Below are 56,581 nucleotides of genomic sequence, written 5' to 3' on the forward strand. Positions count from 1 at the left end.
ATCTGCACGTCGATGCGCGTGCCGGCGCGTCGCGCTTCGTGCGAGAGCGCATCCAGAAGACGCGAGGCATCGGCGCGCGAGAGCGGCTCGGGCGCTCGCACGATGACGTCGAGGTCGCTGCTTGCCGTGACCGTCGGCTGGCCGCTTGCCAGTTCGAACCCCGTGCTTCCGGCGGGGCCCCAGCCGAGGCCGGCAGCGTCGACGATCGGCGCGACGGCGTGCAACAGCGCAAAAGCGGGCATGTCTCTGCGCGATGCGGCGGGCTCGCGCAGCCGCAACGCTTCGGGCGTCAGCACGCACTCGATGTCACGCGCCTCGACCCACGTGCCGAATCGCTCACTCCGGGCCGCCCCGCGTATGCCGACGGCGATGGCGCTACCCATGCGCGGCGCGCGTCGCACGACGACGAACGGCGCGCGCGCGAGCGATGCTTCGACCCACGCTGGAGCGTCGGCGAAGGGCGGGGCTGCCGGGGACAATGCGAACAAGTCGTGCGGGCGCGGTTCGAGCGGCGGGAAGGTCATCGCGCGGTCAACTTCCTATCCGATGGTTGGACGGCTCGGCAGGCCGAAGCGATACCGTGCTTGCGAGACGTGCGACTGTTGCCCTGGAGAGCCCTCCGCGGCGCATCGTTGATTGCGCTCCAGGATTCGGGCTGACGGGCCTTCGCACAATCGCGACATCGCGCGGTGCGAGCAACGTGCTTCCTTCGACGCGCAGGAAAGCGTCGACGCGCCGCCGGGCGCGCGCTGCGCGACGCCAGCCCGTTCGAAGCACACGCGAACTGGCAGCCGAAGCCGGACCGACCCGATCCCGTCGAGCGCGTGCTGGCGGGCCCGGGCGATTGCTCCATCCGCACACGCGAGGCGAAGCCAGCGGATCGGGAGCGGCGCAGCGCCCGAAGTCCCGCGCCGTCCGTGAGCCGCGTATCGCACGCGATGCGCCGAAGGCGTCCAGTGCGTCGCGAACCTGGCGCCCGGACGAGCGAGGCGTGCAGTACGCGCCGCGAATGCCGCACTGGAACGCACGGACGCACCGGACGCGCCTAGTGAAGCGGATGCGCGGCGCGCAGCGCGGCCCGAACGCGCGCAATGCGCCGCAAGCACCGACCGCGCCGAGAACGCCCAGAGAGCCGAACATGCCGAATGCATCCAACGGACGGAATGCACTAAACGCCCGAATTCGTCCGGCATCACGCCTCCCACTGCTCTCTCATCCGCCGCCGCACCTCGACCGACGCGGCCCGCGTGCGTTTCGCATCCGCCGACGTCAGCCGGTTCGACAGATCGCGCGGACCGCCGCGCGCGTCCGCGACCGCCGCAGCCAGCGACGCCTTCACGCGCTCCACATCGGCCTGCGAAGGCGCATCCGCGTTCACGCCTTCAATCAGTTCGTGCAGCAGCCCGAGCTTCGCGTAGGCGCTCATCTTGTACGACATCGGCAGCACCGTATCGCCGAGCGCATCGAGGCTTTCGACACTGCGCCGCGTCACGCGCGCCGCCGCTTCCTTGCCCATGGCATGCACGGTGGTGCCCGACGCATCCAGCGCGACGATGCGGTTCGCCTGATAGCCATGCGCGAGATACGCGCCCGACATCGCCGGCCCGACGATCAGCGCGATGACCGGATGCCCGGCGAGCCGTGCGCTCGCGTAGGCATCCACTGCGGCGGCGCACGCGAGATGGATGCCGAGCAACTCTTCCCGCCGTCCGTATGCCTGGCTCTTCACATCGACGATGGCGACGACAGGCCGCTTCGAATCAGCGTCGCGATCCGCGTTCATCACCTCGCGTACCGCACGGGCGAGCAGCCAGCCCTGTTCGAGCCCGACCACGTTATCGGTTGCACGAGGAAAGCGATTGTGCGCGTCGGGCACCACGGCGATGAAGCGCGTCGCGGCGCCATCCAGTTCGCCGTCGCGCGCGCGGACCGGGCCGCTTTCCGCTTCGGCAGGTGCCGTCGTTAGCGCATCCAGCCAGCATTCGCCGCGCGAAGTCATGGCGTTGATCGTGCTCATCGTTGCGATCCTCCAGTCTGGTTCCACAGCGCGCGGAGCGTGTCAGGATCGATCGCGTCGGGATTCACGCGGGAAAGCCGTTCGATGAACCCGTCGACGTCCTCGCTGCGATGCCGCGCCGGCACGCCCCGCGAGAACGCCGCGATCACGGCGTCGCGCACTTGCGCCGTATCGTCTTCGACGAGCGTGTCCGCGAGTCCGACCGCCACGCGTTGCTCGCCGCCGATCATCGACCAGATGAGCCGGCGATCGCCCGCGTCGAGTTCCTCGATGCCCGCTTCCTGCTCGATCACTTCCGGCCCGTTCATGCCGAGGCGCGCCTGCCGCGTCATCACGAGTTCCGTGCACAGCGCGGCCGCGAGCGACATGCCGCCGAAGCAGCCGACCATCCCGCCGATCACGCCGATCACCGGCACATGCCGCCGCAGCGCGACAATCGCCGCCTGAATCTCCGCGATGGCCGCGAGGCCGAGGTTCGCTTCCTGCAGACGCACGCCGCCGGTTTCGAACAGGATCACCGGACGAATCGTGCGGCCCGCTTCGAATTCGCCGAGCGCGAGTTCGAGCGCCGCCGCGATCTTCGCACCCGACACTTCGCCGATGCTGCCGCCCTGAAACGCCGGTTCGATCGCCGCGATGACCGCCGGCTCGCCGCCGAGCGCCCCGCGGGCAATCACTGCCCCGTCGTCGGACTGGCAGACGATGTTTTGCATCGCGAGCCACGGCGATTCGAGCCGGTCGAACGGGCCGAGCAACTCGCGGTACGTGCCCGCATCGAGCAACGCCTGCGCGCGCTCGCGCGCCGTCATTTCGATAAAGCTGTGGCGCGCGAGAAACGTGTCGTGGACGTTCATGGCGTGTCTCCGCTGTCCGGCGCATCGCTCGCTTCGGCGGCTTCCGAGAGGCGCAGCATCACGACACCCGGCGTCGCGCCAAAGTCGTTCAGCTCGAATTTCGCCGCGCCGTCGTAACGCTGGAAGAAGCGGTCGAGCACGCTTTTCCAGACCTGCTCGTAGCCGTCGACGCTCGTGCGGATCACGACTTCCGCGTTCGCGCTCTGCGACGGCGTGAGCAGCACTTCGAGATCGCCCGATCCGACCACGCCCACGTGCGCGCGGCGCGTGACGGGCCGTTTGGCGGGGTATTCGTATCGCATGTTTTCCATCTTCGTTCCTCTGGTTGCGTCTCAGGACGATTGCCCGAGGCTGTCGAGAAAGAGCGTGGCCGCGAGCAGGTCCGCCGCGCCACCCGGCGATGCATCCAGCGCCAGCAGGTCGCGGTCGAGCCGCGCGAGCGCCGCGCGTCCCGCTGCGTGCGCCATTCCGCCGTGTTCGATCACGCCCCGCGCGCCGTTTTTCGCGACGGCGAGCGCCTTCATGCCGCCGCGATGCAGCACGCACGTGTCGTCGAGCGAGGCCATGATCGCGATGAGCGCGTCGAGCCGCGCGTCGGTGTCAGCCAGACCGCGCCGGCGCGCATCGACGAGCGCGGGCAAGCCGATCCGCAGCGCGTGCGGAAAACCGTCGCGGGCTTCGCCGCGTGCGCCCGCGACGCGAAAGCGCGCCGTCACGCGTGCGCCGTGGCTCGCCTGCGCCGACGCGGGCGCGAAGCGGTCGTCGTATCGCGCAATCGCGGCGGCGGATGCGCAGATCGCTTCGCTGTCGGCGGGCGCGTGCATCGCCGCGCCCGCGCACAGCAAGCCGACGATCCAGATCGCGCCGCGATGCGCGTTGCTGCCGCCGGTCGCGCGCAGCATCGCGGCTTCGCCTTCGCGGCCGATGCGCGCGAGCCGTTCGCGCAACGCCTGCGACGGCGCCGCGCCCGACGCGGCCCGCGCGATGGCGAGAAACGTCGGTTGCAGCGCGCGCGCCGAGCGCAGCATCGTGGCGAGATCGAGATCGCGATGCGCGCCGCTGCCGCGTTCGTCGACGAGCGCGGGCTTCGGCGTGAGCCGCGCTTCGGCGATCAACGCATCGACGGCGAGCGCGGCGATGGCAGGGGCAGGCGCAGGCGCGGACGCGGCGTGCTCGCTGGCGTCGTCGCGGAAAAGGGGAAGCGCGGCGGTCATCGTGCTCACCAGCTTCTGAAGCGGGCAGGCGGCGCGTAGAGACCGCCCGACCACGCGACGAGATCGTCGATGCTGCGCGCGGCGAGCAGCGAGCGTTTCGCGTCGCCGCGCCGCACGCCGAGGTCTTCCGGGAACGCGACGATGCCGCGCCGCCTCAGTTCCGCCGTCTTTTGCGCATCGGCGCGCATGCCGATGGGCGTCACGCCGGCCACGGCGGCGAGCGCCGCACGCCGTTCGTCGACGCCTTCGGCTGCGTGCAGGTACGCAATGCCTTCTTCGGTCACGACATGCGTGACGTCGTCGCCGTAGATCATCACCGGCGCAATCGGCATGCGGCTTTTTTCGCCGACGGCTATGGCGTCGAGCGCATCCACGATGGTCGGCTCGCCGCCTTTCTTGTACGTTTCCGCGGTCTGCACGACGAGCTTGTGACCCCGCGCGATGGCCGGATTCGGGCCGTCGTTTTTGAGGAGCTTGAGCCACGCTTCGCTCGAATGACGGCGGCCGCGCGGGTCGTGGCCCATGTTCGGCGCGCCGCCGAAGCCCGCGAGCCGTCCAAGCGTGACCGTCGATGAATTCGCGTCCGCGTCCATCTGCAAGGTCGAGCCGATGAAGAGATCGACGCCGTACTGGCCCGCAAGCTGACAGAACACGCGATTCGAGCGCAGGCTGCCGTCGCGTCCGGTGAAAAACACGTCCGGGCGCGCCGCGATGTACTTCTCCATGCCGACTTCGCTGCCGAAGCAGTGCACGCTTTCGACCCAGCCGCTTTCGATGGCGGGAATGAGCGTCGGGTGCGGATTGAGCGCCCAGTGCGTGCAGATCTTGCCCTTGAGCCCGAGCGATTCGCCGTAGGTCGGCAGAAGCAGTTCGATCGCCGTCGTGTCGAAGCCGATACCGTGGTTCAGCGATGTGACGCCATAGCGCGCGTAGATGCCGCGAATGGTCATCATCGCCATGAGAATCTGCAATTCGCCGATGTGCCGCGGATCGCGCGTGAAAAGCGGCTCGACGGCGAACGGCCGGTCCGCCTTCACGATCACATCCACCCACGAGCCGGGAATATCGACGCGCGGCAGTTCATCGACGATTTCGTTGACCTGCGCGATCACGATGCCATGCCGGAACGCGGCCGCTTCCACGATGGTCGGCGTGTCCTCGGTGTTTGCGCCGGTGTACAGATTGCCGTGGCGGTCCGCCTTTTCCGCGCAGACAAGCGCGACGTTCGGCGTCAGATCGATGAACATGCGCGCGTACAGTTCGATGTACGTATAAATCGCGCCGATCTCGAGCAGCCCGTCTTCCAGCAGTTGCGCGACGCGCAGGCTCTGCGGGCCGGCATAGGCGAAATCGACCTTGCGCGCGATGCCCTGTTCGAAGAGCGTCAGATGCTCCGGCCGGCTGATGCTCGAAATCAGCAGATGCACGTCGTGTACGCGCTCGGGATCGAGCCGCGCGAACGCACGCGACAGAAAATCCGCCTGCTTCTGATTGTTGCCTTCGAGCGCAACACGGTCGCCCGTGACGATCAGCGCATGCAGCGCATCGACGATGCGTTCGGTGTCGAGCACCGGACCGTCGAGCCACGGCTCGATCAGCTTCAGGCGGCGCGCTTTCTCTTCTGCGCGCGTGTTCCAGCGTCGGGATGGCGAAAGGGCATCGGCGGAAGGAGACGGATTCATCGGTCGGCCTGTCGGGAAGTCGTTCGGGAGAGTGCGCTGGCGGAACTACGCGTGCGGCGCTTCTTCTTGAGCGGATGCGCTTGCCCGAGCGCCTGCGCATCGGCGAGAAAGCGGTGAATCAGCTCGCCTGTGGCGAGTAGATGACGCGCGACGAGCCTCTGCGCGGCTTCGATGTCGCGCGCGGCGAGGGCATCGAAGATTGCGCGATGCTCGGCATCGGACGCATCTTTGTGTATCGGCAAGCCGAGTTTCAGGCGCAAATACCGTTCGCCGCGCCGGTGCATCTGGCCGATCAGCTCCATCAAATGCGGACGGTTGGCAGGCGCATACAGGCTCGCATGAAACTGCTCGTTGCGCATGACGTAGAGCGCGGGGTCCGGCTCGTTCTCGGCGGCTTCCAGCAGGCGTTTGCAATGCGCAAGCGTTTCCGGCGTGTGCTGCCCGATTGCAATGCCGATGGCGAGACTTTCGAGCGACGCGCGAATTTCGTAGATCTCGCGCGCCTCGTCTGCGGATTGCGGGCTGACGGCTGCGCCGCGATTCGGCTCGATAGTGACCCAGCCTTCGCTCTCCAACTGGCGAAAGGCTTCGCGAACGGGAATGGCGCTCACCGAGAACTGCCGCGCGATCGCGTCCTGACGCAGCGGCTCGCCGGGCGTGAGCGCGCCTTCGACGATGGCGGCGCGCAACGCATCCGCGATGAAGCGCGACGTGCTCTGGCGCGGCTCGAACTGCGCGTCGCGAAACGACGACGGAGCCGGCGACGCCGCTTGTGAAGAGAGATCTGTCGACATGGCTGCTAGGTGAAAGTGCGGAGTTGTCGCGTCCTGACGTTCAAATATTATATATAAAACCGCACACGGAACCCCGGTGCTTTCCCTAGACGCCGACACTCGAACCGATAACACGCGCGTCGATTTTTCCGTCAGTTGCCGACCTGCAGAGAGAAGGAGACACGCCATGCCGAGTACGCTCGATCGTCCGATTAGCGCCACGCGCGCCACGAGGACGCCGCTCAACCGTTCGCAGATAACCGGCTTTTGGGGCGCGTGGGCGGGCTGGACGCTGGACGGAATGGACTCGTTCATTTACGCGCTCGTGCTCGCGCCCGCGCTGACCGAACTGCTGCCGCGCTCAGGCTATGCCGCGACGCCCGCGAACGTCGGTCTTGCGGGATCGATTCTCTTTGCGCTCTTTCTCGTCGGATGGGGACTGTCGTTCATCTGGGGGCCGCTCGCGGATCGCTTCGGGCGCACGAAGGTGCTCGCCGCGACCATCTTCACGTTCGCCATCTTCACCGGGCTTGCGGCGACCGCGCACACTGTCTGGGCGCTCGGTATCTACCGCTTCTTCGCGGGCGTGGGCATAGGCGGGGAATGGGCGCTCGCCGGGACGTACGTCGCGGAAGCGTGGCCGGAGGACCGCCGCAAGATGGGCGCGGGGTATCTGCAAACCGGCTACTACGCGGGCTTCTTTCTGGCTGCCGCGCTCAATTACACGATCGGCGCGGCGTTTGGATGGCGCGCGATGTTTCTCGTCGGCCTGTTTCCGGTCGTCGTGTCGATTCTGGTGCTGATGCGCGTGAAGGAGACCGACAAGTGGGAGCGAGCCGAAGCGACGGCGGCGCCCGCGGTGAAGCATCAAAGTCCGCTGCGCGCGATCTTCTCGGCGCAGTATCGCAAGCGCACCATCGTCGCGGCCGTGCTGCTCACCGTGGCGATCATCGGGCTGTGGGCGGGCGCGGTCTACGAGCCGTCGGCGGTCATCCAGCTTGCGACGAAGGCCGGCATGACGAAGCCTGAAGCCGCGCGCATGGCGTCGATCGCAACGGGGTTGTTGTCCATCGGCACGATCATCGGCTGTCTCGCGCTGCCGCCGATGGCCGAGCGCATCGGCCGCCGCAAGACGCTCGCGGTGTACTTCGTCGGCATGGCGGTGTCGATTGCGCTGTCGTTCGGCTGGGCGTTCTATCTGAAGAACGGGCTCGTGCCGTTCATCGCGCTCTTGTTCGTGCTCGGCTTTTTCGGCGGCAATTTCGCGCTCTTCAGCCTCTGGCTGCCGGAGCAGTTCGAGACCCGCGTGCGCGCGACGGCATTTGCGTTCTGCACGTCGATCGGGCGTTTTTTCGGCGCGATCGTGAACTTCGGCATCGGCGCGATGGTGCTCAACATGAAGACACTCGGAGTGCCCATTGCGCTTACCGGAATTGCGTTCCTGATCGGCCTCGCGGTCATTCCGTTCGCGCCTGAAACGAAAGGCCACGAGTTGCCGAACTGACGCGCGCCACATGCGGTACTATCGCGGCGGCCCTCACGGGCCGCCGTTTTTTTATAGTCGGCAGCGCACGCGATAAGCCTTACGCTGACGTAAGCGTAGAGACGTGCTGCGCGCCGCGACCGGACAGTAACGCGACGTTACGATCTCGAACAACTGTCCGGCAAATCGTTCGTTATAGTCGATTCAACACAACAAACAACCCATCGAGGTGGGGCTTCACATGAACAAGGTTTCGAAGGCTTCCGTGGCATACGCGCTGGTGCTCGGCGGCTTGACGTTGTCCGGCGCGGCAATGGCCGGCGTGTCGGTGGGCGTGAACATCGGGATTCCCGCGCCCGTGTATGTTGCGCCTGCGCCGGTCTATGCGCCGCCGCCTCCGCCCGTGGTGTACGCGCCGCCGCCGCCGGTTTATGCGCAGCCGGCCGTCGTGATCGGCTGGCACGGCGATCGTTACTGGGACGGCCGTCGCTACTGGGATCGCGACGACTGGTATCGCTATCACGGGCACGGCAACGGCTACGGCTACGGCTACGGTCACGGCGAGCACGGACACGAAGACCACGGGCGTCACGGCTGGCACTGAAGCGAAACCGCTCGGCATAGCCTGTACCGAGAAGCCACTCGCGTGTAGCGAGTGGCTTTTTGTTTTGACGACCCCGGCGACTGCATGTAACGAAACGTAAGCTTTCCTCTGACCTAACGGCTCACGCGGCAGAAACTTACAAAGCAGAAACATGCCGGTGAAAGGTTTCCGTTATATTTTGTCGCACGCTAACAACGAGAATACGAGGATCAGCGCCATGAAACCTACGAGGCATTTGCTCGCCGCCGCGCTCTGCGTCGCGGCATGGTCGGCAGGCAGCGCGGCGCATGCGGCGGATGTGCACATCGGCGTGAATGTCGGGATTCCGGCGCCCGTGTACGTCGCGCCGACGCCGGTCTTTGCGCCGCCACCGCCGCCGGTTATCTATCAGCCCGCGCCGATGTACGCACCGCCCTTGGTGATCGGCTGGCACGGCAACCGGTATTGGGACGGACGACGCTATTGGAGCCGCAACGACTGGTACCGCCATCATGGCTATGGTCACGGCCCGCAGCCGGGGCGTGGCCATGGATATGAGCACGGACATGGGCACGGGAACGGTCACGGTCACGGCCACCATTGACTTCGCGTAGCGGCCGCCAAAAGACGAAAGGGCCGTTCCACGAAGGAACAGCCCCTTTATTAACGCGAATCAGCGCGATGCCGCGAGAGCGCTCACTCGCCGATGCCCGCCATCCCGCCGACGACCGCGTGGAACCCGGCATCGACATGCACGATTTCCGCGCTCACGCCGCCCGCCAGATCCGACAGCAGGAACGCGGCGACGTTGCCGACTTGTTCGATCGTCACGTTGCGCTTGAGCGGCGCGTTGTCTTCCACGAAATCGAGAATCTTCCCGAAGCCCTTGATGCCGCTTGCCGCGAGCGTCTTGATGGGGCCGGCCGAAATGCCGTTCACGCGCACGCCCTTTTTCCCGAGCGATGCCGCGAGGTAACGCACGCTCGCTTCGAGCGATGCCTTCGCGAGACCCATCGTGTTGTAGTTCGGAATCGCCCGTTCCGCGCCGAGATAGCTGAGCGTGAGCAGCGACGCGCTGTCCGAGAGCATGGAATGCGCGGCCTTCGCGAGTGCCGGGAAGCTGTACGCCGAGATGTCGTGCGCGATGCGGAAGTTTTCGCGCGTCATGCCTTCGAGGAAATCACCGGCAATCGCTTCGCGCGGCGCGAAGCCGATCGAATGCACGAGACCGTCGAGCGTGCCCCAGCGTTCCTTGAGCGAGGAGAAGAGCGACTCGATGTCGGCGTCGCTGCTCACATCGCACGGGTAGACCATGTCGCTGCCGAATTCGGTCGCGAATTCGGTGATGCGGTCCTTGAAACGCTCGCCGACATACGTGAACGCCAGTTCCGCGCCCTCGCGCTTGCAGGCCTCCGCGATGCCGTAAGCGATCGAGCGGTTCGACAGCAAGCCGGTCAGCAGAATTCGTTTTCCAGCGAGAAAGCCCATGAATGCTCCTTGAATGTCAATGTCACGCGAGGCTCGCAAGGCGTCTCGTTTGCGGGCTTCGCGTCGGGTGCGGCGCGCATCGGTTCGACGGGACGCGCGGGCATCGGAGAAGACGTCCGCTGTGCGCCAAACCGCATGGCGTTTTGATTGGGTAGAATTCTCTCACATCGCTAGAGCCGTCCGGCCGCTTCGCTCGGGTCCTGCGTCTCGCATTGCGTGAGCGCCGGGCCACTACTCATCTCGCAAGGAGCCTATGACCGGGCTGTCGACGTCTCGCTTGCCGTTCGCTTCATCGCCCGCGCGGGGCACGCGCCTCGCGCTCATGATCGCCGCATGCATCGCCTTCTCGCCGGGCAGCCCGGCGTTCGCCGCGCACGCTTACGCGCAGTACGGGGAGCCTAAGTATCCGCCGGACTTCAAGCACTTCGGTTACGTCAATCCCGACGCGCCGCGCGACGGCACACTGGTGCTCGCGAATCCGAGCCGCCTCACGAGCTTCGACAAGTTCAATCCGTTCACGCTGCGTGGCAATCCCGCGCCGGGCCTCGGGCTCATGTTCGAAAGCCTGACGACAGGAAGCTCAGACGAAGTGGCGAGCGCCTATTGCCTGCTCGCGGACAATATCGACGTCGCGCCGGACGGATTGTCGACGACCTTCCACATCAATCCGAAAGCGCGCTTCAATAACGGCGATGCGGTTACGGCCGAGGACGTCAAGTTCTCCTTCGAGACGCTGAAGAGTCCGAAGGCCGCGCCGCAATTTTCGGTGTACTTCGGGCAGATTGCGCGCGCGGTCGTCGTCGACCGGCTGACGATCCGCTTCGAATACAAAGTGGCGACGCGTGAAATGCCGCTGCTCGCGGGCGGCATTCCAGTGTTTTCGCGCAAATGGGGATTGAGGCCCGACGGCACGCGCATTCCGTTCGATCAACTGGCGTTCGAAAAGCCGATTGCGAGCGGCGACTATGTGATCGACTCGTTCGACAACGGCCGCACGATCACCTACAAGCGCGATCCGCACTACTGGGGCGCGGGGTTGCCGGTGCGCGTCGGCACGCACAACTTCGCGCGCATCGACTACAAGCTGTATTCGGACGCCACCGCGCGCCTCGAAGCGTTCAAGGCCGGCGAGTACGACGTGCTCGTGGAAAACGTCGCGCGAAGCTGGGTGCGGCGCGATATCGGCAAGCGCTTCGACAGCGGCGAGCTCATCAAGCGCGAGTTTCCGCATCACAACGGCACGGGCATGCAGGGCTTCTTCATGAACTTGCGCCGGCCGCTTTTCAAGGACGTGCGCGTGCGGCAGGCGCTCGATCTCGCGCTCGACTTCGAATGGCTCAATCGGCAACTGTTCTTCAACCAGTACAAGCGCACGGACAGCTTCTTCGTCAATACGGACTTGCAGGCCAAAGGCATGCCGAGCGAAGGCGAGCTCGCGATTCTCGATCCACTGCGCAACAAGCTCGATCCCGCGGTCTTCGGCGAGATGCCGAAGCAGCCCGACACCGATCCGCCCGGCTCGTTGCGCGCGAATCTCATCAAGGCGCGCGAGTTGCTGGCGCAAGCCGGCTGGACCTATCGCGACGGCGCGCTGCGCAACGCGAAGGGCCAGCCGTTCGTGTTCGAGATACTCGACGACACGGGCGGCGGGGCGTCGATGGAGCCGGTCGCGGCCGCGTTCGGGCGCAATCTGCAGAAGCTCGGCATTACGATGAACTTTCGCACCGTCGATTACGCACTGATCCAAAAGCGCCTCGACGCGTTCGACTTCGACATGACGAGCGTGCGTCTGCCCGACGTGCAGGTGCCGGGCACCGAGCAGCTATCGCGCTTCGGCAGCAAGTATGCGGACGAGCAGGGCTCGGACAACCTGGCGGGCGTGAAGTCGCCGGCCATCGACGCGATCTTGCGAAAGGTCGTGTCCGCGCAGACGCGCGATCAGCTCGTCGATGCCACGCACGCGCTCGACCGCGTGCTGATGAACGGCTACTACGTGATTCCGCACTGGTATTCGGCGACGCATCGGGTCGCGTATCGCAACACGCTCGGCTATCCGTCGACGCTGCCGCTTTATTACGTCGCGGACGAGTGGGTGCTGTCGACCTGGTGGCACAAGCCCACGGCGGCATCTAAATAGGGACGACGCCATGTGGAGCTACATCCTCAAACGCATTCTGTTAATGATCCCGACGCTGATCGGCGTGCTCACGCTGACCTTCGTCGTGATCCAGTTCGTGCCGGGCGGCCCGGTCGAGCAGGCGGTGCACGACCTGCGGCGCGGCAACGCCGAGGGCGGCGCGGCGTTCGGCATGCGTGCGCACACGGGCGTCGATGCGCAGCAGATTGCGCAACTGAAAGCGCTCTACGGCTTCGACAAGCCGCCGCTCCAGCGTTATCTCCTGATGCTCGGCAAGTTCGCGCGCTTCGATCTCGGCGAGAGCTACTTCCGGCATCAGAGCGTGTGGTCGCTCATCGTGTCCAAGCTGCCGGTGTCCATCAGCATCGGCTTGTGGACGTTCTTCATCACCTATTTGATATCGGTGCCGCTCGGTATCGCGAAGGCCGTGAGAAACGGCTCGAAGTTCGATGTTGCGACGAGTCTCATCGTGTTGATCGGCTTCGCGATTCCCGGCTTCGTGCTGGGCGTGCTGCTGCTCGTGCTGTTCGGCGGCGGAACGTTCTGGCAACTGTTCCCGCTGCGCAATCTGACTTCGGACAACTGGGCGACGCTCTCGCTCGGCGGCAAGATTCTCGATTATCTGTGGCACATCACGTTGCCGGTGGTCGCGTCGGTGGTCGGCAGTTTCGCCGTCGTCACGATGCTCACGAAGAACGCCTTTCTCGACGAAATCCGCAAGCAGTACGTGCTCACCGCGCGCGCCAAGGGCCTGAGCGAGCGGCGCGTGCTGTGGAAGCACGTGTTCCGCAATGCGCTTTTGCCGCTCATCGTCGGCTTTCCGGCGGCGTTCATCGGCGCGTTCTTCACGGGCAGCCTGCTGATCGAGACGCTCTTTTCGCTCGACGGCCTCGGGCTGCTTTCCTACGAATCGGTCGTGCGGCGCGATTATCCCGTCGTGCTCGGCACGCTCTATCTCTTCACGCTGATCGGCCTCGCGACGAAGCTCGTCTCGGACCTGTGCTACGTATGGGTTGATCCGCGCATTCAATTCGAGCAACTGGAGCGCTGACTTGAACCGAGCCGCATCGTCGCGCCGCGCCGCGACCGCAACAGACGGCCAGCCGCTGCGCCCCGAAGTCTCGATGACGCCCGCGCGGCGCGTGTGGCAGCGTTTCAGGCGCAACCGGCTGGGCTACTGGAGCCTCGTCGTGTTCGTCGCTGCGTTCGTCATCAGCCTCGCGGGGCCGCTGTGGTCCAACGACAAGCCGCTCGTCGTGCGCTATCAGGGGCAGTTCTACTTTCCGCTCGTCAAGACCTACGCGGAGACGACCTTCGGCGGAGACTTCCCGACGCCCGCGGATTATCTCGATCCTTTCGTGCGCGACCGCTTCAACGCGCCGGGCAACTTCGCGATCTATCCGCCGAATCACTATTACTACGACACGCTCAACTACTTCTCCAAGGGCTCGAACCCGGCGCCGCCGTCGCGCGAAAACTGGCTCGGCACGGACGACCGCGGCCGCGACGTGTTCGCGCGGCTCATCTACGGCTTTCGCGTGTCGGTGCTGTTCGCGCTCGTGCTGACGGCCATCGGCACCGTGCTCGGCGTGGTCGCGGGCGCGGTGCAGGGCTATTTCGGCGGACGCATCGATATCACCGGGCAGCGGCTGATCGAAATCTGGAGCGCGCTGCCGGAGCTTTATCTGCTCATCATCTTCGCGTCCATCTTCGAGCCGAGTCTGATCCTGCTCATCGTGCTGCTGTCGCTTTTCGGCTGGATCGGCTTGTCGGATTACGTGCGCGCCGAATTTCTGCGCAATCGCACGCAGGACTACGTGCGCGCCGCCCGCGCGATGGGCTTGTCCAACTGGCAGATCATCTGGCGGCATGTGCTGCCCAATAGCCTGACGCCCGTCATCACATTCCTGCCGTTTCGCATGAGCGGGGCGATTCTCGCGCTCACGAGCCTCGATTTTCTCGGTCTGGGCGTGCCGTCGCCGACGCCGTCGCTCGGTGAACTGCTCGCGCAAGGCAAGGCCAATCTCGACGCGTGGTGGATTTCGGTTTCCACCTTCGGCGTGCTGGTCGCGACGCTGCTCCTGCTCACGTTCATGGGCGATGCGCTGCGCAACGCGCTCGACACGCGCATTTCGGATGCGGTGAAAGCCGGAGGCGGTCAATGAGCGCGCCGCTCTTGTCGATCGACAATCTGCGCGTGCGCTTCGGCGACACGCTCGCCGTTGACGGCGTGAGTCTCGACGTCCGCGCGGGCGAGCGCGTGGCGCTCGTCGGCGAGTCCGGCTCGGGCAAGAGCGTGACGGCGCTGGCGGTGCTGCGTCTCGTGCGCGATGCCGAAATGACCGGCGCGATTCGCTTCGGCGGCGAGGATCTGCTCGCGAAAAGCGAACGCGAGATGCGCGGCCTGCGCGGCTCGGACATCGCAATGATCTTTCAGGAGCCGATGACCGCGCTCAATCCGCTGTACACGGTCGGCGACCAGATCGGCGAGACCATTCAGCTTCACGACGGCGCAAGTCCGCGCGAGGCCCGCGAGCGCGCCATCGCGCTTCTGGCGCGCACGGGCATCACGGAGCCGGAGAGGCGTGTCGACAGTTATCCGCATCAGCTTTCGGGCGGTCAGCGCCAACGCGTGATGATCGCGATGGCGCTCGCGTGCCGCCCGCGTCTCTTGCTCGCCGACGAGCCGACGACCGCGCTCGACGTGACCATTCGCGCGCAGATCGTCGAACTGCTGCTGGAACTGCAGCGCGACGAGGCGGAGAAGCGCGGCATGGCCGTGCTGCTCATCACGCACGATCTGAACCTCGTGCGGCGTTTTGCCCAGCGCGTCGCGGTGATGGAGAAGGGTGTGCTGGTCGAAAGCGGCACGGTGGACGAAATTTTCGGGTCGCCGCAGCATCCGTACACGCAGCGCCTGCTGAACAGCCGCCCCGAACGGCGCGTGCTGCCGGTGCTGCCGATCGCGCCCGTGCTGCTGGACGCCAAAGACGTGCGCGTGGACTATCCGACGCGGCTGCCGGGCTTTCAGGGATGGTTCCGGCGCGGCCGCTTCAAGGCGGTGGACGACGTGACGCTCTCCGTGCGGCAGGGCGAAACGCTCGGGATCGTCGGGGAATCCGGCTCTGGGAAATCGACGCTCGCGATGGCGCTGCTCGGCTTGCAGCGCATCTCGCATGGAAGCGTGCAGTTTCAGGGCAGGGCGCTCGGCGATTTTCGCGGACGCGAAAAGACCGTGCTGCGCTCGAATCTGCAAGTGGTGTTTCAGGACCCGTTCAGCTCGCTGTCGCCGCGGCAGACGGTTGAGCGCATCGTGGGCGAAGGGCTCGCGCTGCATCGGCCGGAACTCGATTCCACCGCGCGCCGCGCGAAGGTCATTGCCGTGTTGCGCGAAGTCGGGTTGGATCGCACGGCGCTCACGCGTTATCCGCACGAGTTTTCGGGCGGGCAGCGGCAACGCATCGCGATTGCCCGCGCGCTGGTGCTGGAACCCAGCATTCTCATTCTCGACGAACCGACGAGCGCGCTCGATGTCTCAATCCAGACTCAAGTTTTGGCGCTGCTTGCCGACATTCAGAAGAAGCACAACTTGGGATATGTGTTTATTAGCCACGACTTACAGGTGATCGGCGCGATGGCGCATCGCGTCGCAGTCATGCGAAATGGAAATGTCGTCGAGGCTGGTGAAGTAGAGAAGATTTTTGCGAATCCTTCCGACGAATACACACGAAAGCTACTGGCGGCAGCCCTGAATTCCTAAAATTCTTTCTTTTTCGTCAATTGCGTGTCCGTCTCAATTGTATTTTCCTATTTCTTTTGACAGTTAAATACTTTGTGGCTAGTATGCGTTCAAACTTTCACATATCTCACTGATTTTTCAGTCTTTAATTGTAAAACCTACCGACCGATGCAACCACTCACGTTGACTCAGACATGTGCGCGCGCTGCCGCGGGCATGTTGCTCGGCCTTCTGATGACCACCACTTCCGGCGCTTTCGCCGACGAAGTCAGCAGTAACAGCCAAAATGCCGGCAACGGCATCACCACCGCTTCCAAAGCCACCGACAGCGCGGCCATCGCAGCCACGGCGGACACCGCCAGCGCACCGCGCGGCGCGAAGGCGTTCTTCTCCGGCGTAGCGAGCAAGGCGGGCGACGTCGTCGTCGGCGCGCTCAATATGATCGGCGTGCGCTATCGCTGGGGCGGCGACACGCCGGACTCCGGTCTCGATTGCAGCGGCTTCGTGCGCTATGTCTTTCAGGACACGCTCGGCATGACGCTGCCGCGCCGCGCGGAAGAAATGAGCCGGGTCGGCGAGAAGGTTCGCGTGTCGGACCTGAAGCCGGGCGACCTCGTGTTCTTCAACACCATGCGCCGCTCGTTCTCGCACGTGGGTATCTATATCGGCGACAACAAGTTCGTACACTCGCCGTCCACCGGCAGCACCATTCGCGTCGACGACATGGAAAACGGCTATTGGGAAAAGCGGTTCACGGGCGCGCGCCGCATCGAGAATGCGCAGTTCAACGATGGCACCGAATTGCGCCAGCGCGTGAGTGCGACCATCGGCGGTTACTGATCACGCACCGTTTCCCGCGGTCATCACAAAAAGCCTGCCTTCTCGCGAATGCAGGCTTTTTGTTTTATCGCGTCGTCGGGAAGCAGCCTATCGGTTCCATCGTAAAGCCTCATTGCACGCGCCTTTGAAAGCCGTTATAGTTTTCGGATGAACTTTTCTCCGTTCCTTCTCTCGTCTTCTTCGGCTGGTGCGTTCCTACGCGCACTATCGCTGCTAGCGCGCCTACCGCGCTAATCTGTCTCGCCTCCCGTCTGCTCGTTCAAGGTTTTCGACGCCAGCGGTGGCGCGAACACCCGGATTCCCTTTGTCGTTCTATCTCGATATTCCCAACAATCGATAAATCTCCCCACAGGAGCACAACATGGCAGCAGACAAGTTGATCATCTTCGATACGACCTTGCGCGATGGCGAGCAGTCCCCCGGCGCTTCAATGACGAAGGAGGAGAAGATCCGCATCGCCAAGCAGCTGGAGCGCATGAAGGTCGACGTGATCGAGGCCGGTTTCGCCGCCAGTTCGAACGGCGACTTCGACGCGATCCAGACGATCGCATCGCTGGTGAAAGACAGCACGGTCTGCTCGCTTGCCCGCGCCAACGACAAGGACATCCAGCGCGCCGCCGATGCGTTGAAGCCCGCCAATCGCTTCCGCATTCACACGTTCATTGCGACCTCCGCGTTGCACATGGAAAAGAAGCTGCGCATGTCGCCGGAACAGGTGTACGAGCAGGCGCGGCTCGCGGTGCGCTTCGCCCGCAAATTCACCGACGACGTTGAGTTCTCGCCGGAAGACGGCAGCCGGTCGGACATCGACTTCCTGTGCCGCGTGCTCGAAGCGGTGATCGACGAAGGCGCGCGCACGATCAATATCGCGGATACGGTCGGTTACGGCGTGCCGGAGCTCTACGGCAACCTCGTGAAGACGCTGCGCGAGCGCATCCCGAATTCCGACAAGGCGATCTTCTCCGTTCACTGCCACGACGACCTGGGCATGGCGGTAGCGAACTCGCTGGCCGGCGTACAGATCGGCGGCGCGCGTCAGGTCGAATGCACGATCAACGGCTTGGGCGAGCGGGCGGGCAATACGTCGCTCGAAGAAATCGTGATGGCGGTCAAGACGCGCAAGGATTACTTCGGACTCGACCTGGGCATCGACACTACGCAGATCGTGCCGACGTCTAAGCTCGTGTCGCAGATCACCGGCTTCGTCGTGCAGCCGAACAAGGCGGTGGTCGGTGCGAACGCGTTCGCGCACGCGTCGGGCATCCACCAGGACGGCGTGCTTAAGGCGCGCGACACCTACGAAATCATGCGCGCGGAAGACGTGGGCTGGAGCGCGAACAAGATCGTGCTCGGCAAGCTGTCCGGCCGCAACGCGTTCAAGCAGCGCCTCGAAGAACTGGGCGTGACGCTTCAATCGGAAGCGGACGTGAACGCCGCGTTCGCGCGCTTCAAGGATCTCGCGGATCGCAAAGCGGAAATCTTCGACGAAGACATCATGCAGATTGTCTCCGAAGAATCGCCGGAAGCGCAGGCGAAAGAGCATTTCCGCTTCGTCTCGATGAAGCAGCACTCGGAGACCGGCGAGCAACCGCAGGCGCGCGTGGTCTTTGCCGTGGACGGCGCCGAAATGACGGGCGAAGCACGCGGCAACGGCCCCGTCGATGCGACGCTGCACGCGATCGAATCGAAGGTGGAAAGCGGCGCGGAACTCGTGCTGTACTCGGTCAACGCGATCACGACCGGCACGCAGGCGCAGGGCGAAGTGACAGTGCGTCTCTCGAAGAGCGGGCGTATCGTGAACGGCGTCGGCACGGACCCGGATATCGTCGCGGCGTCGGCCAAGGCGTATATCGCCGCGCTCAACAAGCTGCATTCGAAGGTCGAGAAGCTCAATCCGCAGCTTTGATCGGCAGGCCGTCGCGCAAGACGCAAAAAAGCCCTCCTTGGAGGGCTTTTTTGCGTTTTCGACTCGTCAGAACAGATTGCGCTGATCGGGATCGTGCAGCGGATCGGGCGACTTCTGCATCAGGCGCAGAACGCCCTGATCGTCGAAATAGAAGCTGTACATCATGTACCAGAAGTTCGCCTCCATGTAGCGATACGTCCATACTTCCCGCTTCATCAGCGGGTAATACGAGGTTTCCACCGGCCGCCCGAAGTTCACGAGCACGTCTTTCTTGGTCCACGTGCCGATTTGCGCCTTGTAGAACTCGTTCTCGTCGAGCACCTGCCGCACGCTGACGATCTTGCCCGAGGCGTCGATGTCAGCGGCGGTCGTGAATTCGCCGAGCGGCTGCGTCGGCCACATCAGCCGCTTGCCGCCATTCGGCAAGTCGTAGATTTCGCGCGGCGGACCGAGGCGGGCGGTGATCGTCGAGGCATCCGCGCCTGCCTGATAGTTTTGCCACGGCTGCGCGCAGCCTGCGAGCAGCAACGCCGTCGCCGCGCAGGCCAGCGCGCTACGCAGACGGTCGAGTGAATGCAACATTGAAGCCTCCACGTACGTGTTCCTCGCGCCAGGCGAGAGTCTTTTTCGCTTTCCTCGATTTTGACACGCGGCGCACGAACCATGCTCTCCATGGCTTGCATCGCGCACACGCCGCGGCCTATGATCCGCGCTTTCATCTTTCGGAATGAGCGATGGCAAGCCCGTGTTATTCGAAGCCGCGCGCGCGGTGGCTGCGCGTCGCGTTGACGTGCGTGGCGTTGGCGTGTGCCGTGAAGGCAGGCGCCGCCGATCTCGCGCCTATCAAGCTCGCGATGATCGAAGGCATGTCCGGTCCGTTCGCCAACGCGGGCGCGGCAGTCGAGCGGAATCTGCGCTTCGGCGTCGAGCGGGTGAATGCGCGGGGCGGCGTCAAGCTCGCCGACGGCGCGCATCCGCTGGAATTCGTCGTGCTCGACGGCAAGGGCAGCAGCGAGGCGAGTCTCGTGCAGCTGCGCGCGGCCATCGACGAGAAGATCGGTTTCGTCATGCAGGGCAATAGCTCGGCGGTGGCGGCGGCCCTCGTCGCGGCCATCGACAAGCAGAACGAGCGAGAGCCGGAGCATCGCGTGCTGTTCCTGAACTATTCCGCCGACGATCCCGCGCTCACCAACGACGCGTGCAGCTTCTGGCACTTCCGCTTCGACGCGCACGCGGGCATGAGAATGGATGCGCTCGCCGATGCCCTTCAACGCGACCGCGCCGTGAAGAAGGTCTACCTGCTGAATCAGGACTACAGCTTCGGCCACGACGTGAGCCGCGAGGCGCGGCGCGCGTTGCAGGCGAAGCGGTCCGACATCGCGATCACGGGCGACGAGTTTCATCCGATCGGCCGCGTGAAGGACTTCGCGCCTTATATCGCGAAGATTCGCGCGAGCGGTGCGGATGCCGTCATCACCGGCAACTGGGGCAACGACCTGACGCTGCTCGTGAAGGCGGCGCGCGAGCAGGGCCTCGGCGCGAAGTTCTACACGTTCTACGGCAACAGTCTGGGCGCGCCCGCCGCGCTCGGCGATGCCGGCGTGAAGCGCGTGATCGCGGTCGCCGACTGGCATCCGAACGCGGGCGGCGCGGCTTCGGACGCCTATTACCGCGCGTTTCGCGCCCGCTATCCCGCCGCCTCCGACGACTACCTCGTGCTGCGCATGCCGCTCATGATCGACATGCTCGCCACCGCGATGACGCGGGCCGGCAGCGCGGACCCGCTCGCCGTGGCGCGCGCGCTCGAAGGCATGACGTTCGATGGCGCGGGCTTTCATCCATCGACGATGCGCGCGTCGGATCATCAGCTGATCCAGCCGCTCTACGTGATGGAGATGGACAAGGCGGGCACGCCGGGCGCGCGGTTCGACAACGAAGGTTCCGGCTACGGGTTCCGCACGCTGCTGTCGGTGCCCGCCGCGGACACCGCGCCTCCGACCACGTGCAAAATGGCGCGCCCGTCGCGTTGAGCGCGAAGGGGCGGTCCGCTCTGCGAAGAGCGGTGTGCTATACTCTGCGCTTCGTTTTTGGCTGGAAGCGGTGTTCGCAACGCGCGCAAATGTCGAAAACGAAGTGAATCGGGCCTGACTCGTCGAGTCCGGCCTTGTCGATGCAAACCACGGCACGGCCTTTCTTCCGTGACCGCCTGTCTGTTTCAAAGGAAAAGCAAATGTCCGTAGCAGAAATCAAGAAGTCCGACGTCGTCGCTGAATACGCGCGCGGCGCCAACGATACCGGCTCCCCCGAAGTGCAAGTCGCACTGCTCACCAGCCGCATCAACGAACTGACCATCCACTTCAAGGCCCACACGAAGGATCACCACAGCCGCCGCGGTCTGCTGCGCATGGTCAGCCGTCGTCGCAAGCTGCTCGACTATCTGAAGGGCAAGGATGCGGATCGTTACCGCTCGCTGATCGAAAAGCTGGGTCTGCGCAAGTAATTGGCCCCTGACGTGGCTTCGCGGCCAGTGTTCTAACGAAGTGCCTGTGTCAGTTCGCTGATGCAGGCATTTTGTTTTTGCGCGATCCGCTCGCGAAGTGGTGCCGGATCGGTTTATCGGTCGGCACGTCGTACTTAGTCGTTCTCGGCAGTCATTCGCTTTACCCGACACTCGGTCCAGCCTCGCGGCAGAGCTTTGTGTCATTCCAGCGCGGCCCCGCGGCTTGTTCGCGCGCCGCACTGGAATGGCATAACACACCTCCCACGCGCGGCCCGGGACCGCCCCGCCCAGCGCCGCAGAGACAGCGTGACGCGCTCGACCGAAGGCGCGGCGCAACATAGAAGGAGTCGCAATGTTTAATAAAATCGTCAAAGAGTTCAAGTGGGGACAACACAACGTCCGCCTGGAAACGGGTGAAATCGCGCGTCAGGCAAGCGGCGCGGTGATCGTCGACGTCGAAGACACCGTGGTGCTCGCGACCGTCGTCGGCGCCAAGACGGCGAAGCCGGGTCAGGACTTCTTCCCGCTGACCGTCGACTATCTGGAAAAGACCTACGCCGCCGGCAAGATTCCGGGCGGCTTCTTCCGCCGTGAAGGCCGTCCGTCGGAAGGCGAGACGCTCATCTCGCGCCTGATCGACCGTCCGCTGCGTCCGCTTTTCCCGGAAGGCTTCTACAACGAAGTGCAGGTCGTGATCCACGTCCTGTCGCTGAATCCGGAAATCCCGGCGGATATTCCCGCGCTGATCGGCGCGTCCGCCGCGCTCGCCGTGTCCGGCCTGCCGTTCAACGGCCCGGTCGGCGCTGCACGCGTCGCTTACATCAATAACGAGTACGTGCTGAACCCGACGCGCGCGCAGATGAAGGAATCGGCGCTCGATCTGGTCGTCGCGGGCACGGAGCGCGCGGTGCTGATGGTCGAATCCGAAGCGCAGCAGCTTTCGGAAGAAGTGATGCTCGGCGCGGTCGTGTTCGGCCACGAGCAGATGCAAGCCGCGATCGACGCGATCCACGAACTCGTGCGCGACGGCGGCAAGCCCGAGTGGGACTGGCAGCCGGCCGCGAAGAACGAAGCGCTGATCGCGCGCGTCACCGAAATCGCGAAGCCGGAACTGGAAGCCGCGTACCAGCTGCGCAACAAGCAGGCGCGCTCGACGAAGCTGAAGGAAGTCTACGCGGCGACCTCCGCGAAGCTCGCTGAGGAAGCGGCGGCGTCCGGCACGACCGCGGCGGATGCGGCCACCGTCGGCAACATTCTGTTCGACATCGAAGCGAAGATCGTCCGCTCGCAGATTCTGAACGGCGAGCCGCGTATCGACGGCCGCGACACGCGCACGGTGCGCCCGATCGAAATCCGCACGGGCGTCTTGCCGCGCACGCACGGCTCGGCGCTGTTCACGCGCGGCGAGACGCAGGCGCTCGTGATCGCGACGCTCGGCACGAAGGGCGACGAGCAGAACATCGACGCGCTCGAAGGCGAATACCGCGAGCGCTTCATGCTTCACTACAACATGCCGCCGTTCGCCACGGGCGAAACCGGCCGCGTCGGTTCGCCGAAGCGCCGTGAAATCGGCCACGGGCGTCTCGCGAAGCGCGCGCTGGTCGCGTGCCTGCCGAGCGCCGACGAATTCGGCTACTCGATCCGCGTCGTGTCGGAAATCACGGAATCGAACGGTTCGTCGTCGATGGCATCGGTCTGCGGCGGCTGCCTCGCGCTGATGGACGCCGGCGTGCCGATGAAGTCGCACGTCGCGGGTATCGCGATGGGCCTGATCCTCGAAGGCAACAAGTTCGCGGTTCTGACCGACATTCTCGGTGACGAAGACCACTTGGGCGACATGGACTTCAAGGTGGCCGGCACCGCGCAAGGCGTGACCGCGCTGCAGATGGACATCAAGATCCAGGGCATCACGAAGGAAATCATGCAGGTCGCGCTCGCGCAGGCGAAGGAAGGCCGCATGCACATCCTCGGCAAGATGACCTCGGCGGTTCCGGGCACGAACACGGAACTGTCCGAATTCGCGCCGCGCATGATCACGCTGAAGATCAATCCGGAAAAGATTCGCGACGTGATCGGCAAGGGCGGTTCGGTGATCCGCGCGCTGACCGAAGAGACGAACACGACCATCGACATCTCGGACGACGGCGTCGTGACCATCGCGAGCACGAGCTCCGAAGGCATGGCCGAGGCGAAGAAGCGCATCGAGAACATCACGGCCGAAGTTGAAGTGGGTCAGGTGTACGAAGGTCCGGTGCTGAAGCTGCTCGATTTCGGCGCAATCGTGAATATCCTGCCGGGCAAGGACGGTCTGCTGCACATCTCGGAGATCGTCAACGAGCGCGTGAAGGACATCAACGATTACCTGAAGGAAGGCCAGATCGTGAAGGTCAAGGTCATCCAGACGGACGAGAAGGGCCGCGTGCGTCTGTCGGCCAAGGCGCTTCTGAACGAAGCCGCGCAACAAACCGAACCGACGCAGCCGCAGCAGTAATGCGGTAATGTGTGGACGGCCGGCCGCATTCGCGAGCCGGCCGTTTTCTTGTATGACGGCATTTGGACCCTGCGAGCTATGCATTGTCCGATGCGTCGCCGGACTCGATGGCACTGTGGAGCGCGAATTGCTCGTCGCGTGCGCAGCGCCATCCGGTTCGAGCCGTTCGAATCGATCCATCCCGCCGTGCCCATCAGGGGAATGCTATGAAGGCCGTCGAAATCACCGAGTTTGGCGCACCTGAAGTCCTGAAACTGGGCGAGCGCCCGATGCCCGAACCCGGCAAGTGTGAGGTGCTCATCAAGGTGGCGGCTTCCGGCGTGAACCGGCCGGACGTGTTCCAGCGCAAGGGCGCCTATGCGCCGCCGCCGGGCGCGTCGGACCTGCCGGGGCTCGAGGTGGCGGGCGAAATCGTCGACGGCGATCTCGATTCCAAGCACAACCCGTTCGGCCTCAAAAAGGGTGATCGCGTGTGCGCGCTGCTGGCGGGCGGCGGCTATGCCGAGTACGCGGTCGCGCCGCTGGAGCAATGCCTGCCGGTGCCCGAAGGTTTGTCGGATATCGAGGCCGCCTCGCTGCCGGAAACGTTCTTCACCGTGTGGAGCAACGTCTTTGAGCGCGCGCATCTCGGCGCGGGCGAAAACGGCGAAGAAGAGACGCTGCTTGTGCAGGGCGGGTCGAGCGGAATCGGCGTCACGGCCATCCAGATTGCACACGCGCTCGGCTTTCGCGTCTTCGCGACCGCGGGCAGCGACGAAAAGTGCCGAGCTTGCGAGGCGCTCGGGGCAGAACGCGCGATCAACTACAAGACGGAGGATTTCGTCGAAGTGGTGCGATCGCTGACGAACGATCGTGGCGTCGACGTAATCCTCGACATGGTCGCCGGCGACTATCTGCCGCGCGAACTGAAGGCGCTTGCCGATGGCGGGCGCATCTGCGTGATTGCGCTGTTGGGCGGCGCGAAGGCTGAAATTAATCTCAACGACATTCTGCGTCGCCGGCTCGTTATCACGGGCTCGACGCTGCGTCCGCGTCCGGTCGCGTTCAAGGCGAAGATCGCTGCGAAGCTGAAGGAACGCGTCTGGCCCGAGATCGAGGCCGGGCGCATCAAGCCGGTCATTCACCAAGTGTTTCCGGCGAGCGAGGCGGCCGCGGCGCACACGCTGATGGAAAGCAGCACGCATGTCGGCAAGATCGTGCTCGATTGGACGGAAAGCGCGTAAGAAACGCGGGCCGGTCTTCGGCGGTTTGACCGGTTTCGCCGTATCACAGTAGAATCGCCTGTTTTGCAAGCAGTTCGCAGTTTGTAGCGGTTCATTCCCATAACGCGGCGGCTGATTGAAAAGCGCGGCCGCTATAACTAAAGCGGCCGTCGCAAGCCGCCGAGTGACGAGACAATGTCGAGACAACGAGCGAAACTGGTGGTCGGCAACTGGAAGATGCACGGCCGCATGCAGGAGAACGCGGTTCTGCTGACCGAGGTTGCGTCGGGGGCATCGGCTCTGCGCAACGGCGTGGACGTAGGCGTGTGTGTGCCGTATCCGTACCTCGCGCAGGCGCAGGCGCTGCTGGAAGGGTCGGTGGTGCGCTGGGGCGTGCAGGATGTGTCGGCGCATGTGCAGGGCGCGTTCACCGGGGAAGTCGCGGCGGAGATGGCCCTGGATTTCGGTGTGACGTACGCGATCGTCGGGCATTCGGAGCGCCGCGCGTACCATCACGAAACGCCGGAACTGGTGGGAGCAAAGGCGCGTCGCGCGCTGGACGCGGGGCTCACGCCTATCGTCTGTGTCGGCGAAACGCTCGGCGAACGCGAGCGCGAGGCGACGGAGCAGGTTATCGGCGCGCAGCTCGATGCGGTGCTTCTCATGCTGGACGAGGAGCAGGCGGCGCGGATTGTCGTCGCCTACGAACCGGTCTGGGCAATCGGCACCGGCAAGAGCGCGACGGCGGATCAGGCGCAGCGCGTTCACGCGTTTCTGCGCGGCAAGATGGCGGAGAAGGGCGCAGGCGACGTGCCGCTTTTGTATGGCGGCAGCGTCAAACCCGAGAACGCGCAAGAATTGTTCGGGCAACGAGACATCGACGGCGGGCTGATTGGCGGCGCGTCGCTGAAGTCGAAAGATTTTCTTGCGATCTGCCAGGCGGCGCGAACCGTGTTGCAGTAAAGGTGCGTGGCGAAGGCAGTCGAAAGAGCATGTCGAGACACGTGAGTGTCACGGAAACATCAAGAACCAGGTGAGTTGAAATGCTGTATTTGAAGACATTGATTATCGTCGTCCAGTTGCTGTCGGCGCTTGGTGTGATTGGGCTCGTGCTGCTCCAACACGGGAAGGGCGCCGACATGGGCGCCGCTTTCGGCAGCGGCGCGTCGGGGAGTCTCTTCGGCGCGACGGGTTCCGCGAACTTTCTCTCACGTACTACTGCAGTCCTTGCCGCCATCTTCTTCATCACGACGCTGGCGCTGACGTATCTCGGAAGCTACAAGCCGCAGACGTCGGCTGGTGTGTTGGGTGCTGGCCCGACGTCTGCATCAGCCCCGGCCGCAGCAGGAAAGAGCGCTTCTGCTCCGGTGACCGCCCCGGCATCGGCTGCGCCTGTGTCGTCCGCGCCGGGCACCGACGTGCCGAAATAAACCGCCGGAACAAATTTTCGCTAAATTCGTGTTTTGTGCGTTGAACAATTCGTAGGACCTAGTTATAATTCAAGTCTTGAAGCGATTCGCGGCAATTAAGAAGTTTGTTTTCCCGGATTGCAGTACAGTGCCGACGTGGTGAAATTGGTAGACACGCTATCTTGAGGGGGTAGTGGCGAAAGCTGTGCGAGTTCGAGTCTCGCCGTCGGCACCAAAAGTTATCCAATGCCAGCCGCATGCATCGCTTCGGCTGGCATTGTCACTTCTGGAGTACCCTTACGATATCGTTGGTATCGTGAGCCGTCCCAAGTGAATCCTGTCGTCGGGTGGTCCGTCCCGGCAAGCATCTCAATCATCACTGACCGAACTACCGATCAGAGGAAAGCCTTGAACCTCGCACCCTATTACCCCGTCTTCTTGTTTCTTCTGGTGGGCCTTGGTTTAGGTATAGCGCTGGTCAGCATCGGCAAGATTCTCGGTCCCAACAAGCCCGACACCGAAAAGAATGCCCCGTACGAATGCGGCTTCGAAGCATTCGAAGACGCGCGTATGAAGTTCGATGTGCGCTACTATCTCGTCGCAATTCTTTTCATCATCTTCGACCTTGAGACGGCCTTCCTGTTTCCGTGGGGCGTGGCCCTGCGCGACATCGGCTGGCCCGGCTTCATGGCCATGATGATCTTTCTGCTCGAATTCCTGCTCGGCTTCGCCTACATCTGGAGAAAGGGCGGCCTCGACTGGGAGTGACGGGTAGATCACCGGATTCATGGGTGGCTATGGCTGGCTGCTCATCTGGAGTGGAAATCAAATGAGTATCGAAGGGGTCTTGAAGGAAGGCTTTGTCACCACCACGGCTGACAAGCTGATCAACTGGACGCGCACCGGCTCCTTGTGGCCGATGACGTTCGGTCTCGCGTGCTGCGCGGTCGAGATGATGCATGCGGGCGCCGCCCGTTACGACCTGGACCGCTTCGGCGTGGTGTTCCGCCCGAGCCCGCGCCAGTCCGACGTGATGATCGTCGCCGGCACGCTGTGCAACAAGATGGCGCCCGCGCTTCGTAAGGTGTACGACCAGATGGCCGAGCCGCGCTGGGTCATTTCCATGGGTTCGTGCGCGAATGGTGGCGGCTACTATCACTATTCGTACTCCGTCGTGCGCGGCTGCGACCGTATCGTTCCGGTCGACGTCTATGTCCCGGGCTGCCCTCCGACGGCCGAGGCGCTGGTCTACGGCGTGATCCAGCTGCAGGCGAAGATCCGCCGCACGAACACCATCGCCCGTCAATAAAGGCCTGAGCCTCCCCAACTATGGCAAGCAAACTCGAGACCCTCAAAGCGAACCTCGAGGCGGCGTTTGGCGACCGTCTCCAGAACATCACCGAGTCGCTGGGTCAGGTGACGGTCGTCGTGAAGGCGGCCCACTATCTTGAAGTCGCGACCCGTCTGCGTGACGACCGCTCGCTCGGCTTCGAGCAGCTCATGGACCTCGCCGGCATCGACTATTCGACCTTCGGTGACGGCGTCTACGAAGGCCCGCGCTTCGCGGCCGTCGTGCATCTGCTCTCCATCTCGAACAACTGGCGCCTGCGCGTGCGCGTGTTCGCACCGGACGACGAAGTGCCGATCATTCCGTCGCTCGTCGATATCTGGTCGTCGGCCAACTGGTACGAGCGCGAAGCATTCGACCTGTACGGCATCGTGTTCGAAGGCCACCCCGATCTGCGCCGCATTCTCACGGACTACGGCTTCATCGGCCACCCGTTCCGCAAGGACTTCCCGGTGACGGGCTTCGTCGAAATGCGCTACGACCCGGAAGAGAAGCGCGTCGTGTATCAGCCTGTGACGATCGAGCCGCGCGAAATCACGCCGCGCGTGATCCGCGAAGATCGCTATGGTGGTCTGAAACATTAAGAGAGCGTCATGGCAGACATCAAGAATTACACGCTGAATTTCGGCCCGCAGCACCCTGCCGCGCACGGCGTGCTGCGCCTCGTGCTCGAACTCGACGGTGAAGTGATCCAGCGCGCCGATCCGCACATCGGCCTGCTGCATCGCGCGACCGAGAAGCTCGCCGAAACGAAGACCTTCATTCAGTCCGTGCCGTACATGGACCGTCTCGACTACGTGTCGATGATGGCGAACGAGCACGCCTACGTGATGGCGATCGAAAAGCTGCTCGGCATCGACGTGCCGATCCGCGCTAAGTACATCCGCGTCCTGTTCGACGAAATCACGCGCGTCTTGAACCACCTGATGTGGATCGGCTCGCACGCACTCGACGTCGGCGCAATGGCGGTGTTTCTCTACGCGTTTCGCGAGCGCGAAGACCTCATGGACGTCTACGAAGCCGTCTCAGGCGCGCGGATGCACGCGGCGTATTACCGTCCGGGCGGCGTCTATCGCGACCTGCCTGACGCAATGCCGCAGTACAAGGTCTCCAAGATTCGCAATGCGAAGGCGCTGGAGAAGATGAACGAGAACCGCCAAGGTTCGCTGCTCGACTTCATCGAAGACTTCTTCAATCGCTTCCCCGGCTATGTCGACGAGTACGAAACGCTGCTCACCGACAACCGCATCTGGAAGCAGCGTCTGGTGGGTATCGGCGTGGTGGGTCCGGAGCGCGCGTTGCAGCTCGGCATGAGCGGCGCAATGCTGCGCGGCTCGGGCATCGAATGGGACCTGCGCAAGAAGCAGCCGTATGAAGTCTACGATCAACTGGATTTCGATATTCCCGTTGGCGTGAACGGCGACTGCTACGACCGCTATCTCGTGCGCGTCGAGGAAATGCGCCAGTCCACGCGTATCGCCAAACAGTGCATTGCCTGGCTGCGCAAGAATCCCGGCCCTGTGATGGTCGATAATCATAAGGTTGCGCCGCCGTCGCGCGTCGGCATGAAGAGCAACATGGAAGAGCTGATTCACCACTTCAAGCTCTTCACGGAAGGCTTCCACGTGCCGGAAGGCGAGACCTACGCCGCCATCGAGCATCCGAAGGGCGAGTTCGGCATTTATCTCGTGTCGGACGGCGCGAACAAGCCGTACCGCCTGAAGATCCGTGCGCCGGGCTTTGCGCATCTGGCCGCACTGGACGAGATGGCGCGCGGCCACATGATCGCCGACGCCGTCACGATCATCGGAACGCAAGACATCGTGTTCGGCGAGATTGATCGCTGAGTCCGATACCGCTCGCGCGGCGCGCTCGCTGGGCGGGCTGCCGTCGCACTGAATTGAGCGGAAAGCGTTGAAGCAATTACAGGAAACCGCAGGACGCCAGGTCTGCCGCAATAAGATGCCCGCGGCAGGTTTTCGTTCGGTAGGAATTGAAAGAGTCGTGTCTGAAAATGATCTCAGCTGAAGGCCTGAAAGAAATCGATCGTGCGATCGCGAAGTATCCCGCCGAGCAAAAGCAGTCGGCGGTGATGGCTGCGCTTGCTGTCGCTCAGGAAGAGCACGGATGGCTCTCGCCCGAACTCATGAAGTTCGTCGCCGACTATCTGAGCATGCCGCCTGTCGCGGTGCAGGAAGTCGCCACGTTCTACACGATGTACGAGCTCGCGCCGGTCGGTAAGCACAAGATCACGCTCTGCACGAACTTGCCCTGCCAGCTCGGTCCGGACGGCGGCTCGGATAGTGCTGCTCAATATCTCAGGCAGAAGCTCGGCATCGATTTCGGCGAAACCACGCCCGACGGCAAGTTCACGCTGAAAGAAGGCGAGTGCTTCGGCGCGTGCGGCGATGCACCCGTCGTGCTGGTGAACAACCACCGCATGTGCAGCTTTATGAGCCGCGAGAAGATCGACCAGTTGCTCGAGGAACTTTCGAAATGACGTCACTCCACGATCGTCACATCAAGCCGCTGATCCTCGCTGGCCTCAATGGCGAGAACTGGCATCTCGAAGATTACGTTGCGCGCGGCGGCTATAAGCAGCTGCGCCGCATTCTGGAAGAGAAGATTCCGGCCGAGCAGGTCATCGCCGACGTGAAGGCGTCGGGGCTGCGCGGCCGCGGCGGTGCGGGCTTCCCGACCGGCCTGAAGTGGAGCTTCATGCCGCGTCAGTTTCCGGGGCAGAAGTACCTCGTCTGCAATTCGGACGAAGGCGAACCGGGCACGTTCAAGGACCGCGACATCCTTCGCTGGAACCCGCACGCGCTGATCGAAGGCATGGCCATCGGCGCGTATGCGATGGGCATCACCGTCGGGTACAACTACATCCACGGCGAGATCTGGGAAGTCTATAAGGTGTTCGAAGCGGCGCTTGAAGAAGCGCGCGCAGCCGGCTATCTCGGCGCGAACATCCTCGGCTCCGGCTTTTCGTTCGAGTTGTACGCTCACCACGGTTACGGCGCATACATCTGCGGCGAAGAAACGGCGCTGCTCGAATCGCTCGAAGGCAAGAAGGGTCAGCCGCGCTTCAAGCCGCCTTTCCCGGCGAGCTTCGGCGTGTACGGCAAGCCGACCACCATCAACAACACCGAGACGTTCGCTGCGGTGCCATTCCTGCTGGAAATCGGGCCGCAGAATTACCTCGAAATCGGCAAGCCGAACAACGGCGGCACGAAGATTTTCTCGGTATCGGGCGACGTGAATCGTCCGGGCAACTATGAAATTCCGCTCGGCACGCCGTTCTCGACGCTGATGGAATTGGCGGGCGGCGTGCGCGGCGAGTCGATCAAGGCGGTGATTCCGGGCGGATCGTCCGCGCCGGTGGTGCCGGGCGAGATGATGCTCGCGACCGACATGGACTACGATTCGATCGCGAAAGCCGGTTCGATGCTCGGTTCGGGCGCGGTCATCGTCATGAACGAAACGCGCTGCATGGTGCGTTCGTTGCTGCGCCTGTCCTACTTCTATTACGAAGAGTCGTGCGGTCAGTGCACGCCTTGCCGCGAAGGCACGGGCTGGCTGTATCGCGTGGTGCATCGCATCGAGCACGGCCTCGGCCGCAAGGAAGACCTGGATCTGCTGAACTCGGTCGCCGAAAACATCATGGGCCGCACGATCTGCGCGCTCGGCGATGCGGCGGCCATGCCGGTGCGCGGCATGCTGAAGCACTTCTGGAACGAATTCGAATATCACGTCGAGCACAAGCACTGTCTCGTCGGCGGGCACGCGCATCATGCGGCGTCCGAGGCGCTTACCGCGTAATCAGGCGCACAGTCAGTTGCGCGAAAGAGGTTGAGGACCATTCCCCATCATGGTTGAACTAGAAATTGACGGCAAGACGGTCGAGGTGCCCGAAGGCAGCATGGTGATCCAGGCTGCGCACAAGGTCGATACGTACATTCCTCACTTCTGCTATCACAAGAAGCTGTCGATCGCGGCGAACTGCCGGATGTGCCTCGTCGAAGTCGAGAAGATGCCGAAGGCCGTTCCCGCGTGCGCCACGCCCGTGTCGGCCGGCATGGTCGTGCGGACCGCCTCCGACAAGGCCGTGAAGGCGCAACAGTCGGTGATGGAATTCCTGCTGATCAATCACCCGCTGGATTGCCCGATCTGCGATCAGGGCGGCGAGTGCCAGTTGCAGGATCTGGCCGTGGGCTACGGCAAGTCTCAATCGCGCTACAACGAAGAAAAGCGCGTGGTGTTCCACAAGAACGTGGGTCCGCTCATCTCGATGGAAGAGATGACGCGCTGCATCCACTGCACGCGCTGCGTGCGCTTCGGCCAGGAAGTCGCCGGCGTCATGGAGCTCGGCATGCTGGGCCGCGGCGAGCATTCGGAAATCACGTCGTTCGTCGGCAAGACGGTGGATTCGGAACTGTCGGGCAACATGATCGACCTGTGCCCGGTCGGCGCGCTCACGAGCAAGCCGTTCCGCTATAGCGCGCGGACGTGGGAACTGTCACGCCGCAAGTCGGTGAGCCCGCACGATTCCGTCGGCGCGAATCTGGTTGTTCAGGTCAAGAACAACCGCGTGATGCGCGTTCTGCCGATGGAGAACGAAGCCATCAACGAATGCTGGATCTCGGACAAAGACCGTTTTTCGTACGAAGGCCTGAATAGCGACGACCGTCTGACCGTGCCGATGCTCAAGCAGGGCGGCAACTGGGTCGAAACGGACTGGCAGACTGCGCTCGAGTACGTGGCAAAGGGCATCAAGGGCATCAAGGCGGATCATGGCGCGAACGCAATCGCCGCGCTCGCGACGCCGCATAGCACTGTCGAAGAACTCTATCTGCTGAAGCAGTTCGCGGAAGGCGTCGGCTCGCCGAACGTCGATTTCCGTCTGCGTCAGAGCGACTTTTCCGCGCCGGTGGGCGCGGGCGCGCCGTGGCTCGGTGTGAAGATCGCGGACCTGTCGAACGTCGATACGGCATTCGTCATCGGCTCGTTCCTGCGTCGCGATCATCCGCTCTTCGCCGCGCGCCTGCGTCAGGCTGCGAAGAACGGCGCGATGCTCACGTTCCTGAACGCGAGCAATGACGACTCGCTGATCCCGACCGCGCATCGTCTGGTCGCTGCGCCCTCGGCGTGGCTGGATCAGCTCGCGGGCATCGCGGCGGCGGTTTCCGAAGCGCGCGGCGTCGCGCTGCCGGACGCGTTCGCAGGTCGCGAAGTGTCTGCTGCCGCGAAAGATGTAGCTGCTTCGTTGTCGGCGGGCGAAAAGCGTGTCGTGCTGCTCGGCAATGTCGCGGTCCAGCACCCGGACTTCGCGCAGATTCAGGCTGCGGCGCAGTGGATCGCCGACAACACCGGCGCGACGCTCGGCTTCCTGACCGAAGGCGCGAATTCGGTGGGCGGTTATCTCGTCGATGCGCTGCCGGGCGAAGGTGGTCTCGACGCCCGCGCGGTGTTCGAACAGCCGCGCAAGGGCTACGTGCTCCTCAACGCGGAGCCGGAACTCGATGCTGCGAACCCGGCGCAGGCCGTCGCGGCGCTGAAGGCGGCCGAGATGGTGGTCGTGATGTCGCCGTTCAAGCACGGCATGGAATACGCCGACGTGCTGCTGCCCATCGCGCCGTTCACGGAGACGTCGGGCACGTTCGTCAACGCGGAAGGCACGGCGCAGTCGTTCAACGGCGTCGTCCGCGCACTCGGCGACACGCGTCCGGGCTGGAAGGTATTGCGCGTGCTGGGTACGATGCTCGGCCTGCCGGGCTTCGAATTCGACACGGCTGAGGAAGTGCGCGTCGCGGCGCTCGGAAAGGGCGATTTGACGGCGCGTCTGTCCAACAAGACGACGGTCGCAGCGAAGCGCGCTTCGTCGAGCATTTCGGTGAAGGGCGGCTTCGAGCGTCTCGCCGATGTGCCGATCTATCACGCCGACCCGCTCGTGCGCCGCGCGCCGTCGTTGCATCTGACGGCAGCGGCACGCGACGCGAATGTCGCCGGCCTGCCGACGACGCTCTTCGACAAGCTCGGCCTGAAGGACGGCGATGCCGTGCGGATCAAGCAAGGCGATCTGTCGGTGGTGATGCCTGCGGTTCGCGACGCGAACCTGGCGGAAACGGTGGTCCGCGTGTCGGCGGCTACCGCGGCTGGCGCCGCACTCGGCGGCCTGTTCGGTGAACTGGTAGTGGAGAAGGCGTAATGGGCTTGTTCGATACGATCAACGCAGGCGGCACGCAGCTTCTGGGCGTTGCCTGGCCGACCGTGTGGGCGCTCGTGCGCATCGTCGTGGTCGCGGTGGTGATCCTGCTGTGCGTCGCGTACCTGATTCTCTGGGAGCGCAAGCTCATCGGCTGGATGCACGTGCGTATCGGCCCGAACCGGGTCGGCCCGGCAGGCTTGCTGCAGCCGATCGCGGACGTGCTGAAGCTGCTGCTGAAGGAAGTCATTCAGCCGACGCAGGCGAGCAAATGGATCTACGTCATCGCGCCGATCATGACCGTGGTGCCGGCCTTCGCTGTCTGGGCGGTGATTCCGTTCCAGGCGAAAGCCGTGCTCGGCAACATCAACGCGGGTCTCCTGTACATCATGGCGATCTCGTCGATCGGCGTGTACGGCGTGATTCTCGCGGGCTGGGCGTCCAACTCGAAGTACGCGTTCCTCGGCGCCATGCGCGCGGCGGCGCAGATGGTGTCCTACGAAATCTCGATGGGCTTCGCGCTCGTCGTGGTGCTGATGGTCGCGGGCACGCTGAACATGTCGGATATCGTCGCTTCGCAGCAGCGCGGCATCTTCGCGGGCTTCGGCGTGAACATCCTGTCGTGGAACTGGCTGCCGCTTCTGCCGATGTTCGTCGTGTACTTCATCTCGGGCATCGCTGAAACGAACCGTCACCCGTTCGACGTGGTGGAAGGCGAATCGGAAATCGTTGCGGGTCACATGATCGACTACTCGGGCATGGCGTTCGCGCTGTTCTTCCTCGCCGAGTACATCAACATGATCGTGATCTCGGCGATCGCGACGACCCTGTTCCTGGGCGGCTGGGACGCGCCGTTCGGCTTCCTGTCGTTCATCCCGGGCGTGTTCTGGTTCGTGCTCAAGGTTTTCTTCCTGCTGTCGGTCTTCATCTGGGCCCGCGCGACGTTCCCGCGCTACCGCTATGACCAGATCATGCGTCTCGGCTGGAAGGTGTTCCTGCCGGTCTCGGTAGTGTGGGTGGTCGTGATCGGCTTCTGGATCATGTCGCCGCTCAACATCTGGAAGTAGTCGGACGAACCCAGGACAAGAGCGGACCAAACATCATGAACGCAATTCAGAACTTCTTTAAGACCTTCTTCCTGACCGAACTGCTGAAGGGTCTCGCGCTGACGGGCCGTTACACGTTCCAGCGCAAGATCACGGTGCAGTTCCCGGAAGAAAAGACGCCGGTGTCGCCGCGCTTTCGCGGGCTGCACGCGCTGCGCCGCTATGAAAACGGCGAAGAGCGATGCATCGCGTGCAAGCTGTGCGAAGCAGTGTGCCCGGCACTTGCGATCACCATCGAATCGGAAACGCGCGCGGACAACACGCGCCGCACGACGCGCTACGACATCGACCTGACCAAGTGCATCTTCTGCGGCTTCTGCGAAGAGAGCTGCCCGGTCGATTCGATCGTCGAGACGCACATCCTCGAATATCACGGCGAAAAGCGCGGCGATCTGTACTTCACGAAGGACATGCTGCTAGCAGTGGGCGATCGCTACGAGACGGAAATCGCCGCATCGAAGGCGGCTGACGCGCCTTACCGTTGATGCGAAGCGGATGCCGGCGTCGCCGCCGGCGTCCAAGTCGAAGCGATTTTGTTGTTGCTGTTGGCGCGTTGCGCCGCGCGCTGACACACCCTGCCTGATGATGGCCTAACGATGAACCGGTAATCATGGAATTCACAACCGTACTGTTCTATATCTTCGCGCTGCTGTTGACCGTGTCCGCGCTGAAGGTGATCACCTCGCGCAATCCGGTGTCTTCCGCGCTCTTTCTCGTGCTCGCGTTCTTCAACGCGGCCGCGATCTGGATGCTGCTGCAAGCCGAATTCCTCGCGATCCTGCTGGTTCTCGTGTATGTCGGCGCGGTGATGGTGCTCTTCCTCTTCGTCGTGATGATGCTCGACATCAACATCGACGTCCTGCGGCGCGACTTCCGGCGTTTCGTGCCGCTCGCGACCATCGTGGGCGCGATCATCGTCATCGAAACGGCGCTGATTCTGTGGCACGGCTACGGCGCGACCGTTACGCCGCTGCGCGACGCCGGCACGGCTGCCGCGGGCGCGGGTGTGAGCGGCGCGGCGCTGATGCCGAATACGCAGCTCATCGGCAAGGTCATTTACACGGACTACATCTTCGCGTTCGAAATCGCGGGTCTCGTGCTGCTGGTGGCGATCATTGCCGCCATCTCGCTCACGATTCGCGACAAGAAGGACAAGAAGACGCAAACCGTCAGCAAGCAAGTCAAGGTTCGCCGTCAGGACCGTGTGCGCCTCGTGAAGATGCCGGCCGAAACGCAGGCGCCGGATGCATCGGTGGAACCTGCCGTGACCGGCAACATCGGCGCAGGCGTCGTGGATAACAAGGGCTGAGCGCGAAGGAGAGAACAAACATGTTGAGTCTTGCCCATTACCTCGTGCTCGGCGCGATCCTTTTCGCGATCAGCATCGTCGGCATCTTCCTGAACCGCCGCAACGTCATCATCATCCTGATGGCCATCGAATTGATGCTGCTCGCGGTGAACACCAATTTCGTCGCGTTCTCGCACTATCTGGGCGACGTGCACGGCCAGATTTTCGTGTTCTTCGTCCTGACCGTGGCCGCTGCGGAAGCCGCGATCGGTCTCGCGATTCTCGTGACCCTGTTCCGTAGCCTCGACACGATCAACGTCGAGGACCTCGATCAGCTCAAAGGTTAATTTCAGGCTAGGCTGTTATGTCCACGACACTCAATGAAAACCTCCTGCTTGCGGTCCCGCTGGCTCCGCTCGCGGGCTCGCTGATCGCGGGGCTGCTCGGGAAGACGGTGGGGCGCAAGGGCTCGCACCGCGTCACCATTCTCGGCGTCTTCATCTCGTTCATTCTGTCCGCGTTCGTCTTCTATGACGTGATGATGGGCGCGAGCTTCAACGGCACCGTCTACGAATGGATGACGATGGGGTCGCTCAAGATGGAAGTCGGCTTCCTCGTCGATTCGCTGACGGCGATGATGATGGTCATCGTGACTTTCGTCTCGCTCATGGTGCACATCTACACCATCGGCTACATGGCGGAAGAAGACGGCTATCAACGCTTCTTCTCGTACATTTCGCTGTTCACGTTCTCGATGCTGATGCTCGTGATGAGCAACAACTTCCTGCAGCTTTTCTTCGGCTGGGAAGCGGTGGGTCTCGTCTCGTATCTGCTGATCGGCTTCTACTTCACCCGTGAAAGCGCGATCTACGCGAACATGAAGGCGTTCATCGTCAACCGCGTGGGCGACTTCGGCTTTCTGCTCGGCATCGGCCTGCTGCTGGCGTTCGCGGGTTCGCTGAACTACGGCGACGTCTTTGCGCAAGGCGAAAAGCTCGCGGCCATGACGTTTCCGGGCACGAGCTGGGGCCTGCTGACCGTGGCGTGCATTTGCCTCTTCATCGGCGCGATGGGTAAGTCCGCGCAGTTCCCGCTGCATGTGTGGCTGCCGGACTCGATGGAAGGCCCCACGCCGATCTCCGCGCTGATTCACGCGGCAACGATGGTGACGGCCGGTATCTTCATGGTGACGCGCATGTCGCCGCTCTTCGAGCATTCGGATGCCGCGCTGTCGTTCGTCACGGTCATCGGCGCGATCACGGCGCTGTTCATGGGCTTCCTCGGTGTCGTCCAGAACGACATCAAGCGCGTCGTCGCGTATTCGACGCTCTCGCAACTCGGCTACATGACGGTCGCGCTGGGCGTGTCGGCGTACCCGGTCGCAGTGTTCCACCTCGGCACGCACGCCTTCTTCAAGGCGCTGCTGTTCCTCGGCGCGGGTTCGGTCATCATCGGCATGCATCATGATCAGGACATGCGCAACATGGGCGGGCTCGCGAAGTACATGCCGATCACCTGGATCACGTCGCTGCTCGGTTCGCTCGCGCTGATCGGCACGCCGTTTTTCTCGGGCTTCTATTCGAAGGACTCGATCATCGATGCGGTGAAGCTGTCGCATCTGCCGGGTTCTGGCTTCGCATATTTCGCGGTGGTGGCGAGCGTGTTCGTCACGGCGCTGTATTCGTTCCGCATGTACTTCCTCGTGTTTCACGGCGAAGAGCGCTTCCGCGGTCCGAAGCATCCGGACTCGCCGATGGGCGCGGAAGAGGCGACGCACGGTCAAGGGCATGGTAGCGACGATCACGGTCACGCACACGGTCACGGTCATGATGACCACGGCCACGGTCACGCACACGAGCCGCACGAAAGCCCGTGGGTCGTGACGCTGCCGCTGATCCTGCTGGCGATTCCGTCGGTCATCATCGGCGCGATCATGGTCGGTCCGATGCTCTTCGGCGACTTCTTCTCGCACGGCGTCGTGTTCGACAAGGTCATCTACATTGCCGAGAACCACGAAGGCATGCGCGAAATGGCCGAAGAGTTCCACGGCTGGTTCCCGATGGGCCTGCACTCGGTCGCGGGTCTGCCGGTATGGCTGGCGCTCGCGGGCGTGATCGTCGCGTGGTTCCTGTACATGAAGCGTCCGGATCTGCCGCCGGTCATCCGCCGTCGCTTTGGCCCGATCTACACGCTGCTCGACAACAAGTACTACTTCGACAAGATCAACGAAGTGGTCTTCGCCCGGGGCGCGGTCGCCATCGGTCGCGGGCTGTGGAAAGAGGGCGATGTGGTCGTCATCGACGGCGTCGTCAACGGCAGTGCGCGGTTCGTCGCCTGGTTCGCCGGTGTGATCCGCTTCCTTCAATCCGGTTACATCTATCACTACGCGTTCGCCATGATTATCGGCATGTTGGGGCTCTTGACCCTGTTTGTAACGCTCGGCGGCAAATAAGGCGAGGGACCCTATGCACTCTTTTCCGATTCTCAGTGTCGCGATCTGGCTGCCGATCGTTTTCGGCGTCCTGGTCCTGGCTGTAGGTTCTGACCGTAACCCGGCGCCCGCGCGCTGGGTCGCGCTGATCGGCTCGGTTCTCGGTCTGATCGTGACCCTTCCGCTGATCACCGGCTTCGATACGTCGAGCGCCGCGCTGCAATTCGTCGAACAGGCGAACTGGATCGAGCGGTTCAACATCACGTATCACCTGGGTGTCGACGGCATCTCGATGTGGTTCGTCGTGCTGACCGCGCTCATCACCGTGATCGTCGTGATCGCCGGATGGGAAGTCATCACGGAGCGCGTCTCGCAGTACATGGCCGCGTTCCTGATCCTCTCGGGCATCATGATCGGCGTGTTCTCCACGGCCGACGGCCTGCTGTTCTACGTGTTCTTCGAAGCCACGCTCATTCCGATGTACATCATCATCGGCGTGTGGGGCGGCCCGAACCGCGTGTATGCCGCGTTCAAGTTTTTCCTGTACACGCTGGCCGGTTCGCTTCTGATGCTGATCGCGCTGCTGTACCTGTACACGCAGACGCACACGTTCGATCTCGCGACGTGGCAAGCCGCGAAGATCGGCATGACGCCGCAGGTGCTGCTTTTCATCGCGTTCTTCCTGGCGTTTGCCGTCAAGGTGCCGATGTGGCCGGTTCACACTTGGCTGCCTGATGCGCACGTGGAAGCGCCGACGGGCGGTTCCGTCGTGCTGGCGGCGATCATGCTGAAGCTCGGCGCGTACGGTTTCCTGCGCTTCTCGCTGCCGATCGCGCCGGACGCGAGCCACTTCCTGGCTCCGGTCGTCATCACGCTGTCGCTGATCGCGGTGATCTACATCGGCCTCGTCGCGATGGTGCAGGCTGACATGAAGAAGCTCGTCGCGTATTCGTCGATCGCGCACATGGGCTTCGTCACGCTCGGCTTCTTCATCTTCAGCCAGCTTGGCGTAGAAGGCGCGATCATCCAGATGATCTCGCACGGCTTCGTTTCGGGCGCGATGTTCCTGTCCATCGGCGTGCTGTACGACCGCGTGCATTCGCGTCAGATCGCGGATTACGGCGGCGTCGTGAACACCATGCCGAAATTCGCCGCGTTCTCCATGCTCTTCGCCATGGCCAACTGCGGTCTGCCGGGCACTTCCGGCTTCGTCGGCGAGTTCATGGTGATTCTGGCTGCGGTGAAGTTCAACTTCTGGATCGGCTTCCTCGCCACGTTCACGCTCATTCTCGGCGCGGCCTACACGCTGTGGATGTACAAGCGCGTGTACTTTGGCGCGGTCGCGAACGATCACGTGGCGAAGCTCGCGGACATCAACAAGCGTGAGATGTTCATGCTCGTCGTGCTCGCGCTGTTCACGCTCTACATGGGCCTGCATCCGAAGCCCTTCACCGACGTGATGCACGAGTCGGTGGCAAACCTGCTCTCCCACGTCGCGCAGTCCAAGCTGCCGCTGGCTCAGTAACGGCGTGCGGAGGAACTAAAAGATCATGCAAAACGCCCCTATGAGTGTCCTGTTGCCCGACGGCATCCTGATGGCCGCCGTCGTCGTGGCCTGGTTGAACGACACGATGTTCGGTCCGTCGAGCCGTCGCACCACCTACGCGATCGCGCTGGTCTCGACGATCGTCGTCGGCGTGTGGTTCGCGTTCTCGGCGCTCGACCCGACGCCGCATTACTTCTTTGCGCGCATGTATGTCGTCGATCCGTTCGCGAGCGCGATGAAAGCAGTCGTGACGCTCGGCTATGCGGTGTCGATCATCTATTCGCGCAAGTATCTGGAAGACCGCGACCTGTTCCGCGGCGATTTCTTCCTGCTCGGCCTGTTCTCGCTGCTCGGCCAGTGCGTGATGATTTCGGGTAACAACTTCCTCACGCTGTATCTCGGCCTCGAACTGATGTCGCTGTCGCTGTATGCGGTCATCGCGCTGCGCAAGGACGCGCCGCAGTCGAACGAATCGGCGATGAAGTACTACGTGCTCGGTGCGCTCGCATCCGGCTTCCTGCTCTACGGCATTTCGATGCTGTACGGCGCGACCGGCTCGCTGGAACTGAACGAAGTGCTGAAGGCCGTGGCGTCGGGTCGCATCAACGACGCAGTGCTGCTCTTCGGCGTGATCTTCGTCGTCGCGGGCGTGGCGTTCAAGATGGGCGCGGTGCCGTTCCACATGTGGGTGCCGGACGTCTACCAAGGCGCGCCGACGGCCATGACGCTGCTTACCGGCGGCGGCCCGAAGGTCGCGGCGTTCGCATGGGGCCTGCGCTTCCTGGTGATGGGGCTGCTGCCGTTCGCAGTGGACTGGCAAGAGATGCTGGTGATCCTCGCGGCGCTGTCGCTGATCGTCGGCAACATCACGGGTATCGTGCAGAAGAACATCAAGCGGATGCTGGCGTACTCGGCCATCTCGAACATGGGCTTCGTGCTGCTGGGTCTGCTCGCCGGCGTGGTCGATGGCAAGGTGACGGGCGCGGCGGGCGCGTACAGCTCGGCGATGTTCTACAGCATCATCTATCTCGTGACGACGCTCGGGACGTTCGGCGTCGTGATGCTGCTCGCGCGCCGCGACTTTGAAGCCGAGCAGATCGACGACTTCAAGGGCCTCAACCAGCGCAGCCCGGTTTTCGCGTTCGTCATGATGATCATGATGTTCTCGCTCGCCGGTATCCCGCCGACGGTCGGCTTCTACGCGAAGCTCGCCGTGCTCGAAGCGACGATGAACGCCGGCCTGACGTGGCTCGCCGTGCTGGCCGTGCTGACGTCGCTCGTGGGCGCGTTCTACTACCTGCGCATCGTGAAGCTGATGTACTTTGACGCGCCGCAAGACGCATCGCCGATCGTGGCGGACGGCCTCAATCGTTCGCTGCTGGCGTTCAACGGCCTGGCCGTGCTGGTACTGGGTCTGGTTCCGGGTCCGCTGATGTCGGCGTGCCTGCAAGCGATCACGCATACGCTGCCGCTGTAATGTCGGCTGCTGGCTGGTTTATCGTGCTGTTGGCGCTCCTTGGCGCCAACGTCCCGTTCCTGAACCAGCGCCTTTTCGCCGTAGTGCCGTTGCCGCTTCCCGCGCCGACGCGCCATCAGGCGGCGAAGAAGAGCGCGTGGATCAGGATCGGCGAGTTGATCGTTCTCTACTTCGTGGTCGGCGCGCTCGGCTTCATGCTCGAAGCGCGCGCCGGCAACCGTTTCGATCAGGGATGGCAGTTCTACGCCATCACCTTCAGTCTGTTTGTGGTGCTCGCGTTTCCGGGCTTCACCTATCAATATCTCGTCAAACGCCGCTGATGGCTTCGCGCCCTCGGCGGCTGTTTGCTTAACCGGCACAGGGTGCAAGATGGCAGACCAGACCACCGTTTCAGATAGCGACGACGGCCTCATCGAAAAGAAGGTCGAAAGCGTCACGCTGCATGAAGGCAAGTTCCTCACGCTCAAGCGCGATACCGTTGCGCTGCCCGATGGCAAGCACGCCACGCGCGAGTTCGTGGAGCATCCCGGCGCGGTGATGATCCTGCCAGTGTTCGACGATGGCCGTGTGCTGCTCGAGCGGCAGTTCCGCTATCCGGTCGGGCGCGTGCTGCTCGAATTTCCGGCGGGCAAGCTCGATCCGAACGAGGACGAACTGGCGTGCGCAAAGCGCGAGTTGCAGGAAGAAACCGGCTACACCGCGCGCGAATGGACTTTTCTGACGCGCATTCACCCTGTCATCTCGTACTCGACGGAATTCATCGACCTCTATCTGGCAAGCGGTTTGACGGCCGGCGACGCGAAGCTCGACGAAGGCGAGTTCCTCGAAACGTTCATTGCGGACGAAGCGCAGCTGATGGCGTGGGTCAAGGACGGCACGATCAGCGACGTCAAGACGATCATCGGCGCATTCTGGCTCGAGAAGCTCCGTTCTGGCGAATGGCAGGCGGGCAAGGCGGCGACTGCGTAAGACGTCGCGACTGGTTAAGAAGCAACGGAAAGCGGCCGCGTGGGCCGCTTTGTCGTTTTGGCGTTCCGCGTTCGGCGGCAAGCGTGCCGAACAGCTAGAATCTGCAGTCGGCCGTTTGCGGACACGACGGCATGTCGCTCGTCATCGCACGGTCGTTCGCAAAACGTAATTCTGAGATAAACTCACCGAAGTCCCATCAGCATGAAGGTCCTCGATTTAAAGTGCTCGCACGAACATCGCTTTGAAGGCTGGTTTGCTTCGACCGAAGAGTTCGAGTCGCAACTGGCTCGCAAGCTGGTCGCTTGCCCGGTTTGCTCGGCGACGGATGTGAGTCGCATGCCATCGGCACCGCGCCTCAATTTGTCGTCGGCGCGCGCGGACGCGGCGGTGCAGGCCCGAGCGCCGAAAGCATCGCCCGATGCGGCCGCCGTTCAGGCACGCGCACTCCAGTTCATGCGAGAGCTGATCGAGAAGACGGAGAACGTGGGCGAACGTTTCGCCGAAGAGGCGCGGCGCATCCACTACAACGAAGCGCCGGCGCGCAACATTCGTGGCGTCACGACGCCCGAGGACGCGCACGCTTTGCTGGAAGAAGGCATCGAGGTGATGCCGCTGCCCGTACCCGCCGCGCTCAAGGAGCCGCTGCAGTAAAGCCTCAACGCGGCGTCTCCCGGCTTCGGCTCGACAAGGAGACAAACGCGCGTGTTTCGTCACTTCCTCGCTGCGCGCCCAAGCGCGCAATCCCGAAGCATTCGAACTACCGACCCGCGTCGAGCGGCAAAGCGGCTCGGGGGGCGTCGCGCCTTGCATTACCCAATCGCTCCGGATACCACTCTCGATCGTCTGACACTCGAAAAAAGGGCTGCCTCATGACCTACAGCTTTGAGGATTTCCAAGTCGGATCAGCGGTGACACTCAGCGCGCATACCTTCAGCCGCGAAGAAATCATCGAATTCGCAAGCCGCTATGATCCGCAGCCGTTCCATCTCTCCGACGAAGCGGGCAGGGCGTCGCATTTCGGCGGGCTTGTTGCAAGCGGATGGAACACCTGCTCGGCGATGATGGGCATTCTCGTGCGCGACATGCTCGCCGATTCAACGTCCATGGGCTCGCCCGGCCTCGACAATATCCGCTGGCTGAAGCCCGTGCGCGTCGGCGATTCGGTGCGGCTCACCGTGCGCGTGCTGGACAAGCGCGTGTCGAAGAGCAAGCCGGACCGCGGCATCGTCTCGACACGCTGGGAAGCGCACAATCAGGACGGCGAACTGGTCTTGACCGTGGATTCCGCCGCGCTCTTTGGCTTGCGCGAACCCGGCGCGATTTAGCGCTTTGCGTACTGCGTCGCGCCGAACAGCACTTCCTTCTCCTTGTCGGTGAAGGGCTTGCGTTCGCGCGCCAGTACCTGCACGCCGCGCTCGACGGCCGGTCGCGCCGCAATTGCATCGAACCAGCGCCGGACGTTCGGAAATTCGTCGAGGACGATGCCCTGGTTCTCCCACGAACGCGTCCACGGGAACGTCGCGATGTCCGCAATCGTGTACTCGTTTCCCGCGAGGTATTGCGTGACGCCGAGCTGCTTGTCCATCACGCCGTAGAGCCGGCGCGCTTCGTTCGTGTAGCGGTTGATCGCGTAGTCGATTTTCTCGGGCGCGTAGTTGCGAAAGTGGTGCGTCTGTCCGAGCATCGGTCCGACGCCGCCCATCTGGAACATCAGCCATTGAATGGTCGTGTAGCGGCCGATGGCATCCGCCGGCAGAAACTTGCCGGTCTTCTCGGCGAGATAGACGAGGATGGCGCCCGATTCGAAAAGCGCGAACGGCTTGCCTTCCGGGCCGTCGTTGTCGATGATCGCCGGAATCTTGTTGTTCGGGCTGATCGCGAGGAAGTCGGGTTTGAACTGGTCGCCCGCGCCGATATCGACGGGATGAGCCCGGTACTCGAGCCCCGTCTCCTCCAGCATGATGTGGATCTTGTGCCCGTTGGGCGTCGGCCAGCTATACACGTCGATCATGTGCGCTCCTCGTTCGTGCGGGTGACGCATTCACGCGCAGGTCGCGGAATGGAAGCGAAAATTAGAGCATGTTTGCGCTGGCCGTGCAGAGCGCGCCCGTGACTCGCTCCGGCGAATCAGTCGCGCGGTTCCATGTATTTCGCCAGTTCCAGTTTCGCGATGGCATGGCGATGCACTTCGTCGGGTCCGTCCGCGAGCCTCAGCGTGCGCGCCGAGGCATACGCGTATGCGAGCGGAAAATCGTCGCAGATACCCGCCGCGCCGTGCGCCTGAATCGCCCAGTCGATCACCTGACACGCGACGTTCGGCGCGACCACCTTAATCATCGCGATCTCGCCGCGCGCGCCCTTGTTGCCGACGGTATCCATCATGTACGCAGCCTTCAGCGTGAGCAGCCGCGCCTGCTCGATCATGATGCGCGCCTCGGCGATCCGCTCCTGCGTCACGCCGTGCTGCGCAATCGGCTTGCCGAACGCGACGCGGGAAAGCGTGCGCTTCGTCATCAGTTCCAGCGCGCGCTCCGCGAGCCCGATCAGCCGCATGCAATGATGGATGCGTCCCGGCCCGAGCCGCCCCTGCGCGATCTCGAAGCCGCGTCCTTGGCCGAGCAGGATGCTGTCAGCGGGCACACGAACCTTGCCGAGCGTGATGTCCATATGACCGTGCGGCGCGTCGTCGTAGCCGAACACGTTCAGCGGGCGATGCACGGTGATGCCCGGCGCATTCGCCGGCACGAGAATCATCGACTGCTGCGCGTGCTTCGGCGCGTCGGGATCGGTCTTGCCCATGACGATGAACACCTTGCAGCGCGGATCGCCCGCACCGGACGACCACCATTTGTGGCCGTCGATGACGTAGTGATCGCCGTCGCGCGTGATGCTGCAGCGGATATTCGTCGCATCCGATGACGCGACTTCCGGCTCCGTCATCAGGAACGCGGAGCGGATCTCGCCGCGAAGGAGGGGTTCGAGCCACTGCGCTTTCTGCGCGTCCGTGCCGTAGCGTTCGATGGTCTCCATGTTGCCCGTATCGGGCGCGCTGCAGTTGAAGACTTCGGGCGCCCACGGCACGCGCCCCATGATCTCGCACAGCGGCGCGTATTCGAGATTCGTCAGTCCGGCACCGCGCCCGGACGCCGGCAGAAACAAGTTCCACAGTCCTTCGCCGCGCGCTTTCTCCTTCAGGTCTTCGATGAGGCGCGTCGGCAGCCACGCGTTGCCCGCCGCGCGATTCGCCGCGATCTCGTCGCGGAATGCCGTCTCGTTCGGATAGATATGCGCGTCGAAGAAGGCGTGCAGGCGCGCGCGCAGCGCCTCGACTTTCGGCGTGTACTCGAAGTTCATCGGTCGTCTCCTGATCGGTTCTTACGCGCCGACTTTTTGCGCGTACTGCCACGCCAGTTCGGCCATGGGCCGTGCGCGGCGTCCCGCGTCGATGGCCTGCGCGCTCGCCGCCGTGCCATCCACGACGCGCTTCATGATGCCTTGCAGGATGGCGGCGATGCGGAACATGTTGTACGCGAGATAGAAGTTCCAGTCGCCTTCTATCTGGAAGCCCGTGCGCTCGCAATAACGCGCGACGTAAGCGGCTTCGTCCGGTATGCCGAGCGCGGCCCAGTCGAGCCCGGCGATGCCGCGGAACTGCGACGGATCGACATGCCACGCCATGCAGTGATACGCGAAATCGGCGAGCGGATCGCCGAGCGTCGAGAGCTCCCAGTCGAGCACCGCGAGCACGCGCGGTTCGTTCGGATGAAAGATGAGGTTGTCGAGCCGGAAGTCGCCATGCACGACACCGACTTTCGCCGCCGCCGACGACGGCACATGCTGCGGCAGCCAGTCGATCAGGCGGTCCATCGCGTCGATTTTCTCTGTCTGCGATGCGACGTACTGCTTGCTCCAGCGCCCGATCTGCCGCTCGAAGTAGTTGCCCGGCTTGCCGTAGCTGCTGAGTCCGGCCGCTTCGACATCGACTGTATGCAGCGCCGCGATCACGCGGTTGGTTTCGTCGTAGATCGCGGCGCGTTCGGCGGGCGTCATGCCGGGCAGCGACGGATCCCACAACACGCGGCCTTCGACGAACTCCATGAGATAAAACGCGCGGCCGATCACGCTTTCGTCCTCGCACAAGGCCAGCATTCGCGCGACCGGCACGCCGGTGGCGGCGAGCGCGTCCATCACGCGATACTCGCGCTCGATGGCATGCGCCGACGGCAAGAGCTTGGCGGCGGGGCCGGGCTTCGCGCGCATGACATACGCGCGCGACGGCGTGACCAGCTTGAACGTGGGATTGGACTGGCCGCCCGCGAACTGCTCGATTTCGAGCGGGCCCGCGAAGCCATCCACATGCGATGCGAGCCACGCCGCGAGCGCATCGGTGTCGAAGCGCTGGCCTTCGTGTATGGGGCGCGTGCCTTCGAATGCTGAAAAGTCGGAGTGCTGATTCGTCTTGTTGTCTGCCATCGTCTCCTCCGTTTATGGTTGCGCGATGCTTAGTCCATATCGCTCGCCTTGAACTTCACGAATTGCGCGTAAAGCAGTTCCATCGTGGTATTTCGCACGTCCGCATGCAGCGGCGAGGGCGGCGAATGATTGATTGCATGGACGACCCAATCGCCGGGTTTGTCGCCGACATCGAGCGCGTTGATGCAGCCCGTCGCCTGCGACAGATGCCCAAAGAATGCGCGGCCGCCCGCCGTGATCGCGTGCGAGAGCAGCGCGCGGTTGACGCCGCCGTGCAGCACGAGCAGCACCGTGTCCCACGACGTGTCTGCGCGCAGCCTCGTCATGGCGGGCAGCGCGCGATCGAGCAACTGGCCGATGGTCTCGCCGCCCAGGAACTGCGTGTCTTCGGGCACGACGCCGTCGAACACCGAGAGGAACGCGCGCTCGATATCGTTCCTGGAAAGATTCGCGAGCCGTCCGCCGCGAATTTCCTGCCATTCCGGCCAGATTTCGACTTGCGCCGTCTGGCCCGTTTCCGCGAGCACGCGCTCTGCCGTTTCGATGGTGCGCGGCAACCCGCTCGCAATCACGCGATCGAAGCGGACGTTCTGCGCGGCGAACTCGCGACCCGCCGCGCTCGCTTCCTCGCGGCCACGCGCGTTGAGCGGCACGCTTTCGGGGTCGATGGCGCGGCCGGTGTCGTCGAAATACGTGACGTCGCCGTGACGCATCAGAAAGATGCGCCGCCGCTTCGGCAGTTGGTAGTGAGCCATGGTTTCAGCGGTAGTTCGGCTGGCGCTTTTCGAGGAACGCGGTGATGCCCTCCAGCGCGTCGCCGTGATGAAGCGCGTCCACGAAAGCGTCGCGCTCCATATCCAGATGCGCCGCGAGCGGCTGCACGTCCGCTGAGTTCATCAGCGACTTGATGCGCGCGAGCGCTTTGGGCGACACGCTGCCGAGATCGTCGGCCCACGCGATGGCGGCGTCCAGCGCGATGCCTTTCTTCGTCAGCCGGTTCACGACGCCGACTTCGTGCAGACGCGGCGCGCCGATGGGTTTCGCTTCGAGCAGCACCTCGCTTGCGAGCGTGCGTGGCAACGCGCGCGACAGGAACCACGAAGCGCCGCCGTCCGGCGTGAGCCCCACGCGCGCATACGACATGACGAACTTGGCGTCGTCGGCGGCGACAATCAGATCGCACGCGAGCGCGAGCGAAAAGCCTGCGCCGGCCGCCGCGCCTTCGACCGCCGCGATGACCGGTTTGGTCGATGCACGCAGCGCGCTGATCCATTCTGCGAGCAAGTCGATGCTTTGCGCCTGCACCGACGGGTCTTTCGCTCGATTTTCCAGCAGCCGGTTCAGGTTGCCGCCCGCGCAGAAGAAGTTGTCGGCGCCGGTCAGGACGATGGCGCGCACCGAGTTGTCGCGTTCGGCGGTCGACAACGCTTCGATGCCGGCCGCGTACATGTCCGGATGCAGCGCGTTGCGCGCGCCCGGATTCGAAAGTTTGAGCACGAGCGTGGTGTCGCTGCCTGCGGGCCGGTGTGTCAGCAGTTCGGCGCTCATCGGAGTTCCTCGGTGTGGGTCAGCGAAAGTCCGAGCTGCGCGCGGCGCGTGAGCCACGGAGAAGGGCGGTAACGTGGATCGCCGAGCGCGCTTTGCATGTTGCGCAGGATCGTAAGAATGGTCGTGGCGCCGAGCGAATCGCCGAGCGCGAGAGGCCCGCGCGGATAGCCGAGCCCGAGCGTCACGGCGAGGTCGATGTCCTCCGGCGTCGCGATGCCTTGCTGCGCGATGTCGCAGCCGATATTCACGATCGTCGCGACGACGCGCTGCGCGACGAAGCCGGTCGAATCGCGGATGACGGTGACGGGCACGCCGTCGGCGGCGAAGAGCGCGTGCGCTGCGTCGCGCATCGCGGGCGTGGTCGCGGGCGTCGTCATGATCGTGCGGCGCGCGACCGTGTCGAGCGGAAAGAGCGTATCGACAGCGACGACGCGCGTCGCATCGAGATGTTCGGCGACGGCAGTCGTGGTCGCGTCGAAGCCGAGCGGCGTGACGACGATCAGCGAATCGGGCGCGGGCGTGTTGCCCCTGTCGATGTGCACGGCGGCGTCGTGCTTCGCGATTACCATAAGCACCTGTTCACGCGCAGCGGGCGATGCGCGGCTGATCCACACGCGCGCCGGCAATTGCGTCGGCGCGGGCGGCTCGCCCGGCACCTGCTGCTTGCCTTCCACGTAACGATAAAAACCTTCGCCCGCCTTGCGCCCGATGAGCCCGCCCGCGAGCCGCGTGCCGGTGATGGGCGACGGCGTGAAGCGCGGCTCCTCGTAGAACTGGTGATAGATCGACTCCATCACCGGATGCGAGACGTCGAGCGCGGTCAGATCCAGCAGTTCGAAAGGTCCGAGCCGGAAACCCGCCTCCTCGCGCATGATGCGGTCGATGTCCGCGAAGCTCGCGACACCTTCGCTCGCCACGCGCAGGCCTTCAGTGTTCATGCCGCGCCCCGCGTGATTCACGATGAAGCCCGGCATGTCCTTCGCGCGCACGGGCGTGTGACCCATGCGGCGCGCGAGTTCCATCAGCGCGTCGCCGGCCTTCGGATCGCCGCGCAAGCCGTCGATGACTTCGACCACGCGCATCAGCGGCACCGGGTTGAAGAAGTGAAAGCCCGCGACGCGTTCTGGTTTCGCGCAGCCCGCCGCGATCGCGGTAATGGACAGCGACGACGTATTCGACGCCACAATGCACGCGTCGCCGACGACCGCTTCGAGTTCGCGAAAGAGCCCGCGCTTGATCTCGAGATTCTCGACGATCGCCTCGACGACCGCGCCGCAGTCGGAAAGCTCGCCGATGTCCTGCGCGTTGTGGACGCGGGCTAGCGCGGCGTGCGCGTCCGCTTCCTTGAGCTTGCCTTTGGCGGTGAGTTTGTCGAATGTCTCGGTGAGATAGGCGCGCGCGGCCGCGAGTGCTTGCGGGTTCGCATCGTAGAGACGCACGGTCAGCCCGGCAAGCGACGCGATCTGCGCGATGCCGCGCCCCATCGCGCCGCTGCCGACGATGCCCAAGGTTTCGATCTTGTATTCCTGCGGACTCATGATGCGGTTCGACTCCTCGATGTTCTCTGTGTTGTCTATCGTGTCCGGCAGCGGAACCGCGCTCAGAGCTTGCGCAATCGGTCGAGCGCGAGCGCGAGCGTCTCTTCCTTCTTCGCGAAGCAGAAGCGCACGACGCCGGATTCGTGACTCTCGTGATAGAACGCCGACACCGGAATGGCCGCGACGCCGACCTCGCTCGTCAGCCATTGCGAGAACTCGGCTTCGGGCATGTCGCTGATCGCCGAGTAGTCGACGCACTGGAAGTAGGTGCCGTCACAGGGCAGGAGCGAGAAGCGCGTATCGGCGAGCCCGGCGCGGAAAAAGTCCCGCTTCTTCTGATAGAACGCGGGCAGTTCCAGATACGGCTTCGGGTCTTCGAGATAATGCGCGAGCCCGACCTGCATCGGCGTGTTCACGGTGAACACATTGAACTGATGAACCTTGCGGAACTCGGCGGTCAGCGCGGCGGGCGCGGCCACATAGCCGATCTTCCAGCCGGTCACGTGAAACGTCTTGCCGAAACTGGACACGACGAAACTGCGCTGCGCGAGTTCCGGATAGCGCGAGACGCTTTCGTGCGGCGCGCCGTCGTAGACCATGTGTTCGTAGACTTCGTCGGACACGATCAGCAGATTCGTCCCGCGCACGATGTCTTCGAGTTTCTTCATATCCGTATCGCGCCACACGCGGCCCGTCGGATTGTGCGGCGTGTTGATCATCAGAAGGCGCGTCTTCGGCGTGATGGCCGCGGCGATCTTGTCGAAGGGCAGCGCGTAGTCGGGCGCTTCGAGCGACACGAACACCGGCTTGCCGCCCGCCAGTTCGATGGCCGGCACGTAGCTGTCGTACATCGGCTCGATCACGACGACTTCGTCGCCCGGATGCACGCAGCACAGCACCGCCGTGAGCAGCGCCTGCGTCGCGCCGGCAGTGACGGTGATCTCGCGATCGGCATCGTAGGCTCGGCCGTAGAGCGCCTCGATCTTACGGGCGATCGCCTGGCGCAACGGCGCGGCGCCCGACATCGGCGGATACTGATTGTGACCGTCGCGCATCGCGGAGGCGACCGCATCGACAACGCGCGGGTCGCAGTCGAAGTCGGGGAAGCCTTGACCCAGATTCACCGCGCCTTTTTGCGTGGCGAGCGCGCTCATCACGGTGAAAATGGTCGTGCCGACGTTCGGCAGACGCGACGGAAAGGACAGATCGGGTGCAGCCGGATTCAGTTCGTGCGTGGCGTTCATGGCGTAGTTGAGCGTGGACTGAGCGGTGTTCAGATGCAGTTGTCAGGCGAGGGCGGCGAGGCCGGCGTGCGCTTCCAGTGCGGCGACAAAGGGCTTCGGCTCGGCAATGCGAAACGCGAAGTCGCGCGCGACGCGGCGCGCTAGTTTCAGCACCGCGCGATCTTTCGAGATTAGCCAGTCCGCCTGCGATGCGTGCGCGAGTTCGAGAAACTTCTGGTCGTCGCGGTCGCGGCACTTCGGCAACGGACGCACATCCGGCGACGCTTCAGGCGCGACCAGCCGTGACAGACCCGCAAGTGTGGCGAGCGCCGCCGCTTTGTCGATGCCCATGCGCACGAACTGCGGATAGTCGAGCACGTGCGTGAGTTCGGCAAGGCACCGGGCGTCGATCAGCGCATCGAGCGCGCGGGCTTCGAGCGCCGCGCGGATGGGCCGCGTGGCCGGATCGTCGAACACGAGAATGTCGATCCACACGTTCGAATCGAGCACGACCCGCAGGTTGTGAGGCAGCGCGGCGGAATTATCCATTCGATACAATCGGGGGTTTATGCCTATGTCGTCGGCGGGGTGCCGGCGAGCCTCCATGATAATCGTTCTCTCGCCTGCCAAATCGCTCGACTACGAGACGCCCGCTCACATCAAGAAGCACACGCTGCCCGAATTCGTCGATGACGCCGCGGAGTTGATCGCAGGCTTGCAACAGCTCTCGCCGCAACAGATCGGCGGCATGATGGGCATCTCGGATCAGCTCGCGGCGCTGAACTTTCAGCGGTATGCGGAGTGGTCGAAGACGTTCGACGCGCACAATTCCAAGCAGGCGGTGCTTGCGTTCAACGGCGACGTGTACGAAGGCTTCGCGGCAAAGACGCTGACTTCCGCCGATCTCGACTTCGCGCAGAATCATGTGCGCGTGCTGTCGGGGCTCTATGGGCTGCTGCGGCCGCTCGACCTGCTGCAGCCGTATCGGCTAGAGATGGGCACCAAGTTTCCGAACGCGCGCGGCAAAGATCTCTACGCGTTCTGGGGCGAGCGCATTACGGCGGCGCTCAATGAGCAATTCAAGCGGCAACGTGGCGCGCGGGTGCTGGTGAATTGCGCGTCGGAAGAGTATTTCAAGTCGGTGAAGCCGAAGCAACTCGACGTGCCGGTCGTATCGCCAGTTTTCGAGGACTGGAAGGGCGGCCGCTACAAGATCATCAGCTTTCATGCGAAGCGCGCGCGCGGTTTGATGGCGCGCTACGCGGTGCAAAACCGAATCGACGAACCCGAGGCGCTGAAGGGCTTCGACAGCGAGGGCTACGCGTTCGACGCGAAGGCATCAAACGATACGACGTATGTGTTTCGCCGCCGCGTCGCGGACTGAGACACGTGCATCAAGGACAATCATCATGAGCATTTCGATTACCAGCAATTTCGACGCAGGCGCGATCGACGTCATCGACGCGAGCAATCCCGCGAACGTTCGCCTGCGCGTGCGGCCCGACACGAAGGCCGACTTCGCGCAGTGGTTCTACTTTCGCGTCTCGGGCGCGCGCGGCGAGCGCCTCGTGATGACGTTCGAGAACGCGGCGCAATGCGCGTTCGCCGATGGCTGGCGCGACTATCGCGCAGTCGCGAGCTACGATCGCGTGAACTGGTTTCGCGTGCCGACGCAGTACGACGGCCGCGTGCTCACGATCGATCACACGCCGGATTTCGATCGCGTGTATTACGCGTACTTCGAGCCGTATAGCGAGGAGCGCCATTCGGAGTTTCTCGGCGCGGTCCAGCAGATGCCGCATGCGACGCTGACCGAACTCGGCCGCACCGTCGAGAACCGGCCGATGTCGCTGCTCACGTTGGGCCTGAATGACGACGCCGCCGCGCGGCCGAAGAAGAACGTGTGGATCATCGCGCGCCAGCATCCCGGCGAGACGATGGCGGAATGGTTCGTGGAAGGACTCGTGAAGCGTCTGGCCGGCTGGGGCGACTGGTCGGGCGACCCGGTCGCGCGGGCGCTCTTCGACCGCGCGGTGTTTCATATCGTGCCGAACATGAACCCGGACGGCAGCGTGCTCGGCAATCTGCGCACGAACGCGGCGGGCGCGAACCTGAATCGCGAATGGATGGAGCCGAGCGCCGAGCGCAGCCCGGAAGTGCTGGTCGTGCGCGACGCGATTCGGGCAACCGGTTGCGACATGTTCTTCGACATCCACGGCGACGAGGCCATTCCGCACGTGTTCGTCGCGGGCTCGGAGATGCTGCCGGGCTTCACGGATCAACAGGCGAAGGAGCAGAAGGCTTTCGTGGAGTTCTTCAAGCAGGCGAGTCCAGACTTTCAGGACGTGCACGGCTATGAGAGCGGCAAATATCGCGCAGATGCGTTGAAGCTGGCGTCGAAGTACATCGGCAACGAGTACAAGTGCCTGTCGCTTACGCTCGAGATGCCGTTTAAGGACAACGCCGATTTGCCCGACGAGCGCGTCGGCTGGAACGGCGAACGCAGTTGCGCACTCGGCGCTTCCATGCTGCAGGCGATTCTCTGGCACTTGCAGACTTTCGCGGCGTGAGTGCGATCACGATGCGCTGAAAGCGAAAAGGGCGTGGCCGTCTTTCGATGGCCACGCCCTTTGTCCATGCCGCGCCGCTCGAGCAGGCTAGTGCTTGTTCGACGCCTTCTTCGTGCTTTTCCCGCCGCTCTTGGTCTTCGTTCCCGCCGCCGCTTTCTTCGACGACGACTTGGTCTTCGCGCCGTGCTTGCCCTTCTTGCCGGACGAGCTGCCCGGCTCGGCGTGCGGACGCAGCGGCGGAACGGGGTCGTTCCATCCGAAGGCGAGCATCTGACTGCCCACATAGCCGCACCGGAACTTGAGCGGAGTGGGATCTTTGTCGCCGTTTTTCGGGACGCCTTGCCCTTCCACGGTCACGACATTGTCGACCTTGATGCGCTGTTTCTTTTCATCGAACGAGTCGTTCCACGGTTCGATGGCGGAATGCGATGAATCGAAAGAAGCGGGCGGAAACTCCACGTGATCGAACGCCGCGGACGTGCTGGCGATGAAGTTGCCATGCGCGGCACAATCCGCGACGAGCGGATTGGCGTTGAAATCGGTCACGAAGTGATGAACCAGTTCATTGCGCTCGTCGAGCGTATCGGCAAAGGCGGACACCGCGCATATAAGCGCTGCGCATACCGCGAACCGGCCGACGAGCCGCATGAGCCGGCGCGGTGCGTAGTTACTTTCCATCAATTTGGCGCTGAGAAGACACGGGCAAGTAAGATGCCTCGTGTAGGGAAGGAGTTCAATCTTATCGCACTTTGTACGCGTGACGGACCGGTTGGAATCCGAGAAGGCGCGAGTTGCGGTGCGCGTACGTTGCGTGAATCGACGCTCGCTTAGACCCGAGGGCCGCGGTCGAGGCGATAACGGCGCACATCGTAGGTCGTGATCCAGGCAGGCTTGTACACCGTGATGAGAATGGTGAGCAGCCCGGTGAACAAGGCCTCACCGGCACCCAGCAACAGCGAACCGCGTGTGAACGCGGCCGGCACGTTGACGGCACCACCGACAAGCGCTGCCTCGAGCAGCACGGTCGCGCCGCAAGCAGCCGCGACCGCTGCGGCCGATACAACGAACCCGTGGCCCGCGATGAAGGTAAACAGATTGCGCGGTAGCCAGGCGTTGGATAGGCGCTGCAGAAGCGTCGAGACCGCGACGGGTACGGCTCCGAAGAGCAGATAGGTGATCGCGACCGATAGCCACGAGGCATCGAGCACCACGGCGGCCAGCCCCGTGCTCGCGGCGGTGCCGATGAGCGCGAGCCGCCAGTCGAACAGCGTGACCATCAGCGTGGCGCCAAGCAGGTGGATGACGGGTCCGTCATCGAACCATGCGTTGCATGCCCATAGCACCGTTACCGAAACGATCACGCCGAGCCACACGTGCTGCAGCGTGGCGTCCTGCAGGCGATTGAACGGCCGCTGCACGAAGACGAGTGCGAGCAGCCCCGCGGCGACAATCCAACTGCCGACGGTCAGCCAAAGCGGTAGCGGTGTATAGAAGAACCCCATGCCTTGCATATTACTCGTTGCGTGTGAAACGTGTGCGCAATCAACGAACCCGGTTTCCGCGATTGTTGCTAGAACGACGCCTCGGGCTCCGCGGCCATCGGTAGCGAAGCGCCTTCCTGATCCTTGAGCGACGGATACTTCACGCGCCGCTTGCGCAGTGGAACGACGTTGGACTCGCCCGGTGTCGCGCGTACGGATTGCTGGGCATCGCTGCGCAGAATCTCCAGATACGAATTCTGTACGCCGTTGTAAATAGCGACCGCCGCCGCGCGATTCGTTGCGCCGAGTTGCTGGAAGATACTGGCGAGATGAATCTTGACGGTGCCTTCGCTGATGCCGAGCGTCTTGGCTATCATCTTGTTCGTGCTTCCCATGTGCACGCACCGCATGATCTGCTGCTGGCGCGGCGACAACGTCGGATGCACAGGCGCGCTGCTCGGCTGCGCGGCCATGGTTTGCTGTCGGCGAATCGGCAAGCTGCGGATGGGCGCGAGGTCAATGACGTCCGGCGGAACATACTGACCGCCGATGAGAACCATCTCGAGCGCGCGAAGAATCAGAATGGGATCGAGGGTGCGAGGGATGACGCCCATCGCCCCTGCGCTCATGAGCATATAAACCTGTGCGGCTCCGGAGCGGTCCACCATGACGGCGGCGGGAACGGCGGGCGCGTTGGCGAGCAGCGCCTCGAGCTCGCTCATGCGCATGGTGTCTGCCCAGTCGATCACGATCATGCGAGCCTCGATACGCCTGAGTGCAGACGCGGCTTGCCGCCAGTCTTTCGCTTCGGTGAACTGCGCTTGACGTGCAACCCGGCGCAGCAGTGTTTTGAGGCCCGCACGGCGCTCCGCGTCCGAACCCATGATGATTATTTTCATGCTTACCCTCGTTTCAATACATCCGACGCCAACTCGCGACGGAACTGAACGCCAGCGAATGTCGGCGTCGGCGTGATATTGACAAACTTCTCGCGATTGCGCCCCCTATCCGAATGGCATAGGCGAAAAGCACAAAGCCCCGCGCGAGGGCGGGGCCTTGTCGG

The 56,581-nt window shown here is 63.5% G+C and carries 55 protein-coding genes and 1 tRNA gene (1 of these 56 running past the window's edge); 36 read left to right on the forward strand and 20 right to left on the reverse strand.

What is annotated here, in order from left to right; translation table 11 throughout:
- From P9239_RS09770 to P9239_RS09800, 7 genes are all read right to left on the reverse strand, one after another.
- Window positions 1-524, reverse strand: the 5' portion of a protein-coding gene (locus P9239_RS09770) for a malonate decarboxylase holo-ACP synthase (protein ID WP_309750257.1). It extends 115 nt beyond the left edge of the window; 524 of the gene's 639 nt are visible here — the first part of the coding sequence; its start codon is at window positions 522-524; its stop codon lies off the left edge, out of view.
- A 668-nt stretch (window positions 525-1,192) separates the two neighbouring features.
- Complete coding sequence (gene mdcE, locus P9239_RS09775; RefSeq protein ID WP_309750258.1) at window positions 1,193-2,017, reverse strand: biotin-independent malonate decarboxylase subunit gamma; 825 nt, start codon at window positions 2,015-2,017, stop codon at window positions 1,193-1,195.
- Window positions 2,014-2,871, reverse strand: coding sequence for a biotin-independent malonate decarboxylase subunit beta (locus P9239_RS09780; protein WP_309750259.1), 858 nt, complete (start codon window positions 2,869-2,871; stop codon window positions 2,014-2,016). The genes mdcE and P9239_RS09780 overlap by 4 nt, the downstream gene beginning before the upstream one ends.
- On the reverse strand, window positions 2,868-3,182 hold the full coding sequence (locus P9239_RS09785; RefSeq protein ID WP_309750260.1) for a malonate decarboxylase subunit delta: 315 nt from the start codon (window positions 3,180-3,182) through the stop codon (window positions 2,868-2,870). The genes P9239_RS09780 and P9239_RS09785 overlap by 4 nt, the downstream gene beginning before the upstream one ends.
- Window positions 3,183-3,203: 21 nt before the next feature.
- A complete protein-coding gene (locus P9239_RS09790) occupies window positions 3,204-4,085 on the reverse strand; it encodes a triphosphoribosyl-dephospho-CoA synthase (RefSeq protein ID WP_309750261.1) in 882 nt (293 codons plus the stop codon).
- 5 nt (window positions 4,086-4,090) lie between these two features.
- Window positions 4,091-5,767: a malonate decarboxylase subunit alpha gene (gene mdcA, locus P9239_RS09795; protein ID WP_309750262.1), complete on the reverse strand. Its 1,677-nt coding sequence runs from the start codon at window positions 5,765-5,767 to the stop codon at window positions 4,091-4,093.
- Window positions 5,764-6,561 (reverse strand): GntR family transcriptional regulator, encoded by a 798-nt coding sequence (locus P9239_RS09800; RefSeq protein ID WP_309750263.1) that lies wholly within the window; start codon window positions 6,559-6,561, stop codon window positions 5,764-5,766. Before P9239_RS09800 ends, mdcA begins: the two co-directional genes overlap by 4 nt.
- A 166-nt stretch (window positions 6,562-6,727) precedes the next feature.
- On the opposite strand from P9239_RS09800, the gene P9239_RS09805 reads away from it, so the two are divergent.
- From P9239_RS09805 to P9239_RS09815, 3 genes are all read left to right on the forward strand, one after another.
- On the forward strand, window positions 6,728-8,044 hold the full coding sequence (locus P9239_RS09805) for an MFS transporter (RefSeq protein ID WP_309750264.1): 1,317 nt from the start codon (window positions 6,728-6,730) through the stop codon (window positions 8,042-8,044).
- A gap of 220 nt (window positions 8,045-8,264) precedes the next feature.
- Window positions 8,265-8,627, forward strand: coding sequence for a hypothetical protein (locus P9239_RS09810; protein ID WP_309750265.1), 363 nt, complete (start codon window positions 8,265-8,267; stop codon window positions 8,625-8,627).
- A 217-nt stretch (window positions 8,628-8,844) separates the two neighbouring features.
- Window positions 8,845-9,210, forward strand: a complete 366-nt coding sequence (locus P9239_RS09815) for a hypothetical protein (RefSeq protein ID WP_309750266.1) — start codon at window positions 8,845-8,847, stop codon at window positions 9,208-9,210.
- 92 nt (window positions 9,211-9,302) lie between these two features.
- Here the strand turns inward: P9239_RS09815 and fabI are convergent, their stop codons facing one another.
- The gene (gene fabI, locus P9239_RS09820) at window positions 9,303-10,094 is read right to left on the reverse strand and encodes an enoyl-ACP reductase FabI (protein WP_309750267.1); all 792 of its coding nucleotides are present in this window, start codon (window positions 10,092-10,094) and stop codon (window positions 9,303-9,305) included.
- Between the two features lie 322 nt (window positions 10,095-10,416).
- Between fabI and P9239_RS09825 the strand changes: the two genes are divergently transcribed.
- The 6 genes from P9239_RS09825 (at window position 10,417) to P9239_RS09850 (ending at window position 18,716) form a co-directional block, all read left to right on the forward strand.
- Window positions 10,417-12,231: an extracellular solute-binding protein gene (locus tag P9239_RS09825; RefSeq protein ID WP_309753969.1), complete on the forward strand. Its 1,815-nt coding sequence runs from the start codon at window positions 10,417-10,419 to the stop codon at window positions 12,229-12,231.
- A gap of 10 nt (window positions 12,232-12,241) precedes the next feature.
- Window positions 12,242-13,282: an ABC transporter permease subunit gene (locus tag P9239_RS09830; RefSeq protein WP_309750268.1), complete on the forward strand. Its 1,041-nt coding sequence runs from the start codon at window positions 12,242-12,244 to the stop codon at window positions 13,280-13,282.
- Between the two features lies 1 nt (window position 13,283).
- On the forward strand, window positions 13,284-14,396 hold the full coding sequence (locus P9239_RS09835; protein WP_404980044.1) for an ABC transporter permease: 1,113 nt from the start codon (window positions 13,284-13,286) through the stop codon (window positions 14,394-14,396).
- Complete coding sequence (locus tag P9239_RS09840; RefSeq protein ID WP_309750269.1) at window positions 14,393-15,991, forward strand: dipeptide ABC transporter ATP-binding protein; 1,599 nt, start codon at window positions 14,393-14,395, stop codon at window positions 15,989-15,991. The genes P9239_RS09835 and P9239_RS09840 overlap by 4 nt, the downstream gene beginning before the upstream one ends.
- Window positions 15,992-16,138: 147 nt before the next feature.
- Window positions 16,139-16,810, forward strand: a complete 672-nt coding sequence (locus tag P9239_RS09845) for a C40 family peptidase (protein ID WP_309750270.1) — start codon at window positions 16,139-16,141, stop codon at window positions 16,808-16,810.
- 361 nt (window positions 16,811-17,171) lie between these two features.
- The gene (locus P9239_RS09850; RefSeq protein WP_309750271.1) at window positions 17,172-18,716 is read left to right on the forward strand and encodes a 2-isopropylmalate synthase; all 1,545 of its coding nucleotides are present in this window, start codon (window positions 17,172-17,174) and stop codon (window positions 18,714-18,716) included.
- Between the two features lie 66 nt (window positions 18,717-18,782).
- Here the strand turns inward: P9239_RS09850 and P9239_RS09855 are convergent, their stop codons facing one another.
- Window positions 18,783-19,298, reverse strand: coding sequence for a hypothetical protein (locus P9239_RS09855; RefSeq protein WP_309750272.1), 516 nt, complete (start codon window positions 19,296-19,298; stop codon window positions 18,783-18,785).
- A 152-nt stretch (window positions 19,299-19,450) separates the two neighbouring features.
- On the opposite strand from P9239_RS09855, the gene P9239_RS09860 reads away from it, so the two are divergent.
- The 25 genes from P9239_RS09860 to P9239_RS09980 all read left to right on the forward strand — a co-directional run bounded on the left by P9239_RS09860 (window position 19,451) and on the right by P9239_RS09980 (window position 44,010).
- Window positions 19,451-20,746 (forward strand): branched-chain amino acid ABC transporter substrate-binding protein, encoded by a 1,296-nt coding sequence (locus P9239_RS09860; RefSeq protein WP_309750273.1) that lies wholly within the window; start codon window positions 19,451-19,453, stop codon window positions 20,744-20,746.
- A gap of 200 nt (window positions 20,747-20,946) precedes the next feature.
- Window positions 20,947-21,216, forward strand: coding sequence for a 30S ribosomal protein S15 (gene rpsO, locus P9239_RS09865; protein WP_175944121.1), 270 nt, complete (start codon window positions 20,947-20,949; stop codon window positions 21,214-21,216).
- Window positions 21,217-21,568: 352 nt separating this feature from the next.
- The gene (gene pnp, locus P9239_RS09870) at window positions 21,569-23,707 is read left to right on the forward strand and encodes a polyribonucleotide nucleotidyltransferase (RefSeq protein WP_309750274.1); all 2,139 of its coding nucleotides are present in this window, start codon (window positions 21,569-21,571) and stop codon (window positions 23,705-23,707) included.
- 206 nt (window positions 23,708-23,913) lie between these two features.
- Entirely contained in the window at window positions 23,914-24,930 is a 1,017-nt protein-coding gene (locus P9239_RS09875) for an NAD(P)H-quinone oxidoreductase (RefSeq protein ID WP_309750275.1), read from the forward strand.
- Between the two features lie 174 nt (window positions 24,931-25,104).
- Complete coding sequence (gene tpiA / locus P9239_RS09880) at window positions 25,105-25,872, forward strand: triose-phosphate isomerase (protein WP_309750276.1); 768 nt, start codon at window positions 25,105-25,107, stop codon at window positions 25,870-25,872.
- Between the two features lie 80 nt (window positions 25,873-25,952).
- Window positions 25,953-26,339 (forward strand): preprotein translocase subunit SecG, encoded by a 387-nt coding sequence (gene secG, locus P9239_RS09885; protein WP_309750277.1) that lies wholly within the window; start codon window positions 25,953-25,955, stop codon window positions 26,337-26,339.
- A 129-nt stretch (window positions 26,340-26,468) separates the two neighbouring features.
- Window positions 26,469-26,553: transfer RNA gene (locus P9239_RS09890), tRNA-Leu, on the forward strand.
- 173 nt (window positions 26,554-26,726) lie between these two features.
- The gene (locus P9239_RS09895) at window positions 26,727-27,086 is read left to right on the forward strand and encodes an NADH-quinone oxidoreductase subunit A (protein ID WP_040051564.1); all 360 of its coding nucleotides are present in this window, start codon (window positions 26,727-26,729) and stop codon (window positions 27,084-27,086) included.
- A 61-nt stretch (window positions 27,087-27,147) separates the two neighbouring features.
- Window positions 27,148-27,627, forward strand: coding sequence for an NADH-quinone oxidoreductase subunit B family protein (locus tag P9239_RS09900; RefSeq protein ID WP_006052903.1), 480 nt, complete (start codon window positions 27,148-27,150; stop codon window positions 27,625-27,627).
- Window positions 27,628-27,647: 20 nt separating this feature from the next.
- Window positions 27,648-28,250 carry an NADH-quinone oxidoreductase subunit C gene (locus P9239_RS09905; RefSeq protein WP_244846717.1) on the forward strand — a complete coding sequence of 201 codons (603 nt, stop codon included), beginning with the start codon at window positions 27,648-27,650 and terminating at the stop codon, window positions 28,248-28,250.
- A 9-nt stretch (window positions 28,251-28,259) separates the two neighbouring features.
- On the forward strand, window positions 28,260-29,513 hold the full coding sequence (locus P9239_RS09910; protein ID WP_309750278.1) for an NADH-quinone oxidoreductase subunit D: 1,254 nt from the start codon (window positions 28,260-28,262) through the stop codon (window positions 29,511-29,513).
- 167 nt (window positions 29,514-29,680) lie between these two features.
- On the forward strand, window positions 29,681-30,166 hold the full coding sequence (nuoE, locus tag P9239_RS09915) for an NADH-quinone oxidoreductase subunit NuoE (protein WP_309750279.1): 486 nt from the start codon (window positions 29,681-29,683) through the stop codon (window positions 30,164-30,166).
- Entirely contained in the window at window positions 30,163-31,485 is a 1,323-nt protein-coding gene (nuoF, locus tag P9239_RS09920; RefSeq protein ID WP_244846712.1) for an NADH-quinone oxidoreductase subunit NuoF, read from the forward strand. Before nuoE ends, nuoF begins: the two co-directional genes overlap by 4 nt.
- Before the next feature lie 49 nt (window positions 31,486-31,534).
- Window positions 31,535-33,871, forward strand: coding sequence for an NADH-quinone oxidoreductase subunit NuoG (gene nuoG, locus P9239_RS09925; protein ID WP_309750280.1), 2,337 nt, complete (start codon window positions 31,535-31,537; stop codon window positions 33,869-33,871).
- Window positions 33,871-34,935: an NADH-quinone oxidoreductase subunit NuoH gene (gene nuoH / locus P9239_RS09930; RefSeq protein ID WP_309750281.1), complete on the forward strand. Its 1,065-nt coding sequence runs from the start codon at window positions 33,871-33,873 to the stop codon at window positions 34,933-34,935. Before nuoG ends, nuoH begins: the two co-directional genes overlap by 1 nt.
- A 35-nt stretch (window positions 34,936-34,970) precedes the next feature.
- Entirely contained in the window at window positions 34,971-35,459 is a 489-nt protein-coding gene (gene nuoI / locus P9239_RS09935) for an NADH-quinone oxidoreductase subunit NuoI (protein ID WP_159836462.1), read from the forward strand.
- A 125-nt stretch (window positions 35,460-35,584) separates the two neighbouring features.
- Window positions 35,585-36,283, forward strand: coding sequence for an NADH-quinone oxidoreductase subunit J (locus P9239_RS09940; RefSeq protein WP_309750282.1), 699 nt, complete (start codon window positions 35,585-35,587; stop codon window positions 36,281-36,283).
- Window positions 36,284-36,303: 20 nt separating this feature from the next.
- Window positions 36,304-36,609: an NADH-quinone oxidoreductase subunit NuoK gene (nuoK, locus tag P9239_RS09945; RefSeq protein ID WP_007588140.1), complete on the forward strand. Its 306-nt coding sequence runs from the start codon at window positions 36,304-36,306 to the stop codon at window positions 36,607-36,609.
- A 17-nt stretch (window positions 36,610-36,626) separates the two neighbouring features.
- On the forward strand, window positions 36,627-38,714 hold the full coding sequence (nuoL, locus tag P9239_RS09950; protein WP_309750283.1) for an NADH-quinone oxidoreductase subunit L: 2,088 nt from the start codon (window positions 36,627-36,629) through the stop codon (window positions 38,712-38,714).
- A 13-nt stretch (window positions 38,715-38,727) separates the two neighbouring features.
- Window positions 38,728-40,218, forward strand: a complete 1,491-nt coding sequence (locus P9239_RS09955) for an NADH-quinone oxidoreductase subunit M (RefSeq protein WP_309750284.1) — start codon at window positions 38,728-38,730, stop codon at window positions 40,216-40,218.
- Between the two features lie 25 nt (window positions 40,219-40,243).
- Window positions 40,244-41,716 carry an NADH-quinone oxidoreductase subunit NuoN gene (gene nuoN / locus P9239_RS09960; protein ID WP_309750285.1) on the forward strand — a complete coding sequence of 491 codons (1,473 nt, stop codon included), beginning with the start codon at window positions 40,244-40,246 and terminating at the stop codon, window positions 41,714-41,716.
- Window positions 41,716-42,036 carry a DUF2818 family protein gene (locus P9239_RS09965; protein ID WP_309750286.1) on the forward strand — a complete coding sequence of 107 codons (321 nt, stop codon included), beginning with the start codon at window positions 41,716-41,718 and terminating at the stop codon, window positions 42,034-42,036. Before nuoN ends, P9239_RS09965 begins: the two co-directional genes overlap by 1 nt.
- A gap of 49 nt (window positions 42,037-42,085) precedes the next feature.
- Window positions 42,086-42,685, forward strand: coding sequence for an NUDIX hydrolase (locus P9239_RS09970; RefSeq protein WP_309750287.1), 600 nt, complete (start codon window positions 42,086-42,088; stop codon window positions 42,683-42,685).
- Between the two features lie 201 nt (window positions 42,686-42,886).
- Window positions 42,887-43,336, forward strand: coding sequence for a DUF1178 family protein (locus P9239_RS09975; protein WP_309750288.1), 450 nt, complete (start codon window positions 42,887-42,889; stop codon window positions 43,334-43,336).
- Window positions 43,337-43,425: 89 nt separating this feature from the next.
- Window positions 43,426-44,010: a MaoC family dehydratase gene (locus P9239_RS09980; RefSeq protein ID WP_404980101.1), complete on the forward strand. Its 585-nt coding sequence runs from the start codon at window positions 43,426-43,428 to the stop codon at window positions 44,008-44,010.
- Here P9239_RS09980 and P9239_RS09985 read toward each other — a convergent pair.
- From P9239_RS09985 to P9239_RS10020, 8 genes are all read right to left on the reverse strand, one after another.
- Window positions 44,007-44,696 carry a glutathione binding-like protein gene (locus tag P9239_RS09985; protein ID WP_309750290.1) on the reverse strand — a complete coding sequence of 230 codons (690 nt, stop codon included), beginning with the start codon at window positions 44,694-44,696 and terminating at the stop codon, window positions 44,007-44,009. The genes P9239_RS09980 and P9239_RS09985 overlap by 4 nt on opposite strands.
- 116 nt (window positions 44,697-44,812) lie before the next feature.
- Window positions 44,813-46,039, reverse strand: a complete 1,227-nt coding sequence (locus tag P9239_RS09990) for an acyl-CoA dehydrogenase family protein (RefSeq protein WP_309750291.1) — start codon at window positions 46,037-46,039, stop codon at window positions 44,813-44,815.
- Between the two features lie 21 nt (window positions 46,040-46,060).
- A complete protein-coding gene (locus P9239_RS09995; protein ID WP_309750292.1) occupies window positions 46,061-47,158 on the reverse strand; it encodes a phosphotransferase in 1,098 nt (365 codons plus the stop codon).
- A gap of 29 nt (window positions 47,159-47,187) precedes the next feature.
- Window positions 47,188-47,913, reverse strand: a complete 726-nt coding sequence (locus P9239_RS10000; protein WP_309750293.1) for a histidine phosphatase family protein — start codon at window positions 47,911-47,913, stop codon at window positions 47,188-47,190.
- A gap of 4 nt (window positions 47,914-47,917) precedes the next feature.
- Window positions 47,918-48,706, reverse strand: a complete 789-nt coding sequence (locus tag P9239_RS10005; protein ID WP_309750294.1) for an oxepin-CoA hydrolase, alternative type — start codon at window positions 48,704-48,706, stop codon at window positions 47,918-47,920.
- Window positions 48,703-50,244, reverse strand: a complete 1,542-nt coding sequence (locus P9239_RS10010; protein ID WP_309750295.1) for a 3-hydroxyacyl-CoA dehydrogenase — start codon at window positions 50,242-50,244, stop codon at window positions 48,703-48,705. Before P9239_RS10010 ends, P9239_RS10005 begins: the two co-directional genes overlap by 4 nt.
- Before the next feature lie 62 nt (window positions 50,245-50,306).
- Window positions 50,307-51,488 (reverse strand): pyridoxal phosphate-dependent aminotransferase, encoded by a 1,182-nt coding sequence (locus P9239_RS10015; RefSeq protein WP_309750296.1) that lies wholly within the window; start codon window positions 51,486-51,488, stop codon window positions 50,307-50,309.
- Window positions 51,489-51,530: 42 nt separating this feature from the next.
- Window positions 51,531-52,016 (reverse strand): putative toxin-antitoxin system toxin component, PIN family, encoded by a 486-nt coding sequence (locus tag P9239_RS10020; protein WP_309750297.1) that lies wholly within the window; start codon window positions 52,014-52,016, stop codon window positions 51,531-51,533.
- A 55-nt stretch (window positions 52,017-52,071) separates the two neighbouring features.
- On the opposite strand from P9239_RS10020, the gene yaaA reads away from it, so the two are divergent.
- Both yaaA and P9239_RS10030 read left to right on the forward strand, forming a co-directional pair.
- Entirely contained in the window at window positions 52,072-52,851 is a 780-nt protein-coding gene (yaaA, locus tag P9239_RS10025; protein ID WP_309750298.1) for a peroxide stress protein YaaA, read from the forward strand.
- A 25-nt stretch (window positions 52,852-52,876) separates the two neighbouring features.
- The gene (locus P9239_RS10030) at window positions 52,877-54,037 is read left to right on the forward strand and encodes a M14-type cytosolic carboxypeptidase (RefSeq protein ID WP_309750299.1); all 1,161 of its coding nucleotides are present in this window, start codon (window positions 52,877-52,879) and stop codon (window positions 54,035-54,037) included.
- Between the two features lie 87 nt (window positions 54,038-54,124).
- Here P9239_RS10030 and P9239_RS10035 read toward each other — a convergent pair whose 3' ends face one another.
- The 3 genes from P9239_RS10035 to P9239_RS10045 form a co-directional block, all read right to left on the reverse strand.
- Entirely contained in the window at window positions 54,125-54,715 is a 591-nt protein-coding gene (locus tag P9239_RS10035) for a BspC domain-containing protein (protein WP_309750300.1), read from the reverse strand.
- A gap of 149 nt (window positions 54,716-54,864) precedes the next feature.
- A complete protein-coding gene (locus tag P9239_RS10040; RefSeq protein ID WP_309753973.1) occupies window positions 54,865-55,539 on the reverse strand; it encodes a hypothetical protein in 675 nt (224 codons plus the stop codon).
- A 68-nt stretch (window positions 55,540-55,607) separates the two neighbouring features.
- Window positions 55,608-56,417, reverse strand: coding sequence for a response regulator transcription factor (locus tag P9239_RS10045; RefSeq protein ID WP_309750301.1), 810 nt, complete (start codon window positions 56,415-56,417; stop codon window positions 55,608-55,610).
- Between the last annotated feature and the right edge of the window lie 164 nt (window positions 56,418-56,581).

This window comes from Caballeronia sp. LZ062 (genome assembly GCF_031450785.1).
Classification (GTDB): domain Bacteria; phylum Pseudomonadota; class Gammaproteobacteria; order Burkholderiales; family Burkholderiaceae; genus Caballeronia.

Coding starts and splice junctions, on each gene's coding strand:
- mdcE (WP_309750258.1), bottom strand. CDS start 2,017: ATGAGCACGATCAACGCCATGACTTCGCGCGGCGAATGCTGGCTGGAT.
- P9239_RS09780 (WP_309750259.1), bottom strand. CDS start 2,871: ATGAACGTCCACGACACGTTTCTCGCGCGCCACAGCTTTATCGAAATG.
- P9239_RS09785 (WP_309750260.1), bottom strand. CDS start 3,182: ATGGAAAACATGCGATACGAATACCCCGCCAAACGGCCCGTCACGCGC.
- P9239_RS09790 (WP_309750261.1), bottom strand. CDS start 4,085: ATGACCGCCGCGCTTCCCCTTTTCCGCGACGACGCCAGCGAGCACGCC.
- mdcA (WP_309750262.1), bottom strand. CDS start 5,767: ATGAATCCGTCTCCTTCCGCCGATGCCCTTTCGCCATCCCGACGCTGG.
- P9239_RS09800 (WP_309750263.1), bottom strand. CDS start 6,561: ATGTCGACAGATCTCTCTTCACAAGCGGCGTCGCCGGCTCCGTCGTCG.
- P9239_RS09805 (WP_309750264.1), top strand. CDS start 6,728: ATGCCGAGTACGCTCGATCGTCCGATTAGCGCCACGCGCGCCACGAGG.
- P9239_RS09810 (WP_309750265.1), top strand. CDS start 8,265: ATGAACAAGGTTTCGAAGGCTTCCGTGGCATACGCGCTGGTGCTCGGC.
- P9239_RS09815 (WP_309750266.1), top strand. CDS start 8,845: ATGAAACCTACGAGGCATTTGCTCGCCGCCGCGCTCTGCGTCGCGGCA.
- fabI (WP_309750267.1), bottom strand. CDS start 10,094: ATGGGCTTTCTCGCTGGAAAACGAATTCTGCTGACCGGCTTGCTGTCG.
- P9239_RS09825 (WP_309753969.1), top strand. CDS start 10,417: ATGATCGCCGCATGCATCGCCTTCTCGCCGGGCAGCCCGGCGTTCGCC.
- P9239_RS09830 (WP_309750268.1), top strand. CDS start 12,242: ATGTGGAGCTACATCCTCAAACGCATTCTGTTAATGATCCCGACGCTG.
- P9239_RS09840 (WP_309750269.1), top strand. CDS start 14,393: ATGAGCGCGCCGCTCTTGTCGATCGACAATCTGCGCGTGCGCTTCGGC.
- P9239_RS09845 (WP_309750270.1), top strand. CDS start 16,139: ATGCAACCACTCACGTTGACTCAGACATGTGCGCGCGCTGCCGCGGGC.
- P9239_RS09850 (WP_309750271.1), top strand. CDS start 17,172: ATGGCAGCAGACAAGTTGATCATCTTCGATACGACCTTGCGCGATGGC.
- P9239_RS09855 (WP_309750272.1), bottom strand. CDS start 19,298: ATGTTGCATTCACTCGACCGTCTGCGTAGCGCGCTGGCCTGCGCGGCG.
- P9239_RS09860 (WP_309750273.1), top strand. CDS start 19,451: ATGGCAAGCCCGTGTTATTCGAAGCCGCGCGCGCGGTGGCTGCGCGTC.
- rpsO (WP_175944121.1), top strand. CDS start 20,947: ATGTCCGTAGCAGAAATCAAGAAGTCCGACGTCGTCGCTGAATACGCG.
- pnp (WP_309750274.1), top strand. CDS start 21,569: ATGTTTAATAAAATCGTCAAAGAGTTCAAGTGGGGACAACACAACGTC.
- P9239_RS09875 (WP_309750275.1), top strand. CDS start 23,914: ATGAAGGCCGTCGAAATCACCGAGTTTGGCGCACCTGAAGTCCTGAAA.
- tpiA (WP_309750276.1), top strand. CDS start 25,105: ATGTCGAGACAACGAGCGAAACTGGTGGTCGGCAACTGGAAGATGCAC.
- secG (WP_309750277.1), top strand. CDS start 25,953: ATGCTGTATTTGAAGACATTGATTATCGTCGTCCAGTTGCTGTCGGCG.
- P9239_RS09900 (WP_006052903.1), top strand. CDS start 27,148: ATGAGTATCGAAGGGGTCTTGAAGGAAGGCTTTGTCACCACCACGGCT.
- P9239_RS09905 (WP_244846717.1), top strand. CDS start 27,648: ATGGCAAGCAAACTCGAGACCCTCAAAGCGAACCTCGAGGCGGCGTTT.
- P9239_RS09910 (WP_309750278.1), top strand. CDS start 28,260: ATGGCAGACATCAAGAATTACACGCTGAATTTCGGCCCGCAGCACCCT.
- nuoE (WP_309750279.1), top strand. CDS start 29,681: ATGATCTCAGCTGAAGGCCTGAAAGAAATCGATCGTGCGATCGCGAAG.
- nuoF (WP_244846712.1), top strand. CDS start 30,163: ATGACGTCACTCCACGATCGTCACATCAAGCCGCTGATCCTCGCTGGC.
- nuoG (WP_309750280.1), top strand. CDS start 31,535: ATGGTTGAACTAGAAATTGACGGCAAGACGGTCGAGGTGCCCGAAGGC.
- nuoH (WP_309750281.1), top strand. CDS start 33,871: ATGGGCTTGTTCGATACGATCAACGCAGGCGGCACGCAGCTTCTGGGC.
- nuoI (WP_159836462.1), top strand. CDS start 34,971: ATGAACGCAATTCAGAACTTCTTTAAGACCTTCTTCCTGACCGAACTG.
- P9239_RS09940 (WP_309750282.1), top strand. CDS start 35,585: ATGGAATTCACAACCGTACTGTTCTATATCTTCGCGCTGCTGTTGACC.
- nuoK (WP_007588140.1), top strand. CDS start 36,304: ATGTTGAGTCTTGCCCATTACCTCGTGCTCGGCGCGATCCTTTTCGCG.
- nuoL (WP_309750283.1), top strand. CDS start 36,627: ATGTCCACGACACTCAATGAAAACCTCCTGCTTGCGGTCCCGCTGGCT.
- P9239_RS09955 (WP_309750284.1), top strand. CDS start 38,728: ATGCACTCTTTTCCGATTCTCAGTGTCGCGATCTGGCTGCCGATCGTT.
- nuoN (WP_309750285.1), top strand. CDS start 40,244: ATGCAAAACGCCCCTATGAGTGTCCTGTTGCCCGACGGCATCCTGATG.
- P9239_RS09965 (WP_309750286.1), top strand. CDS start 41,716: ATGTCGGCTGCTGGCTGGTTTATCGTGCTGTTGGCGCTCCTTGGCGCC.
- P9239_RS09970 (WP_309750287.1), top strand. CDS start 42,086: ATGGCAGACCAGACCACCGTTTCAGATAGCGACGACGGCCTCATCGAA.
- P9239_RS09975 (WP_309750288.1), top strand. CDS start 42,887: ATGAAGGTCCTCGATTTAAAGTGCTCGCACGAACATCGCTTTGAAGGC.
- P9239_RS09985 (WP_309750290.1), bottom strand. CDS start 44,696: ATGATCGACGTGTATAGCTGGCCGACGCCCAACGGGCACAAGATCCAC.
- P9239_RS09990 (WP_309750291.1), bottom strand. CDS start 46,039: ATGAACTTCGAGTACACGCCGAAAGTCGAGGCGCTGCGCGCGCGCCTG.
- P9239_RS09995 (WP_309750292.1), bottom strand. CDS start 47,158: ATGGCAGACAACAAGACGAATCAGCACTCCGACTTTTCAGCATTCGAA.
- P9239_RS10000 (WP_309750293.1), bottom strand. CDS start 47,913: ATGGCTCACTACCAACTGCCGAAGCGGCGGCGCATCTTTCTGATGCGT.
- P9239_RS10005 (WP_309750294.1), bottom strand. CDS start 48,706: ATGAGCGCCGAACTGCTGACACACCGGCCCGCAGGCAGCGACACCACG.
- P9239_RS10010 (WP_309750295.1), bottom strand. CDS start 50,244: ATGAGTCCGCAGGAATACAAGATCGAAACCTTGGGCATCGTCGGCAGC.
- P9239_RS10015 (WP_309750296.1), bottom strand. CDS start 51,488: ATGAACGCCACGCACGAACTGAATCCGGCTGCACCCGATCTGTCCTTT.
- P9239_RS10020 (WP_309750297.1), bottom strand. CDS start 52,016: ATGGATAATTCCGCCGCGCTGCCTCACAACCTGCGGGTCGTGCTCGAT.
- yaaA (WP_309750298.1), top strand. CDS start 52,072: ATGATAATCGTTCTCTCGCCTGCCAAATCGCTCGACTACGAGACGCCC.
- P9239_RS10030 (WP_309750299.1), top strand. CDS start 52,877: ATGAGCATTTCGATTACCAGCAATTTCGACGCAGGCGCGATCGACGTC.
- P9239_RS10035 (WP_309750300.1), bottom strand. CDS start 54,715: ATGGAAAGTAACTACGCACCGCGCCGGCTCATGCGGCTCGTCGGCCGG.
- P9239_RS10040 (WP_309753973.1), bottom strand. CDS start 55,539: ATGGGGTTCTTCTATACACCGCTACCGCTTTGGCTGACCGTCGGCAGT.
- P9239_RS10045 (WP_309750301.1), bottom strand. CDS start 56,417: ATGAAAATAATCATCATGGGTTCGGACGCGGAGCGCCGTGCGGGCCTC.